At 50.0% G+C, this 57671-nt stretch carries 51 protein-coding genes and 1 pseudogene (1 of these 52 running past the window's edge); 23 read left to right on the top strand and 29 right to left on the bottom strand.

Going from position 1 to position 57671, the window contains the following annotated elements; genetic code table 11:
* The 4 genes in view from BMY16_RS03120 to BMY16_RS03105 are tightly spaced (at most 24 nt apart) and all read right to left on the bottom strand, a layout consistent with a single transcriptional unit that may run on beyond the window.
* Window positions 1-164, bottom strand: partial view of a hypothetical protein gene (locus tag BMY16_RS03120; RefSeq protein ID WP_091840011.1) — the 5' portion only. The gene continues 658 nt to the left of window position 1, outside the view; the window shows 164 of its 822 coding nt (coding positions 1-164); it begins with the start codon at window positions 162-164; the stop codon falls past the left edge of the window.
* Window positions 161-1435 carry a Na+/H+ antiporter NhaC family protein gene (locus tag BMY16_RS03115; protein WP_091840009.1) on the bottom strand — a complete coding sequence of 425 codons (1275 nt, stop codon included), beginning with the start codon at window positions 1433-1435 and terminating at the stop codon, window positions 161-163. Before BMY16_RS03115 ends, BMY16_RS03120 begins: the two co-directional genes overlap by 4 nt.
* A 24-nt stretch (window positions 1436-1459) precedes the next feature.
* The gene (locus BMY16_RS03110) at window positions 1460-2953 is read right to left on the bottom strand and encodes a UxaA family hydrolase (RefSeq protein ID WP_091840008.1); all 1494 of its coding nucleotides are present in this window, start codon (window positions 2951-2953) and stop codon (window positions 1460-1462) included.
* A 23-nt stretch (window positions 2954-2976) separates the two neighbouring features.
* The gene (locus BMY16_RS03105) at window positions 2977-4044 is read right to left on the bottom strand and encodes a LacI family DNA-binding transcriptional regulator (protein ID WP_091840006.1); all 1068 of its coding nucleotides are present in this window, start codon (window positions 4042-4044) and stop codon (window positions 2977-2979) included.
* A 198-nt stretch (window positions 4045-4242) separates the two neighbouring features.
* Between BMY16_RS03105 and BMY16_RS03100 the strand changes: the two genes are divergently transcribed.
* The 8 genes from BMY16_RS03100 to BMY16_RS03065 all read left to right on the top strand — a co-directional run bounded on the left by BMY16_RS03100 (window position 4243) and on the right by BMY16_RS03065 (window position 14696).
* Window positions 4243-5265: a sugar kinase gene (locus tag BMY16_RS03100; protein WP_091840004.1), complete on the top strand. Its 1023-nt coding sequence runs from the start codon at window positions 4243-4245 to the stop codon at window positions 5263-5265.
* Window positions 5266-5289: 24 nt separating this feature from the next.
* Entirely contained in the window at window positions 5290-5958 is a 669-nt protein-coding gene (locus BMY16_RS03095; protein ID WP_091840003.1) for a bifunctional 4-hydroxy-2-oxoglutarate aldolase/2-dehydro-3-deoxy-phosphogluconate aldolase, read from the top strand.
* Between the two features lie 48 nt (window positions 5959-6006).
* A complete protein-coding gene (locus BMY16_RS03090; RefSeq protein ID WP_091840001.1) occupies window positions 6007-9171 on the top strand; it encodes an ATP-binding protein in 3165 nt (1054 codons plus the stop codon).
* 27 nt (window positions 9172-9198) lie between these two features.
* Window positions 9199-9918, top strand: coding sequence for a DUF5932 domain-containing protein (locus BMY16_RS03085; protein WP_091840000.1), 720 nt, complete (start codon window positions 9199-9201; stop codon window positions 9916-9918).
* Window positions 9911-10489, top strand: coding sequence for an AbgT family transporter (locus tag BMY16_RS03080; protein ID WP_091839996.1), 579 nt, complete (start codon window positions 9911-9913; stop codon window positions 10487-10489). The genes BMY16_RS03085 and BMY16_RS03080 overlap by 8 nt, the downstream gene beginning before the upstream one ends.
* A gap of 90 nt (window positions 10490-10579) precedes the next feature.
* Entirely contained in the window at window positions 10580-11005 is a 426-nt protein-coding gene (locus BMY16_RS03075) for a DUF255 domain-containing protein (RefSeq protein WP_244512884.1), read from the top strand.
* Between the two features lie 142 nt (window positions 11006-11147).
* The gene (locus BMY16_RS03070; RefSeq protein WP_244512863.1) at window positions 11148-12203 is read left to right on the top strand and encodes a rhodanese-like domain-containing protein; all 1056 of its coding nucleotides are present in this window, start codon (window positions 11148-11150) and stop codon (window positions 12201-12203) included.
* 90 nt (window positions 12204-12293) lie between these two features.
* Window positions 12294-14696, top strand: a complete 2403-nt coding sequence (locus tag BMY16_RS03065) for a helix-turn-helix domain-containing protein (protein ID WP_170835982.1) — start codon at window positions 12294-12296, stop codon at window positions 14694-14696.
* On the opposite strand, the gene BMY16_RS03060 is transcribed toward BMY16_RS03065, so the two are convergent.
* The 14 genes from BMY16_RS03060 to BMY16_RS02995 all read right to left on the bottom strand — a co-directional run bounded on the left by BMY16_RS03060 (window position 14635) and on the right by BMY16_RS02995 (window position 28057).
* Window positions 14635-15894 (bottom strand): type IX secretion system plug protein, encoded by a 1260-nt coding sequence (locus tag BMY16_RS03060; protein WP_091839988.1) that lies wholly within the window; start codon window positions 15892-15894, stop codon window positions 14635-14637. The two genes, BMY16_RS03065 and BMY16_RS03060, sit on opposite strands and share 62 nt — an antisense overlap.
* Window positions 15891-17891, bottom strand: a complete 2001-nt coding sequence (locus tag BMY16_RS03055) for a fructose-1,6-bisphosphatase (protein WP_091839985.1) — start codon at window positions 17889-17891, stop codon at window positions 15891-15893. Before BMY16_RS03055 ends, BMY16_RS03060 begins: the two co-directional genes overlap by 4 nt.
* Window positions 17888-18955, bottom strand: coding sequence for a glycosyltransferase (locus BMY16_RS03050; protein WP_091839982.1), 1068 nt, complete (start codon window positions 18953-18955; stop codon window positions 17888-17890). Before BMY16_RS03050 ends, BMY16_RS03055 begins: the two co-directional genes overlap by 4 nt.
* Window positions 18956-18977: 22 nt before the next feature.
* Window positions 18978-19637 carry a glycosyltransferase family 2 protein gene (locus tag BMY16_RS03045; RefSeq protein ID WP_091839980.1) on the bottom strand — a complete coding sequence of 220 codons (660 nt, stop codon included), beginning with the start codon at window positions 19635-19637 and terminating at the stop codon, window positions 18978-18980.
* On the bottom strand, window positions 19634-20794 hold the full coding sequence (lysA, locus tag BMY16_RS03040; RefSeq protein ID WP_091839977.1) for a diaminopimelate decarboxylase: 1161 nt from the start codon (window positions 20792-20794) through the stop codon (window positions 19634-19636). Before lysA ends, BMY16_RS03045 begins: the two co-directional genes overlap by 4 nt.
* A complete protein-coding gene (locus tag BMY16_RS03035; protein WP_091839974.1) occupies window positions 20795-22114 on the bottom strand; it encodes an aspartate kinase in 1320 nt (439 codons plus the stop codon).
* 22 nt (window positions 22115-22136) lie between these two features.
* A complete protein-coding gene (locus BMY16_RS03030) occupies window positions 22137-22820 on the bottom strand; it encodes a cell division ATP-binding protein FtsE (protein ID WP_091839973.1) in 684 nt (227 codons plus the stop codon).
* A gap of 27 nt (window positions 22821-22847) precedes the next feature.
* Complete coding sequence (hisIE, locus tag BMY16_RS03025; RefSeq protein WP_091839972.1) at window positions 22848-23495, bottom strand: bifunctional phosphoribosyl-AMP cyclohydrolase/phosphoribosyl-ATP diphosphatase HisIE; 648 nt, start codon at window positions 23493-23495, stop codon at window positions 22848-22850.
* Between the two features lies 1 nt (window position 23496).
* The gene (gene hisF / locus BMY16_RS03020) at window positions 23497-24255 is read right to left on the bottom strand and encodes an imidazole glycerol phosphate synthase subunit HisF (protein WP_091839971.1); all 759 of its coding nucleotides are present in this window, start codon (window positions 24253-24255) and stop codon (window positions 23497-23499) included.
* Complete coding sequence (gene hisA / locus BMY16_RS03015) at window positions 24234-24962, bottom strand: 1-(5-phosphoribosyl)-5-[(5-phosphoribosylamino)methylideneamino]imidazole-4-carboxamide isomerase (RefSeq protein ID WP_091839970.1); 729 nt, start codon at window positions 24960-24962, stop codon at window positions 24234-24236. Before hisA ends, hisF begins: the two co-directional genes overlap by 22 nt.
* Window positions 24959-25549, bottom strand: coding sequence for an imidazole glycerol phosphate synthase subunit HisH (gene hisH, locus BMY16_RS03010; RefSeq protein ID WP_091839969.1), 591 nt, complete (start codon window positions 25547-25549; stop codon window positions 24959-24961). Before hisH ends, hisA begins: the two co-directional genes overlap by 4 nt.
* Window positions 25546-26409 carry a formyltetrahydrofolate deformylase gene (gene purU, locus BMY16_RS03005; protein ID WP_091839968.1) on the bottom strand — a complete coding sequence of 288 codons (864 nt, stop codon included), beginning with the start codon at window positions 26407-26409 and terminating at the stop codon, window positions 25546-25548. Before purU ends, hisH begins: the two co-directional genes overlap by 4 nt.
* Before the next feature lie 116 nt (window positions 26410-26525).
* Entirely contained in the window at window positions 26526-27059 is a 534-nt protein-coding gene (locus BMY16_RS03000; protein ID WP_091839967.1) for an FHA domain-containing protein, read from the bottom strand.
* Window positions 27059-28057 (bottom strand): HU domain-containing protein, encoded by a 999-nt coding sequence (locus BMY16_RS02995; protein WP_244512883.1) that lies wholly within the window; start codon window positions 28055-28057, stop codon window positions 27059-27061. Before BMY16_RS02995 ends, BMY16_RS03000 begins: the two co-directional genes overlap by 1 nt.
* 153 nt (window positions 28058-28210) lie before the next feature.
* Between BMY16_RS02995 and rfbC the strand changes: the two genes are divergently transcribed.
* Genes rfbC through galE form a run of 4 tightly spaced genes read left to right on the top strand, consistent with a single transcriptional unit; the run spans window position 28211 to window position 31955 of the window.
* Window positions 28211-28759, top strand: coding sequence for a dTDP-4-dehydrorhamnose 3,5-epimerase (gene rfbC, locus BMY16_RS02990; RefSeq protein WP_091839965.1), 549 nt, complete (start codon window positions 28211-28213; stop codon window positions 28757-28759).
* Between the two features lie 17 nt (window positions 28760-28776).
* Complete coding sequence (locus BMY16_RS02985; protein WP_091839964.1) at window positions 28777-30096, top strand: UDP-glucose dehydrogenase family protein; 1320 nt, start codon at window positions 28777-28779, stop codon at window positions 30094-30096.
* A complete protein-coding gene (locus BMY16_RS02980; RefSeq protein ID WP_091839962.1) occupies window positions 30093-30869 on the top strand; it encodes a DUF4738 domain-containing protein in 777 nt (258 codons plus the stop codon). Before BMY16_RS02985 ends, BMY16_RS02980 begins: the two co-directional genes overlap by 4 nt.
* A 45-nt stretch (window positions 30870-30914) precedes the next feature.
* Window positions 30915-31955, top strand: a complete 1041-nt coding sequence (gene galE / locus BMY16_RS02975) for a UDP-glucose 4-epimerase GalE (RefSeq protein ID WP_091839960.1) — start codon at window positions 30915-30917, stop codon at window positions 31953-31955.
* Window positions 31956-31971: 16 nt separating this feature from the next.
* Here galE and ispE read toward each other — a convergent pair whose 3' ends face one another.
* The 5 genes and pseudogenes from ispE to lon all read right to left on the bottom strand — a co-directional run bounded on the left by ispE (window position 31972) and on the right by lon (window position 38920).
* Window positions 31972-32808, bottom strand: coding sequence for a 4-(cytidine 5'-diphospho)-2-C-methyl-D-erythritol kinase (gene ispE, locus BMY16_RS02970; RefSeq protein WP_091839958.1), 837 nt, complete (start codon window positions 32806-32808; stop codon window positions 31972-31974).
* A 159-nt stretch (window positions 32809-32967) separates the two neighbouring features.
* A pseudogene (locus BMY16_RS02965) lies at window positions 32968-34116 on the bottom strand (DEAD/DEAH box helicase); the annotation flags it as partial.
* Window positions 34117-35241, bottom strand: a complete 1125-nt coding sequence (locus tag BMY16_RS02960) for an LptF/LptG family permease (RefSeq protein WP_244512881.1) — start codon at window positions 35239-35241, stop codon at window positions 34117-34119.
* Window positions 35242-35312: 71 nt separating this feature from the next.
* Window positions 35313-36455, bottom strand: coding sequence for a tRNA guanosine(34) transglycosylase Tgt (gene tgt / locus BMY16_RS02955; RefSeq protein WP_091839950.1), 1143 nt, complete (start codon window positions 36453-36455; stop codon window positions 35313-35315).
* On the bottom strand, window positions 36452-38920 hold the full coding sequence (gene lon, locus BMY16_RS02950) for an endopeptidase La (RefSeq protein ID WP_091839949.1): 2469 nt from the start codon (window positions 38918-38920) through the stop codon (window positions 36452-36454). Before lon ends, tgt begins: the two co-directional genes overlap by 4 nt.
* Before the next feature lie 125 nt (window positions 38921-39045).
* Between lon and BMY16_RS02945 the strand changes: the two genes are divergently transcribed.
* A complete protein-coding gene (locus tag BMY16_RS02945) occupies window positions 39046-39762 on the top strand; it encodes a tRNA1(Val) (adenine(37)-N6)-methyltransferase (RefSeq protein WP_091839947.1) in 717 nt (238 codons plus the stop codon).
* Window positions 39759-40526 carry a nitrilase-related carbon-nitrogen hydrolase gene (locus tag BMY16_RS02940; protein ID WP_091839945.1) on the top strand — a complete coding sequence of 256 codons (768 nt, stop codon included), beginning with the start codon at window positions 39759-39761 and terminating at the stop codon, window positions 40524-40526. Before BMY16_RS02945 ends, BMY16_RS02940 begins: the two co-directional genes overlap by 4 nt.
* 90 nt (window positions 40527-40616) lie before the next feature.
* Here the strand turns inward: BMY16_RS02940 and BMY16_RS02935 are convergent, their stop codons facing one another.
* A complete protein-coding gene (locus tag BMY16_RS02935; protein ID WP_091839943.1) occupies window positions 40617-41288 on the bottom strand; it encodes an Lcl domain-containing protein in 672 nt (223 codons plus the stop codon).
* Window positions 41289-41452: 164 nt separating this feature from the next.
* On the bottom strand, window positions 41453-41848 hold the full coding sequence (locus tag BMY16_RS02930; protein ID WP_091839938.1) for a DUF3127 domain-containing protein: 396 nt from the start codon (window positions 41846-41848) through the stop codon (window positions 41453-41455).
* 170 nt (window positions 41849-42018) lie between these two features.
* Here BMY16_RS02930 and dnaN point away from each other — a divergent pair, with 170 nt between their 5' ends.
* From dnaN to BMY16_RS02905, 5 genes are all read left to right on the top strand, one after another.
* Complete coding sequence (gene dnaN, locus BMY16_RS02925) at window positions 42019-43143, top strand: DNA polymerase III subunit beta (RefSeq protein WP_091839937.1); 1125 nt, start codon at window positions 42019-42021, stop codon at window positions 43141-43143.
* Window positions 43144-43146: 3 nt separating this feature from the next.
* Window positions 43147-43998, top strand: a complete 852-nt coding sequence (locus tag BMY16_RS02920; RefSeq protein ID WP_091839934.1) for a 3'-5' exonuclease — start codon at window positions 43147-43149, stop codon at window positions 43996-43998.
* Window positions 43999-44057: 59 nt separating this feature from the next.
* Entirely contained in the window at window positions 44058-44960 is a 903-nt protein-coding gene (locus BMY16_RS02915) for a type IX secretion system protein PorD (RefSeq protein ID WP_091839931.1), read from the top strand.
* Between the two features lie 8 nt (window positions 44961-44968).
* Window positions 44969-46633 carry a DNA repair protein RecN gene (gene recN, locus BMY16_RS02910; protein WP_091839916.1) on the top strand — a complete coding sequence of 555 codons (1665 nt, stop codon included), beginning with the start codon at window positions 44969-44971 and terminating at the stop codon, window positions 46631-46633.
* A gap of 156 nt (window positions 46634-46789) precedes the next feature.
* Window positions 46790-48382 carry a tetratricopeptide repeat protein gene (locus tag BMY16_RS02905; RefSeq protein WP_091839913.1) on the top strand — a complete coding sequence of 531 codons (1593 nt, stop codon included), beginning with the start codon at window positions 46790-46792 and terminating at the stop codon, window positions 48380-48382.
* A 48-nt stretch (window positions 48383-48430) separates the two neighbouring features.
* Here BMY16_RS02905 and dnaB read toward each other — a convergent pair whose 3' ends face one another.
* The 3 genes from dnaB to BMY16_RS02890 are packed head-to-tail and all read right to left on the bottom strand — an operon-like array spanning window position 48431 to window position 51937.
* On the bottom strand, window positions 48431-49975 hold the full coding sequence (gene dnaB / locus BMY16_RS02900) for a replicative DNA helicase (protein ID WP_091839910.1): 1545 nt from the start codon (window positions 49973-49975) through the stop codon (window positions 48431-48433).
* A 12-nt stretch (window positions 49976-49987) separates the two neighbouring features.
* On the bottom strand, window positions 49988-50605 hold the full coding sequence (locus BMY16_RS02895; protein ID WP_091839907.1) for a trimeric intracellular cation channel family protein: 618 nt from the start codon (window positions 50603-50605) through the stop codon (window positions 49988-49990).
* Between the two features lie 57 nt (window positions 50606-50662).
* Window positions 50663-51937: a replication-associated recombination protein A gene (locus tag BMY16_RS02890; RefSeq protein WP_091839904.1), complete on the bottom strand. Its 1275-nt coding sequence runs from the start codon at window positions 51935-51937 to the stop codon at window positions 50663-50665.
* Between the two features lie 108 nt (window positions 51938-52045).
* On the opposite strand from BMY16_RS02890, the gene BMY16_RS02885 reads away from it, so the two are divergent.
* From BMY16_RS02885 to BMY16_RS02870, 4 genes are read left to right on the top strand one after another with little or no spacing between them, the layout of a single operon-like run.
* Complete coding sequence (locus tag BMY16_RS02885; protein ID WP_091839896.1) at window positions 52046-52873, top strand: hypothetical protein; 828 nt, start codon at window positions 52046-52048, stop codon at window positions 52871-52873.
* A gap of 38 nt (window positions 52874-52911) precedes the next feature.
* Entirely contained in the window at window positions 52912-55107 is a 2196-nt protein-coding gene (locus BMY16_RS02880) for a sodium-translocating pyrophosphatase (protein ID WP_091839894.1), read from the top strand.
* 10 nt (window positions 55108-55117) lie between these two features.
* Entirely contained in the window at window positions 55118-56587 is a 1470-nt protein-coding gene (locus BMY16_RS02875) for a phosphatase PAP2 family protein (protein ID WP_091839893.1), read from the top strand.
* A 3-nt stretch (window positions 56588-56590) separates the two neighbouring features.
* Complete coding sequence (locus BMY16_RS02870) at window positions 56591-57259, top strand: M15 family metallopeptidase (RefSeq protein ID WP_091839891.1); 669 nt, start codon at window positions 56591-56593, stop codon at window positions 57257-57259.
* Between the two features lie 134 nt (window positions 57260-57393).
* On the opposite strand, the gene BMY16_RS02865 is transcribed toward BMY16_RS02870, so the two are convergent.
* A partial coding sequence (locus BMY16_RS02865) for an N-acetylmuramoyl-L-alanine amidase (RefSeq protein WP_170835981.1) occupies window positions 57394-57671 on the bottom strand: 278 nt, incomplete at its 5' end.

The raw sequence follows: 57671 nt of genomic DNA, 5'->3' as shown, positions 1-57671 counted from the left end.
TTGCAATTAAGCAGTCCGTCATAAGCACAAGGCACTACCTGATGCATGAAGGCCAACTGGTAGAGTCGTTCCCACTTGAAGACTGACATCGGTTCGATAGGCTCGCTGATGTTGAATGCGCCACTTCGGAGCAGGCGGAAGAAATTACGCTGGATGATATTCATGAGTAACGACGGGGATAACGAAAGAAGATAGAGAGCAAGGCCACAATGCCTAATACAAAGGGATAGTAGAGGTAGGGCAGGATGGCGATGGGGTTTAAGGCCGTCAGTCCTGCGGCAATGAGTATCTGGGCGCCATAGGGAATCAATCCCTGAACCATACAAGAGAAGGTATCGAGGATGGAGGCACATTTCTTATTATCGACACCATAGCGGTCGCCAATCTGTTTGGCGATACTGCCTACAGTAAGGATGGCCACCGTATTATTGGCGGTGCAGACATCAACGAGCGACACCAAGGCGGCAATGCTGAGCTCGGCTCCCCGTTTGTTTCTTACGCGACGAGTGAGTTGGCATATCAGGAAGTCGATACCTCCACGTTCACGTATCAGTTCCAGCATGCCTCCAGCCATCATCGTCACAATGATCAGTTCGCTCATCGAGAGGATGCCCTCGCCCATGGCACCAAACCATCCGTAAATGTCGAAGCTTCCAGACAATATACCGATGATACCTGTCAGAAGGATGCCCAACGTGAGCACTGCCATCACGTTCATACCGAAGATGGCTGTCACGAGGACTGCCAGGTAAGGAACGACCTTCACCCATTCTACCGGTGGAATCGCTTGCGGAGCACTCATCTGTTGCCCCATGAAGACATAGACCACCAGGATGGTCAGGGCGGCTGGGGCTACAATGAAGACATTGACACGGAACTTATCGTGTAGCCGGCATCCCTGTGTCTGTGTGGCCATGATAGTGGTGTCGGAGATGAACGACAGGTTGTCGCCAAAGAAGGAACCACCGACGATGATTGCTGTCATAAGGGCTACATCGGTGCCTGTCTCCGTTGCGATACCAGCTGCAATAGGTGTCAGCGCAGCGATGGTACCTACGCTGGTACCGATGGACAGGGAGATGAAACAGGCTGCCAGAAAGAGCCCCGCAAAAATCATTTGTGGGGGCAAGAGTGAGAGTGTCAGATTGACGGTGGCATCGATACTGCCCATCGCCTTGGCTGAACTGGCAAAGGCACCTGCCAGCACAAAGATCCAGATCATCAGCATCATCTGTTCGGTGGCGGCACCACGACTGTAGGTATTGACACGACTCATCAGCGGTTTACCGCCAAAGATGATGATTGCATAGATACTCGATACCATAAAAGCCACGGTGATGGGTATCTTGTAGAAGTCACCAGCAATGATGCTGGTGACTAAATAGAATGCGATGAACACACCTAATGGCGATAGTGCGATGAGTCCCTTCTTCACTTTTTGCTCTTTTACTTTATTCTTTTATAGTGTCACACCGTTTTTGAAGATGGATATTTCACGGTAGCCATTGGCCTCGTTCTGGGCTTTCTCACCACTGGCCACAGCTAACACTTTATCAATAAATTCGGGCACCAGCTCCTGCATCGTGCGACCCTCGATGAGCTGTCCGGCCGAGAAGTCAATCCAGTTCTTCTTCCTACGGGCGAGGTCGGGGTTGGTGGCTATCTTCATCGTTGGGACGAAGGTGCCGAAAGGTGTTCCACGTCCTGTCGTGAAGAGTACCAAGTGACAACCGCAAGAGGCAAGGGCCGTAGCAGCTACCAGGTCGTTGCCAGGAGCAGAGAGCAGGTTCAGTCCGTTGTGCTCCAGACGGTCACCATATTCCATCACACCACTAACCGGAGCCTTACCACATTTCTGCGTACATCCTAAAGCCTTATCCTCAAGGGTGGAGATACCTCCGGCTTTATTACCAGGACTTGGATTCTCACCAACAGGCTCACCATGAGAGAGGAAATAGTTCTTGAAATTGTTGATCATTGATACCGTCTGGTTGAAGAGTTCTTCTGTCTCACAGCGATTCATCAGAATCGTCTCGGCACCAAACATCTCGGGCACCTCTGTCAGTACGGAAGTACCACCTTGGGCCACAAGCCAGTCGCTGAACTCACCCACGAGCGGATTGGCTGTAATACCTGAGAAACCGTCGCTACCACCACATTTCAGACCTACACGGAGTTTCGAGACGGGCACCTCCTGACGCTTGTCCTGACGGGCCAGGTTGTAAAGGTCACGCAGGATGGCCATGCCAGCCTCCATCTCGTCGTCAACCTTCTGGGTTACAAGCAGTTTGATACGTTCCTTGTCATAATCGCCCAGCATAGCCATGAAATCATCGGGCTGGTTGTTCTCGCAGCCGAGACTCAGCACGAGTACTGCTCCGGCATTGGGATGCAGACAAATGTCACGTAACACCTTGCGGGTGTTCTCATGATCGCCTGAGAGTTGTGAACAACCGTAATTGTGATGCCAGGCATGGATGGCATCAATGCCGTCTTCATGCGTCTCTTTCTTCAGTTCTTCTACCAATCGTTCGGCAATGCCGTTGACGCAACCAACGGTAGGCACAATCCAAATCTCATTACGTACACCTACATCGCCATTCTTCCTTACATAGCCCTTAAAGGTGCGGTTTTCTTTTTCTATGTCAAGTGTCTCGTCTACAGGCTGATACGTGTATTCAAGTGTGCCAGAGAGATTAGTCTTCAGATTATTCTCGTTTACCCAGTCGCCAGCCTTCAAGTCTTCCTTCGCATGACCTATAGGATAACCGTATTTAATGATGTCGGTGCCCTTTGGGGCATCTTTAATGAGTACCTTGTGCCCTGCGGGCGTGTCCTGGTTCAGGACAATCTGGCGGCCATCCACCTCAACGATGGCTCCTTTCTTCTTGGCCTCCAGACATACAATAACGCTGTCGGCCGGATTAATTTTCAAGTAAGTTGTTTGTTCCATTGTTTTATTATTTATAATAGTAATTATATTGCTTTCCTGCGGTAGAAATCCACGTTTTCCCTCGTCAGAATCTCGATGGGCATGTAGTTCACGGGATTGACTGCACGCTTCATCACGATGGCATTGAAGAGTGCGTCGACGCTGGCATAGCCCTGTTGGTAGGCATGCTGGGCAATTAAGAATGAGATACTGCCATTACGCACGCAGACCTCATTCTTGGGCACCATGTCGTAACCCATGATCTGAACGTTACGGCGGTTGGTCTTTTCCAGGAATTCCCCGACGATATGGGCTTTCGAATTAAAAGTGATACAATGGTGAACCTGCGGGTGTTCCTTGAAGAACTTCTCCAGAATGACATCATAATCCTTCTTCTCTTCATCGAGTGGCAGGTCTACCTCAGTGATCTTGATGTCAGGATAGTGGTCCACCATATAATGACGGAAGCCTGTCTCACGGTTGGCCTGCTGTTTGGAACCCACCTTTCCGTCGCGCGTCTGCTTCATCAGCGCCACCTCTTTTTCTTTGTTGGCGATAAGCATCAGCATCTTGGCTGCGAAATAACCGCTGGCAAAAGAATCTTGTCCAAAGAAGGTGAGGGGTTTCAGGTCGGGCATGTAGGAGTCGAGCAATACATAAGGAATGTTGCGCTCCATCAGTTTCTCTGTGAATCGTTGGGTCTGCTCCAATGTGGAGGGAACGATGATGACACCATCGATCTTGGCCGAAAAGAATTCGCGTACCATCTTTGTGAATGCAGGGGGATTGAAACGCTCGTAGTAGATGAACTTCAGGTTGATGCCAAAGTCGCGGCGGAAGTCGGTACAAGCCTGAGCACCTTCCTCTATCTCGTCCCAATAGGCATCCTGTTCGTGCTTAGGCAGCACGCAGTAGAAATTATAGGTCTTGTTGTAGGCGAGGGCAGAGGCATACATGTTGGGACGATAGTCCAGTTCTTCCAAAGCTTTGTTTACCTTCTCCAATGCAGTCTTACTAACGTTCGGACGGTTGTGCAGCACACGGTCTACGGTACCTGTTGAAACACCTGCGTGTGCGGCAATATCCTTAATTGTAATAATCTCCTTTGCCATAATCTTCCGATATTTTTTGCAAAGGTACGAATAAAAATTGAAACCGCCAACATCTTTACCTAAATATTATAATCGAAATCGTTTCCGTAAGTTTTTTGCTAAAATCCTCTTAAATATTTGGTCACATGGAAAAATATCCCTATCTTTGTCGTCGCAAACGAAAAAATGATGTTTAATCTATAGTTAAAACAAGGAAAAATGGCTAAAATCGTAACATTGGGCGAGATCATGCTCCGCCTTTCCCCACAGGGAAACGACCGTTTCATTCAGAGTGAATCATTCCGCATCATCCCTGGTGGTGGTGAGGCTAACGTGGCTATTTCAGTAGCCAACTATGGCCACGAGGCGTATTTCGTCAGTAAGTTGCCAAAACATGAGATTGGACAGATTGCTGTCAATGCCATGCGTCGTTATGGCGTGAACACTGAGTTCATTGCCCGTGGCGGTGACCGTGTTGGTCTCTATTATGCTGAAACCGGTGCCTCGATGCGTCCTTCAAAGGTGATCTACGACCGTGCACACAGTGCTATCGCAGAGGCTGTTCCTGCTGACTTCGATTTCGACAAAATCATGGAGGGAGCTGCTTGGTTCCACTGGAGTGGTATCACACCTGCCATCAGCGATAAGGCTGCTGAGCTCACGAAGCTTGCCTGCGAGGCTGCCAAGCGTCATGGCGTGACCGTTTCTGTCGACCTGAACTTCCGTAAGAAGCTGTGGACCTCTGAGAAGGCTATCTCCATCATGCGCCCATTAATGAAATATGTGGATGTCTGCATTGGTAACGAGGAGGATGCAGAGCTGTGCTTGGGCTTCAAGCCCGATGCAGACGTAGAGGGTGGTAAGACCGATGCTGCCGGCTACGAAGGAATCTTCAAGCAGATGATGAAGGAGTTTGGCTTCAAATATGTCGTTTCAACGCTTCGCGAGAGCTACAGTGCTACGTTCAATGGCTGGAAGGCCCTTATCTATGATGGTAAAGAGTTCTATCAGAGCAAGCGCTATGAGATTAATCCGATCATTGACCGCGTAGGTGGTGGCGACTCGTTCTCCGGTGGCTTGATCCACGGATTGCTGACCAAGGCCACTCAAGGTGAGGCCCTTGAGTTTGCTGTGGCTGCATCGGCTCTGAAGCACACTATCAATGGTGACTTTAACCTGGTATCTGTTGACGAGGTGGAGAGCTTGGCCGGCGGTAACGCCAGCGGCCGCGTTCAGCGCTAATGGTTAATGTTCAATAATTAGATTATGGCAAAGTTTGATAAGATAGCAGTCATGAAGAAGATTGGTGATACCGGTATGGTGCCCGTCTTCTACAACAAAGATCTTGAGACTTGTAAGAATGTGGTGAAGGCCTGCTATGAGGGTGGTGTTCGCGCATTTGAGTTTACTAATCGTGGCGACTTCGCTCAGGAGGTGTTCGGGGAGCTTGTTAAATGGGCCGACAAGGAGTGCCCAGAGTTAGCCCTTGGTATCGGCTCTGTAGTGGATGCTCCAACCGCAGCCCTTTACATCCAGTTGGGTGCCAACTTTGTGGTGGGGCCATTGTTCAACCCCGACATCGCACCTGTGTGCAACCGTCGTCTGGTGCCTTACTGTCCCGGCTGTATGACCGTTTCAGAGATTGGCAAGGCTCAGGAGTTAGGATGCGACTTGACGAAAGTGTTCCCCGGCGATGTCGTTGGCCCGAACATGATCAAGGGACTGAAGGCTCCGATGCCCTGGTCAAAGATAATGGTCACAGGTGGTGTGTCACCCGACGAAGAAAATCTGACGAAGTGGTTTAAGGCTGGCGTCTTCTGTGTTGGCATGGGTTCTAAGCTGTTCCCCTCCGACAAGGTCAAAGCCGGAGACTGGCAGTACGTTACCGATAAGTGTCGCGAAGCACTTGGTTACGTGGCCAAAGCTCGCGCATAATTATATAGTCCCTCTCGCCTATGGCGAGGGGGAACTATGTTTATACGGATGAAGCTTCAACTATTCATATTAATAACTCTTCTCTTATCAGCCTGTAGCCGTCCAGATAGGCAAGCGGTCGACAAGCTGAATCATCTTTCCTACGCTTATCACTACCGTAACATCGACTCCACAGAATCCTATGCACGGCGTGCTGCAGAGCTCGCTATAGGGTATCGTGCGGGTAGGGCAGAGGCTTTGAATAACCTTGCCTTCGTCCATATCGTACGTATGGAATACGACGAGGCTGAACGACTTCTTAAAGAGGTGGTAGAGACCACTGATCACCAGGTGCAATGCCTTATTGCCTATGTCCAACAGATGCGCCTCTGTCAGCGTCGCTCCCGTAACCGTGAGTTCCACGAGTTCCGCGAGTTGGCCGACAAGACCATCCGTCGCATCAATGAAGAGCGTGACGCCCTTTCTGACCACGACCGTCGTTGTCTGCTCTATGCAGAAACAGAATATGCCATCGTCAATTCCACCTATTATTATTATGTGGGTCTTGAGCGTCAGTCTGTCGAAGCCCTTTATACCATCAATCCCAATGAGGTACAGAGCGACACAGCCCAATTCCTCAACTATCTCTACAACATCGGTGCAGGTGGCATCATCACCGAGGGAACCCAACAGCAGATCAACCAACAGGAGTTCGACCACCTCATGCGTTGTTTTCTGACAGCCCGCCGAGGAGGCTATCCCTACTTTGCCGCCAATGCCCTTGAAGCCCTGTCCGAGCATCTCATGGAGCCCGAATACCGCAACCAGCTGTTGAGGGATAACATGCCAGCTCTGCGCTTTATCAATCCTGACGGCATCAACGAAGAGATGTTGGCAGGCTATTTGGCCGAGAGTGCCCTCTACATGTTCCAAGACTACGGCGATGTCTATCAGATTGCAGGTGCCTATCGAACGCTGGCCTCCTGTTTCCGACAGATAGGCGACTATGAGTCGGCGCTCTATAACCTAGAACAGGCTCTCGCCGATTCCACCATCAATCAAGCCCCCGACCTCGTGGCCTCCATCCGCGAACAGCTTAGTGTGGCCTATGCCGCCATCGACGACAAACCCCAGAGCGACTACAACCGTAACCTCTATCTCGACCTTCAGGAGTTTACCCGTCAGGACCGTCAGTTGGAAGCCCGTGCCAGCCAGTACGAGCGCACACTCTCCCAACTGAACCTTATGCTCATTGCCGTGGTGGCAGCCATCATCCTGCTCAGCTTCTCGGTATGGCTCTTTAACCACCTCAACAAGAAACAGTCGAAGACCGAGGTTGGCGATGATCTTTTCGAACAGAAAGCAGAGGAGATAGCTGCGATGGAACTGCGCGTAGAGAACAGTGAGCGCCGAAACCTCGAACAGCGGGCTAAAGTGTCGCTTGTCAATAGCGTTACGCCTTTCATCGATCGCATTCTCCATGAGGTGAAATCACCCGAAAAGGCCGATCCTACCTATATCCGAGAGCTGACTGATCAGATTAATGACTACAATGATGTGCTTACCTATTGGATCCAACTGCGTCAGGGTGAGCTCAGTCTCCATATTGAGAGTTTTCCCCTACAGGAACTTTTTGACTTGTTGGCCAAGAGTCGTACCTCCTACCAGATGAAGGGTGTCACCCTCGATGTGCTGCCTACTGATGCCGTAGTCAAGGCAGATAAAGTACTCACCCTCTTTATGCTCAACACACTGGCTGACAATGCCCGTAAGTTTACCGACCAGGGTGGGCGAGTGACTGTCAGCGCATCGCAACACGAAACGGAAAATTATGTGGAAATCGCCGTTGAGGATACTGGTCGAGGCATGACTGACGAACAGCTGGAACACCTCTTCGACCATAAGATCGTCGAAGGACATGGCTTCGGACTCGTCAATTGCAAAGGTATCATTGAGAAATATCGTAAGATGTCTCAGATATTCTCTGTCTGTCAGATGGCAGCCACAAGCACCCTTGGCAAGGGGTCACGTCTGATGTTCCGCCTGCCTATGGGCATCATGCGCCTTCTAATCGTTGTATTAACCTTTCACTATTCAGTCATGACGTCAGCCAATGAGCCACTCGCACATGCTAGCGCTTATGCCGATTCTGCCTATTTCTGTAACATCAAAGGCCAATATGAACGTACACTACTCTTTGCCGACTCATGCAGACAGTGTCTTAACCAGTATTACCTCACCCAATATCCAAATGGTCGTTATCTGATGCGACCTATGGGGAACCCATCACTCACTGCACCTGAGATCAAATGGTTTCATGACGGTCTTACTACCAACTACCAAATAATCCTCGACATCCGCAACGAGAGTGCCGTAGCTGCATTGGCCCTTCATGAGTGGCAGCTCTACAGCTACAATAATCGTATATACACTCAGCTCTTTAAGGAGATGTCGGCAGATGCCTCATTGGGTGACTATTGTCGCACTATGCAACAGTCGCAGACCAACAAGACCATCGCTATCATTATGCTTGTGGTGTTAGCCCTGGCTATTGTTCCTGCCTATTATCTACTCTATTACCGCCATCGTCTTTATAGTCGTTTCCTCCGTGAACAACAACGGCAGAATGATTTAGACATGCTCGATGACGACTTTCGGCGTGCAGAACTTGAAGACAATAGTCTCCATGTGTCGAATGCCGTATTAGATAACTGCCTCTCCACACTGAAACACGAGACGATGTACTATCCTTCGCGTATCCGTCAACTACTGGATGTGGGTGACACTATTTCACTGAGCGAGGTCACCAGTTACTACCGTGAACTATATGGTGTGCTCTCCTTGCAAGCCATGCGACAGATAGAGCGTACCCATCTACATCTGCGACCTATAGAGAAAGACTCCGTCACCATCCTCGGTGACGAGAATCTTATCCGATATCTCTTTGAAATACTACGCAAGCAATCGGGATCAAAGAAGCCTGATATCAGATACCGCCAGATAGACGAATATTATGTTGAGGTACGTTTTGCTATGCCTGCACTCCGCTTGACAGAACAGCAGGCTACTGACCTTTTCAATCCTTCCCGTGAGCATATCCCTTATCTGCTCTGCCGACAGATAGTACGTGATCATGGCGAAGCTACCAATCGCCGTGGCTGCGGCATTCGTGCCGAAATCATCGACAGTTCCACCGTGATTATCATCATACTACCAGCGTCTAAAAAACAATAAAATAGAGAAAAAGCAAATAGTAAAAATATGGAACCATTCAAAGTTATTGTTGTTGAGGACGTTCCCCTCGAACTCAAAGGAACCTTAGGAATCATTCGTAGCGACATTCCTGAAGCAGATGTTATTGGGACAGCCGAAAACGAGCCCGCCTACTGGCGTCTGCTAAAACAGCAGAAGCCAGACCTCGTGCTACTCGACCTCGGTCTTGGCGGCTCTACCACTGTTGGCGTAGAGATATGCCGTCACACGAAGGAACTTCATGCCGATGTGAAAGTGCTCATCTTCACTGGCGAGATTCTCAACGAAAAGCTCTGGGTCGATGTGCTTGATGCAGGAGCTGATGGAATTATCCTCAAGACAGGTGAACTGCTTACACGCCGTGATGTCTCTGCTGTCATGGATGGCAAACAGCTTGTATTCAACGAGCCAATCCTCGAGAAGATTGTTGAACGATTCAAGGCAGCCGTCAGTGGCCAGCTCGTCAAACAGGAGGCACTTGTCAACTATGAGATTGACGAGTACGACGAGCGCTTCCTTCGTCATCTCGCTCTCGGATATACAAAGGAACAGATCACCAACTTGCGTGGTATGCCATTCGGTGTGAAAAGTCTTGAGAAGCGGCAGAACGAGCTTATTCAGAAACTCTTCCCTGAGGCACAGGGTGGTGTCAACGCCACGCGTCTCGTGGTCCGCGCCCTCGAACTTCGCATCCTCGACATCGACAACCTGCAGCCCGACGATGAATAAACTGATGGCAAGGGTGGGGGCTACCATTGTTATCTTCCAAGTGCTCCTCTTCATTCTCTCATGGATCTTTTCCGCCATGAGGTTGGAGGGTGTGCGCTCACTGCTCTCCAGCGAGGGCATTCGCTGGTTTTTTGGGGCCTTTGCCGGAAATGTAGCCTCTTCTTGGCTCGTCTCGCTGCTTCTTATTCTTATCGCCCTTGGCGCTCTTCAGAAAAGTGGCATCTTCGATGGTGGAAGAGGCTATCGCGACCGTATCGCACTCCGTGTATCCATTATCGTACTCTGCCTCTTCGGGATGGTTGTTGGACTACTTACATTGCCGCCTCATGCCATCCTACTCTCTGCTACAGGCGAGCTCTTTCCTTCGGCCTTCAGTCGCAGTCTGCTGCCTATCATCATCTTTGCTGTCAGTCTGTTTGCCGTGGTCTTTGGCATGATGTCAGGCCGATTGAATACCCTCTCCGACATTCTCGGTGCCCTTAGCAACGGACTCTCTCGTAGTGCCCCGCTTGTCGTCATTGCCATCCTCCTCATCCAATTCATTGCCTCCCTTGGCTTCGTCTTTAATTAAAACAAAATATTCATGAAGAAAATTGCAATTATTGGGTTGCTGTCTGCGTTTGTTTCGCTATCAGCAAATGCTCAGAAAACTTTGAAGAAAGTGTACAACGAAGACCTGAACCCTATTGAGCAAATAGATCAGGCTTTGGCGAAGGTCCAGTCTGAAGATAAATTCGTCATCTGTCAGGTTGGTGGAAACTGGTGTATCTGGTGCTTGCGCTTTGCTGACTTTATCACGAACGACACCACCATCAGCAAGGTCATCGCCGACAACTATGAGTATATCCATGTGAACTATAATCCCCGTCGTTCACAGGATGCTACGAAGGTGGAACAGGGTAAAGCCCTGATGGCGCGCCTGAACCAGTGCGGACGCTTTGGATTCCCCGTGCTTGTTGTGCTTGATAAGGAAGGCCACGTGATTCATATTCAGGATTCCGGATACCTGGAAGAAGGACAGGGTTATGATCGGGAGAAAGTGCTGAGCTTCTTTAAGAATTGGACTCCAAAAGCCGTTAACAAGTGAATATTAGCATATATCCGTTTTGGTAATATCTAAAATCACTTAAAATTTGTCTAATTATTTGGGGAAAATTAATGATAATTGCAGAATTATCGTTATATTTGCACCAAGATTTTGATTATAATCATCTAATAACAAAACTTTTATGAAGAAGATCATCACTTGCCTACTTGCCACTTTAGGATTGACGACCGCTTGCGGTCAGGGAAACTACGAGAACGTGGACGTTCAAGGATTTGCAGGACTGATGGAAAATTCCGCTGTCGTTGTTTTGGATGTGCGTACCGCCAGTGAGTTTGCCGAGGGACATATCCCTGGGGCTATAAACATCGATCAGGCACAGGGTGACTTCATGGAAAAAGCCAAGACCTTGCTACCCAAGGACAAGAAGATTTGCGTATACTGCCGCAGTGGACGCCGCTCTGCCAATGCTGCCGACAGGTTGGCTGCCGAAGGTTTCCAATGTGTGAACCTAAAAGGTGGTATCATCGCTTGGAAAGAGGCAGGAAGGGCTGTGACTACCGATAACTACGAAGTGGATGAATTTACCACCAAGAGTGGAAAAATCATCAGGTTCCACGCCCTAGTACATGCTAGCATCCGTGTGGAGTATGACGGCAAGGAGATAGAGATTGACCCTGTGACGAAATTGGGAAACCGTACGATCGACTATACCGCAATGCCCAAGGCCAACTATCTATTCATCACCCATGAGCATGGCGACCACTTCGATAAGGAGGCCATCAAAATTCTGACGAATGAGGGCACGCAACTCATTATGAACAAGCGTTGTGTGGAGATGTACGGAACTGGTGAGGTGATGGCGAATGGAGACAAGAAGCAGATTGCCGATGACTTCAAGGTGGAGGCTGTGCCCGCCTATAACACGACCGAGGGCCGTACGATGTTCCATCCCCAAGGCCGTGACAACGGATATATTCTGACCATTGATGGCTTGAGAATCTATATTGCCGGTGACACTGAGGATATTCCTGAGATGGCTGACATCAAGGATATCGACATTGCATTCCTGCCCTGTAACCAGCCATACACGATGACTACCGAACAGTTGGTGAAGGCCGCGAAGGTGATCAGGCCGAAGGTGTTGTTTCCGTACCATTATGGACAGACGGATGTTAAGAATCTCCCAGAACAGTTGAAAGCTGAAGGTATTGATGTAAGAATCCGTCATTATGAATAAGCTGATAAAACGATGAGCAGCGTATCATTAACTAATAGAATGAAAGCAGCGGCTCTAGCTCTACTGATGCTATGGCCGGTTGTGGCGGCTATGGCAGAAAGTTCAACGACCTCGACGCGTGTATTCCGTAACTTCAGTGCTGCCGATGGTCTGGCTGACAACAGTGCCCAGATCGTTGCATGCACCAAGACTGGTCGATTGGTGATAACCACCATGGGGCAGATCAACTTTTATGACGGACAACGCTTTATCTATATTGATCCGACGGATGAGAACGTATTCCCGCTGGACAGCTACCGGGGTATTTACCATCTCTATTTCGACCGCTACCACCATATCTGGTTGAAGAACACCTATTCGGTGACGTGCGTGGACCTAACTACGGAAAAATTCTCTTCTTCGGTGGAGAAGGAGTTCCAGAAGTTTGGCGTGACAGATAAGGTGAAGGATATATTTGTGGACAGCGAGAACATCGTGTGGCTGTTGACCGATAAAGGGCTTTACAATGTTGAGACGAAGCAGACGATGAAAATAAGGAGAGACCTGAACCTACAGGATCTGGAGGTGTTCAAGGATAATCAGCTGCTGTTATTTTACGAGAGTGGTCTGTTAGAGATCTTCGATGTGAAGACCGGCCAAAAGATACGTGAGAGCTATCCCTATGGCGAGTCTGACCGCAAGCGCTACCAGAACACTTCGGTGCTGAAGATGGACAAAAACCTGCTGTACCAAGTGCGTAATGGTGACAAAGAGTCGGTGCTGAATCAGTATGACATGGAGAAACACACGTGGAAGGAAATCCTTCGCGTGCCTTACCACCTGAATAATATCGCTCAAAATGACACACTACTCTACTTGCCCTCGGAATTTGGCTATTGGGTGTATGATATTAAGGGCGACAAACTGAAGCATGCCGAAACTCTCCAGTTGGAGGGTGGCAGGCTGCTTCAAACAGATATCAATGTGATGTGCTTCGACCGTCAGGGTGGCCTCTGGGCTGGTACGGAGAAGCGCGGCCTACTTTATTCTATGCCTTATAAGTCGCCGTTCAAGGTCTATTCGTGGGGTGACAAACGCGCCGATGACTTAGGAACGATGATGGAGGGTATGGATAGACAGGTGATGTTTAGGCATAGACCCGTGAACTGCGTGACGACTGACTCACGTGGATGGACCTGGGTGGGAACATCTCAGGGACTGCAACTCTATCGTAAGCCGTCGGATGTGTTGCCACAGCTGTTCACTAAGAAAGACGGACTGCTGAACAACGTTGTCCACTCGGTGGTGGAGGATCATATGCACTGCATGTGGGTAGCTACGAGCTATGGTATCACATCCATCCAGATAACTGACGGCAAGGTTGGTTACGTCTCCAGCTTTAACCAGCATGACAATATCCCCAACGAGATGTTTGTGAATGGCAAGGCCATGTGTCTGCCTAACGGAGACATTGCGATGCAGTCGCTTGACCATGTGGTGACGTTCAATCCTAACAGAATGTCTGCCGGTACGGGTGCCCAGTCGTTTGAACTCTATCCGAAGCTTATCCGTATGATGATTAATGGTAATGAGATTTCCACCGGGCAGGAGTTTGACGGAAGGGTGATCTTGGATAGAGCTATTTCACGCACTTATGAGATAGACTTAGACTACAACCAAAACTCTGCCTCATTAGTGTTCTCAGCACTGAATTTCTTCCGTCCGCAACAGACGTGTTATCGGATACGTATCAAGGGCTTGATAGACGATTGGAAGGTATATACTTCATATAATTCGGGTGGTCTGGTAGACTCACGCGGTTTGTTCCACCTGCCCTTGATGGCTCTTCCTCCGGGTGTCTATACCATTGAATTACAAGCCTCGATGTTACCCGACAAATGGAATACTGTGCCTTACGAGTGGGTGGTCAGGGTCAATGAACCTTGGTGGCGCACAACTGGGCTGTTTGCCCTCTTTAGTTTCCTGTTGCTGGTCCTGTTGGGTGTGAATGCCTATTTCTATCTTCGCAATGCAAACCTACGTGCAAGGCGTTATAGTGGCGAACAGGTCATCATTAAGCGTATTTGCAGAATCGCCAAGAGTTGTATGAACAAGGGCGAGTTGCTATTGGAACCGTCGGTGGAAGAGATGAATGGTGAAGAACTCAGTTTACAGGACGATGTAGATGATCAGTTCATTAAAGTGATGGAAAAGATTATCCCCTTCGTGACTGCCTCCCAGAAACAATCAAGGATTTCCATGCGCCAATTAAGTCTCGAGGCGGGATTGGACGTGCAGGCATTCTATCAACTGGTATCAGACAATATTTATAAAAGTCCGCGCTCGTTGTTCCGTAAAGTTATGCTTGAACGTGCAGAGAAGTTATTGAAAAATCGGGCTATGCCATTGGATATGATTGCAGAGGAGTGTGGCTTTGTTTCGGCAAACTATTTCATTGCAGTGTTCTATCATAAACATCAGATGACGCCAGCAGAATACCGCGAAACGCTGTAAGCCGCCACGTACGATCCCCTGTAGCCTTATAGTATACAAAGACCTGATAACGGTTCTGTGTCTGATGGAAGCTGCCCTCTGAGGACAGAAATCTCCGTGAGCCGTCAGCAGTTTCAAAAAGATACTGATAATTGTAGTAACCCTGTTTCTGAAGGATTCGGGCCTGCCAGAGGCCTGTATCGGCATCGTGAGTCATCATGTAATGATCAGGTGACTCGGTGGTCCATTGGCCGTCGACGAGAATATTGCCTGCTGATGTCCAAGGGGTTTTCAGACGGTAGTTCACGTAAACATATTCGCTCGTGGTGTTGTTTTCGCGGTTGTCACTATTGCGAACGCAGAAAGCACCATCGGCGTCCTCATCATAGATATAGTTTCTGCGCGGTTCGTCGATAAAAGGATAGGCCTGATAGTTGTCGCCGTCCCATGTGATTCGGTCGATACCCATCGTGGGGTGACTAGGGTCGAGGATTTCGAACTTATGGTATTCGTTGCCTGCATCGAAGATGAGGTCGGACACATGTTTCCAGTCGAGTCCATTGCTATTTCTGAAGGTAGGTTGGATGTTACTCCGTTGGTTGTCTGTGCGTCCATTCTGCATGACCACCATAAAGATTTGTTCATCGGGATTGGTTACCCTTGTGCCGTTATAGTTGAGACTGACAGATAGTTGTTGGTGACTTTGATTCAGATCAATGTCGGTATTGGTGGTAGCTTCAAGTGACAAGATCATCGTCTGCTCCGTCACCATAAAGTCGACGCTGGCTACTGTCTCCTCGTCATCGAGGATGCGGAGGCGATAGTTGCCGCTCATCTTCAGGCGGCAGCGGTTGTTGGGAATTTCAAACTTGTAATGGGTGTAGGGGATAACAGTATTGACAGAGGTGGCATAGTCGTCGATAACATTATCGTTGAACCCCTCGAGCCAATCGCTGTCGAAGATTTCCTCCGATAGCTGCCAGTCTGGTTCACAGCGCTCGATATGATAGGAATAGCGATGGTAGTCGTGGGAGAGTTCATCGAAACTGATGCGGAGCAGGTCGTCGGTACCCAATCGCATGACGGCAGGAGAAGACTGCCAGTCGTCGTTAACAACGGCCTGCAAAGTTTTGATCTGTTGACTGAAAATCCTGTTGCTCGCCCTGATGGTTAAAGGCAACAGAACCATGAAGATAAACGCCGTCCACCGGAATCTCATATACGCTTCTCTTTGATGATGCCGTGACGATAGGCGTATAGTAGTTGTTTAAGGTCGGAGACTTGTTCCTTAAGTTCCCGTCCCTTGTCGGTATCGGCAACGAGCATGCGGTGAGCCGACATCTCGATGATTTGAGTGGTCGACTTGATGTCAATCTCGCGTTCAATGGCATCTTGCTGAGAAGTGAACGGCTCGTGCTGTACGAGCTGGAAGCCTCGGGAATGGTAAACAAGCGTGTAGCCGGCAATGCCAGTCTCGTTGTGATAGGCCTCTGAGAAACCACCATCGATAACCATCAGTTTGCCGCCTGCCTTGATAGGATTCTCGCCCTTAGAAGCATGTACGGGAACATGTCCGTTGATGATATGACGGTTGTCGCCCTTCACCTCAAACGCATCGAGGATACGGTCGCACACTTCTTCCGAATCGCGCAGTTTGAAGTAGTTGCCTTTTTCTTCCTTGTAGGTCTCCTTGTCCTTGAGGAAATAGCGTTCAAAAGTAGCCATTTTCGATTTGTCAAAGAGGGGAGAATTTTTGCCACACCAAAGGTAGAGGAAGTAGTCGCGTGCATAGTCGCGAGGATATTCTTCTTGTTGGTCGCTGGTAATACCGTTTGTGAAGGCCGCACGAATCATCATTCCGATGTTGTGCATGAGGTCCTTACCGCTATAGGTGGTACCAGGGTAGATTTCCACCTCTTTGAGTGAGCCGTCATCGTTGAGAGGACAACTGGCGTGGAAAAGCAGGTTGGAATTGCTAATGGTGTACATACAGCCATGGGAGAGTAGGGTGCGGATATGCTTCTTTAGCTTCTCACAGACGCGGAATGAGTGGTGTAACTTCTGCATGAGATCATTCTCCTCATCGGTAAGCGTATTGGGCGACTTGGGGTCGATGGAAGGGAAGTGGCAGCTCTTCATCTCATAGTCACGACCATCAATGGTGCAAATGCCACGTTCATAGTCGATGTTGTTGAAGAGCAGACGGTCGTTCATTTCCCATTCAGGATGGCGACTGATGATAGCGGCCTCTTCTTTGAATTGGATAACGGCGATGGCCTTGTGCATCTTGGCCGTTAACTGAAGGTCCTTGTCATCCATAGCGTTGCCTGGCAGCAACTTCGGCAAGAACTCTTCACATGGGTCGTTGCCGTAGGCTTCGAGAGCATAGGTGGCGAGGGGCACGAGGTTGATGCCGTATTCTTCTATGGTGGCCAAGTTGGCATAGCGCAGACAGAGGCGCAGTACATTACATATGCAGGCATTGTTACCTGCCGAAGCACCCATCCAAAGGATGTCGTGATTTCCCCACTGGATATCCCACGAATGGTACTGCCGCAGGGTATCCATGATAATATGTGCACCAGGCCCTCGGTCGTAAATGTCGCCCAAAATATGGAGCTGGTCGATAGCAAGGCGCTGTATGACATTGCAGATGGCACAGATGAAGTCATCGGCACGTCCTGTTGAGATAATCGTGTTGACAATCACGCTGACATAGGCGGCTTTGTCGATGTCGGAAAGACTCTCGTGGAGCAGTTCTTGGATGATGTAGGAGAACTCATCGGGTAAGGATTTATGCACCTTGGAACGCGTGTATTTCGAAGATACATCGCGGCACACCTTTACTAACTGGTGGATGGTAATGCGATACCAGTCCTCCAAGTCGGTTTCGCGGGCCTTGATAAGTTCCAACTTCTGTTCAGGGTAGTAGATAAGGGTGCAGAGTTCCTTTTTCTCTGACTCGCGGATATCGTTGCCGAAGAGCTCGTTGACTTTTCGTTTGATGTTTCCAGATGCGTTTTTCAGCACATGACGGAAGGCCTCGCTTTCACCATGGATGTCGGCCAGGAAGTGCTCAGTGCCTTTCGGCAAAGCCATGATGGCTTCGAGGTTGATAATCTCTGTAGATGCAGCAGCAATGGTCGGAAATGACTGTGAGAGCAGTTGCAGATAGTGCATGTCTGCTGGTGTGTGTTGATGATGCTTTGATGTCATATCTTTAAGTGGTTTTTTAGCGTATTACGTATTTGTTGGGTTCGTTTGTCGTCAATAGGGGCGATGGGCATGTAGCCCTCGTCAAGCTGTGTCTGCTCAGCCAACACCTGCATCAGCCGTGCGGCATATACCGTGAGGCTTTTCTTCTCCAGTAGTTCTGCAATGCGCTCGTCGTCGATGCTGTCGCGATATAGCTCGCGGGTCAGTTCGATGAGGTGGAGAAGTAGCGGCTGTTTATGAATCTGCTGTATCATCTTGACTATATAGGCATTTTCGTCGCCCTGATAGTTGCCCACTAACTCTTTCAGTGGTCGCGGCCGGATATAACTGCTTGGGTAGTAGGCACAAATGTGTTCGGTGTCGAGAATCGGCGTAGAAAGACCGAGTATGTTGATGCCATAATCTACATAGTTACGGATATTCTCCTGTTCTGCATAGATGAGCAACCGTCGCCAGTCGGGGCTGGTCATTGGAGGTTCGCTGATCCATCTGCGATCACCTGTGATGCCCGCCTTGATGATGACAGAAAGCGTCTTGACGCTGTCTTCGTCCATCTGCTCAATGGTATTTGAGTCGATGATTTTCTGATAGACAGCAAAAGTCTTGGAGCACATCTCCTGCTGGGTAGTGGCATTCGTGGTAACAGCATTGTGTATTTCCTCAAGACGAGGGTTCCACCCCAATGCCTCAAAGTTGATACGTTCCAACCGGCCAAGTGTGATAACGGCATAGGCACTGGATATGCAGTCGCGTAGCATCAGCCATCTTCCTACCTTGTCCTTGTTGTCCTGCTGTTGCATCCCCCAGGGTTCAAGTTGTCCGTGAGGTGTGATAACCGTACGGACTCCTTCCTTATGAGCCGTACGCAACGTACGGAGCAGGAATAGCTGTTCACAGCCATGAACATGGATGATGTCGGGTTCCCGATCTGTTATTATCTGGCGGGCGGCACTGCCTTTGCTGGCGGTATAGACCTCAGCACTCTGCCGCAAGCCTTCTGTCAGCATCATGACATGATGCTGGATGAGGTGGTTGGATTCAGGATAAACATGCAGGACTTTCATGTGCTTATACTTCTGAAGGGTACTACTGAGTCACAAGCGTGGTCGTAGAGGAGCGCCGTATCAAACTCTGCCACAAGATACCGAACCTGATGCTGATGAGATGGGACCAGGTAATCTTATGTTCATAGAATCCCAGTAATCTGACAAGACAGTTCTTCGGGATGATGATAAAATCGTATCTGCCCCAGAGATAGCTCATCCGCTGGTTCCGATTGAAGATCATTCTGAGCTTTCGCTCTGCCTTCAGGATGTGGTTCCCGGCTTCCTCTACCGTGTCGAAGGGCTGCAGGCGAATTCCCTTCTTACCCATATAGCCTAACGTCAGCTCAGCCTCTTGATCATGTACCTGACCGATGGCCTGCAAGATATCTGACGCTATGGGCTTGTGTTCAATTTTCGTAATGATAATCCATTCATTCTTAGCCGCTTTCGAACCAATATTAATAGCAAGCTTACGGCGGGTAACTTGCCGATTAGGCTTGGGAAGGAAAGTGGTATAGAGGTGTGGATAGTCATTCTTCATAATCTTCAACACATCCTCTGTATTGTCTGTAGAAGTCTCGTCGACCACGATTACCTCATAGCCAGGCTCATACTCCTGCGTCAGGAATGCCGGCAGGTTTGACTCCAGCTCTGAGGCCTGATCATAGACGGTCATAACTATAGAAAAACTTTCTTTCATATCTCGTCACTCATATAACCAATGGGAAGCTTACGGCAGTTGTACTGCGATGCCATGATTTCGCCATAGGCACCAGCAGAACGGATGGCCATCAGGTCACCACGACGGGCACCATTCAAGTCGGTCTGTTTTGCGAAGACATCTGTCGACTCGCAAATCGGTCCTACCACATCGTATGATTCTATGGGTTCCTCACTTGTGATATTCTCAATCTTATGGTATGCCTGATAGAGGGCTGGGCGGATTAAATCAGGGAAGCCAGCATCTACGATGGCGAACTTCTTTGTAGCGCCTTCTTTTATATATAAGGTACGCGTAATCAAGCTGCCACACTGTGCCACCACAGCTCGTCCCAACTCAAAGTGCAGGGTCTGACCATTTCGTAATTTCAGTTTCTTGGCATAGGTATCAAAATAGGCCTTGAAGTCAGGAATGGGCAAACGATTCGGATGTTCGTAATCGACTCCCAAGCCTCCACCTACGTTGATATGCTCCACATGGATGCGATGACGCTCCAACTCGTCCTGTAACTCGTTTACACGATTGCAAAGAGCCTGGAAGTCACCCATGTCAAGTATCTGTGAACCAATGTGGAAATGCAATCCCACGAACTTCACGTTGGCCATGCACTCAGCTTCGGCAATCACGGTCAACATGTCACGCATGGCGATGCCAAACTTGTTCTCTGCCAGACCTGTAGTGATGTTGGCATGTGTATGTGCCCCCACATTGGGGTTCAGACGGAAGGCCACTCGGGCTACCTTTCCTTTCTGGGCTGCCAGTTCGTTGATGACCTCCAGTTCTGGAATGCTCTCAACGTTAAAGCAGAAGATATCATTATCAAGTCCGAGATTAATCTCCCAGTCGCTCTTGCCAACACCTGCATAGACGATTTTCGAAGCAGGGAAGCCAGCCTTGACTGAGGCCTCAATCTCACCGCCACTGACGCAGTCGGCACCAAGACCTGCCTCTCGAATGATACGAAGCAATCGGGGGTTGGCATTGGCTTTCACTGCATAGTGCACCACAAAGCCCTCATGTTTGCCTGCCTCCTCGTTGATGGTGCGAAGCGTCTGGCGCAGTAGTTCTGTGTCGTAATAGTAGAAAGGCGTCTGTATCGACTGCAATTTTTCTACCGGGAAATGTCCTTTTGCCATTTATTTATAGAAAATCGTGTTACTCAGATTTTGGAGGGCACGCTTCTTGTCCTCCTCACGGATCAGGAAGGAGATGTTATAGTTAGAGCCGCCATAGCTGACCATACGTACCGGGATATCCTTCAGGGCATCGAGCGCCAGGGTCTCAAAGCCGATGTTCGACCAGTCGAGATCACCAACGACGCAGATGATACACATATTAGTGTCGACAGTAACGGTACCGTACTTTTTCAGTTCGTCGACAATCTCGCCAAGGTGTGAGTTGTTGTCGATACTCATAGATACACCTACCTCAGAGGTGCAGATCATGTCAATACTTGTCTGGTAACTCTCGAAGATCTCGAACACTTTACGCAGGAAGCCTGTAGCCAGAAGCATGCGGCTTGACTTGATCTTGATGGCTGTGATATTATCCTTAGCAGCAATGGCCTTAATCTTACCATATTCAGTCTTATTACTGATCGTGGTGCCTTCGGCATCAGGATCCATCGTGTTCAACAGACGAACAGGAATGCCAGCATACTTGGCAGGCTGAACACAGGTGGGGTGGAGGATCTTGGCTCCGAAATAGGCTAACTCAGCAGCCTCTTCGAAATGTAGTTGGTGTACAGGCTCGGTCTTGTCAACCACACGAGGGTCGTTGTTGTGCATGCCATCGATATCCGTCCAGATCTGAATCTCCTCTGCATTGATAGCTGCACCGATAAGTGAGGCGGTATAGTCGGAGCCACCACGCTGCAGGTTGTCAATTTCGCCATAGGCATTACGACAGATAAAGCCTTGTGTGATATAGACCTGTGCGCCCTGGTTTTCATCAAGAATACCACGGAGTTTTTCTTTAATGTAGACAGGGTCCGGCTCTGAGTTCTTGTCGGTACGCATGAAGTCGAGTGCGTTCAATAGAACGGCGTTGATGCCCTGCTCTTTCATATAGTTGACCACCATATTGGTTGAGATGATCTCTCCCTGAGCCACGATGCTCTTCTCTTCAAAACTAGTAAAGAGTTCCTTGGTGAAGGAACGCAGATAGTCGAACTCATCGCGCAGAAAATCACGGGTGGCAGCCTTCGTTTCCGCACTTGTATAAAGCTCTTCCACATGTCTGTCGTATTTCTGCTCCAAGCGATTGATCACCTCATTGGCACCATCAGGATTCTTCTTGTAGAGATAATCAGAAATCTCGACAAGTGAGTTGGTGGTACCTGACATCGCAGAGAGTACTACGAAAACAGGTTCTCCTGACTTGGTAACCAATGTGGTCACCTCTTTCATTCTCTGGGGAGTACCGACGGAAGTACCGCCGAATTTCATTACTTTCATGATCCTTATATTTTTATGATTATTACTCTGCTTTTCTGATAGTCACTTCTCCAATTTGCCCATCCTGACACTGGTAGGCTCTTCCCGGGTATTTGTTCAGTAATCCGATGTTATGGGTTGACATGATGACAGCTGTACCTGTCTCAGCGATGCTGTGGAGCAGTTGCATGATGTTGTCGGCCGTTTCCTTGTCCAAGTTCCCCGTTGGCTCATCAGCAATGATCAGCTTGGGATGGTTCAAAATGGCACGGGCAATAGCGATACGCTGCTGCTCACCACCAGACAACTCGTGGGGCATCTTGGCAATCTTGTCCTGAAGTCCGATCAAAGCCAGTACTTCATTGATGCGTTCGTCGATTTGTTTTTTGTCTTTCCATCCTGTGGCCCTCAAAACAAAATAGAGATTCCGATAGACAGAACGGTCGTTCAGCAGCAGGAAGTTCTGGAACACGACGCCCAACTGCTTACGCAGGGCAGGTATCTCCTTGCGTCGGATGGTCAGAAGGTCATAGCCCAGCACATTGGCTTCTTCTGCCTCGTCAACATCAAGGTCACAATAGAGCGTTTTCAGCAGTGAACTCTTACCGGAGCCAACACGTCCGATAATATAGACGAACTCACCTTCCTCAACCTGAAAGCAAACATTCTCCAACACCTTGTTTTCCTGTTGTTGGTAGATATTGACATTCTTGTAATTTATCAGCATCGTTTATATGACTATTTGACATTTTTACTATTTCATCTCACCCTTGGCCTTTGCCTCACGGCGCTTCTTGTCCCAATTAGGATCATGGCGCTTGTGCAGTTCTTCGGCCACCTGTTCTATACGCAAGCCTTTGCTGGCGAGCATCACCACAAGGTGATATAACAGGTCGCTGGCTTCATAGACCAGGTGCTCTGAGGTGCCGTTCGTGGCCTCGATGACTGTCTCGAGAGCCTCTTCACCCACTTTCTGGGCTATCTTGTTGATACCATCCTTGAATAGCTTCGTCGTGTAACTACCCTCTGGCATCTCATTATGACGACGGTTGATAAAGTCCTGCAACTCTGTCAGGAAGAGTAGGGGATTCTGCTCGTTGACTTCACCCCAGCAGGTGTCAGTACCAGTATGACAGGTAGGACCATCTGGATTGGCTTTTACGAGCAGTGTGTCATTATCGCAGTCGATTTTGATGTCTACCATATGGAGGAAGTTGCCAGACGTCTCTCCTTTTGTCCAAAGACAATTACGGCTACGGCTCCAGAAAGTGACCTTCTTGGTTTCAAGCGTCTTGTCGAGAGCTTCTTGATTCATATATCCCAGCATCAGCACATTCTTGGTCTGGGCATCCTGTATAATAGCGGGGACTAGTCCACCGCACTTTTCAAAATCTATTTTCATACTATAATCTTACATTAATGCCTTCTTGTTTTAGATATTCCTTCAGTTCGGGGATTGGAATCTCGCCGAAATGAAACACGCTGGCTGCTAATGCAGCATCAGCATGTCCCTCGATAAAAGTATCGCGGAAATGCTCCTTCTTACCTGCTCCACCACTGGCGATGACAGGTATCGAAAGGGTGTCGGCCAATTCGCGTAGCGCTTCGTTGGCATATCCCTCCTTGACACCGTCATGATTCATCGAGGTGAACAGAATCTCACCGGCACCTCGTTCCTGAGCCTCATGAGCCCATTCGAAAAGTCCTCGTTCCGTACGTTCACGTCCACCTTTCAGATAACAGTGCCATCCATCTTCATCCAAACGGGCATCGATGGCGCAGACACAGACCTGTGAGCCAAAATGACTGGTTATCTCGTCAATGAGTTCTGGACGTCGGATGGCTGCGCTGTTTACGCTCACCTTGTCTGCACCAGCAAACAACAGCCGTTCTACGTCTGCCAACTCGTTGATGCCACCACCTACAGTGAATGGTATATTGATTTCACGGGCCACACGGGTCACCATCTCCGTAAAAGTCTTACGCCCTTCGAACGATGCGGTAATATCAAGGAAACACAATTCGTCGGCTCCTTGCTCACTATAAGCCTTGCCCAAAGCCACAGGGTCGCCTGCAGAGCGTAGGTTCACGAAGTTGGTGCCTTTAACGGTCTCACCGTCTTTCACGTCCAGACAGGGTATTATGCGTTTTGCCAGTCCCATAACTCTTTCAAATTTATCTTTCCTTCATAGATGGCCTTACCAAAAACAACTGCAGGTATGCCTGCCTTGTCGAGAGCAAGAATATCCTCTTTCGACGACACGCCACCACTGGCAATCAGGTGCAGCTGTGGATAGGCGTCCATGACCTTCTTATACAGGTCGATGGCAGGGCCTGCCAACGTGCCGTCTTTCGAGATCTCTGTGCAGAGTACATTTTTAACGCCTGCCTCTACATATTTTTTCAAGAAAGGAAGTAATTCTTCACTGGAATCTTCTTTCCAACCATTGATGCTGATCATTCCATGACGAACGTCGGCACCCAGGATCATGCGTTCAGAACCATATTTCTCCAACCATCCCATAAAGAGCTCTGGCTGGGTAACGGCAATAGAGCCAACAGTCACCATAGCGGCACCAGAAGCAAAAGCCTTCTCAATATCCCCATCCGTCTTGATGCCACCACCAAAGTCGACGGTGAGTGATGTGTTGCTGGTTATCGCATTCAGAACAGCATCATTGACAATATGTTTAGACTTTGCGCCATCGAGATCCACCACATGCAGACGTTTGAAGCCGAAGGACTCAAACTCCCTGGCCACCTCTGCAGGAGAGTCACGATAGACGGTCTTCTGGTCGTAGTCACCTTTCGTCAGGCGTACACACTGCCCTTCGATAATGTCTATAGCGGGTATTAGTTCTATTTTCATAACTGGAGGAAATTCTCTAAAATTTGTTCTCCGACCTTACCACTTTTCTCTGGGTGGAATTGGCAGGTGTAGAAATTGTTTTTGTGCATAGAAGCAGAATAAGGAAGAACGTAATCTGCCGTGGCAATGGTTTCTTCACAAAGCGGCACATAGTAACTGTGAACAAAATAGACGTAGGGATCTGTACCCAGATTTGCCATCAGTGGTGATTTCAGGTCGTACAGTTTGTTCCATCCCATACATGGCACCTTGTCTTCATGCTTCTCTGGTTGGAAACGCTTGACTTCGGCATCAAAAATACCGATACAATCCACGTCACCTTCTTCTGAGTGCTTACAGAGTAACTGTTGTCCCACGCAAATGCCGAATACCGGCTGCTTCAAGTCGCGAATCACCTCATCGAGCCTGTGGGACTTGAGATAATCCATGGCCTCAGCGGCGTGTCCCTGTCCAGGGAACAACACACGGTCGGCCTTCTTCAGCAGTTCTGCATCGTCAGTCAGAACGGGATCTATGCCCACCCGTTTCAGTGCATTCAACACCGAATAGATATTCCCTGCGTTATATTTGACTATTGCTACGTTCATGAGAAGATAATCGTCTTATTCTTATAAGTGAGAATCTTGCGCTGGATATGTTTGGAAACGGCATGCGAAAGCACAATTTTCTCTAGATCCTTGCCTTTCAGCACCAAACTCTCTGGCGTATCCTTATGAGTGATACGGGTCACATCCTGTTCAATGATAGGACCAGCATCCAGTTCGGCTGTCACATAGTGACTGGTGGCACCGATGATCTTCACACCGCGCTCGTAAGCCTGATGATAAGGTTTTGCACCAATGAAGGCCGGCAGGAACGAGTGATGGATATTAATAATGTGATGAGGGTACTCAGCAATCATCTCGTCGCTAATAATCTGCATATAGCGTGCCAGCACGATAAACGAGATGTCCTCCTTCTTCAAAAGATCCATCTCTGCCTGTTCAACTTCTGCCTTGTTCGAGTGATCCTTTTTGATGCTCCACACATAGTAGGGGATTCCAAACTGATCGGCCACATAGCGCAGATCCTCATGATTGGATACAATACAAGGAATGTCACAGTTGAACTCACCTGCTTTCCAACGGGCCAGCAAATCATAGAGACAATGGCTCATCTTAGACACGAAGATAGCCATTCGTGGACGTTTGTCACTATAATAAAGGCTGAACTTCATCTGATAACGCTGAGCATAAAGTGTGGTCAGGTAGTCGTAGAGCTTGTCACGTGGAATCAGGAATCCTTCAAGTTCCCATTCTATTCTCATAAAAAACATACCTTCCACCTTGTCCACATACTGATCGAGGTAGACGATATTGCCTTTGTTGTCTGTAATAAACTTGGTAACTTCTGAAATGATACCCTGCTGGTCAGGGCAGTGCAGAAGTAGAATAGCTGTCGTTTCCATTAATTTTTGATTCTATGAAATTTCAAGGCGCAAAGGTACAAAAAAAGTTGGTAAAACGTGCTTAAATAAGAAGAAATTGATAAAATGCTGTTAATTTCTTTAGAAATTATGGATAATTATTCATCTTTACTGTCGGCAGAGCGCAAAATGATGCTTGTAGCACCTATAGTAAAAAGAGTTCCATCTGTGATGATACGACGTTCACGTTGGGTCACCTCCACATTGTCCACGAAAGTGCCAGTATTGCTATTATTGTCTTTCAGGGTATATTTCAGGTTACCTTGTTTATCCCGACAGACTGTGATAGTACAATGATTCAAATCCACGCTGGGGTCGACAGTCTCAAAGGTACAATTGGCAGGATTTCCTTTCTGGTATCTGCCTATCACATTGTCGCCCATCTGGAGAGGGATGACTTGTTTGAAATGAAATACATTCTCGATGACCACAATCGAACCGCAACCTTCAGCATTGGCTTGTTCATCAGGGTTCTCATCTTTCTGACGCGCTCGCAGTTTGCTCACACCTATCCGAATGCCAAATTCTTTTCCACAATCAGGACATTTGAAAACCAACGACTGACCTGCAGTATATTTCGTTTCGTCGAACGTAATATACTGGTCACATTTAGGACAACGAACTCTTTTCATTATTTTTCCTTGAATTGATAGACCCAAGCCTCTTCCAGTCCTTTTATCCTATGCACCTTACGTAGGGTGTCGTAGGCTTCACTCTGTGTCTCGAAATTTCCATAAACAACGCGTGTGACATCATTATAGATATACACCTCAGACTTCGCATACCCTTTCTTTTGCAGCTCCTCAACGAATGCATTGGCATTCTTCTTTGAAACATGGCTTGCCAACACAATACAAAAACCTTTATGGCCCTTTTCTTTTGTTGCCACCTTGGCGGGGGACAGCGTGTCATTCTTCAGGATAGTATCCGTCTTGACCATTGCCTGCTGAATGTCCTTTTTTTTGTAGTCTATCGGTGTCGTATTCGTGTCCTTTGACATCATTCCGAATAGTAGGCCATTGTTGATATTGCTAATTGTGCGCGTCATCATTTCAGTTTTGCCAGAAGGCAGTGCCAATAAGAAGACTGCAATCAGGACTGCAGCCACAGCCACCGTATTACGAATCCAGGAGAACTTAATCTTTACCACATCCTCATCATCGTCGTCTTCCTCAGCAGGTGTCATGCTGATAATCTGGGTACTTTCCATAGGCTCTTCCTGTACCTTTTTAATAATATTCCTGTCACCAGAAGCGGCAATCTGCAAACAATCCATCTCATAGGCACCGAGACCATAGAGACTGGGGGTCAAAATGCCTGCCTCACAGGGTGTGAACACATAGTGCCCATCCTCGTTAAATGCGAGCGTGCCAATGTCGTTCATCTCATATGACCCGTCGTTCTGGAGGTGCATCTTCAGCTCGTTAACTTCGTCTTCAATGCGCTGTAAGGCCTCGGGATAGCTAATGTCGTAGGCTTCTACATACGACTGTGCCAACAGTGAGTCGTTAATCTTTAGCTGTGGATTGAAACCTAAAGTACGTAAAGGTGGGAGAAAGACGCCTTCCTCCTTGTCATACCTCGCGTCAACATGATGCGTCATAAACCCTCCTAAATCAGGGACTATCACGCATTCATTATTGAGCAGGAGTATCTCTATATGTCTCTCAAGTTCAATCACGACTGCAAAATTACAGCAAAAAAATGAGATAAGCAAATAAAAGAAACTTAAAATTTCGAATAAATCGATTTTTTACTGTATCTTTGCACAAAATTTTAGAGAATGGAATTTATTAAGACTGATATTGAGGGTGTTTTTATCATCGAACCAAAAGTGTTCAATGATGCCCGTGGATATTTTATGGAAGCTTGGAAACAATCCGAGTTCAATGAGAAAGTGGGTAGGGTTGACTTTATTCAAGACAATGAGTCGAAGTCATCATTTGGCGTGCTTCGTGGTTTGCATTACCAAAAGGGAAACACCTCCCAGTCTAAGCTCGTCAGAGTTATCAAGGGGCGTGTGCTCGATGTAGCAGTGGATATACGTAAGTCGAGTCCTACTTTTGGCAAGCATGTGATGGTGGAGCTGAGTGAGGAGAATAAACGCCAGTTTTTCATTCCTCGTGGTTTCGCCCATGGTTTCTTAGTGCTTAGCGAAGAGGCTATTTTTACGTATAAGGTCGATCAGCCATATTCACCTAAGACTGAGGCTGGCATCCGCTGGAACGATCCCGCACTTGGCATTGAATGGCCTATCGATTTCTCGAAAGTACAAACTAGTGAAAAGGATTTAAATCAACCCTTTTTGAAAGACGCGGAAGTATTTGATTAATTGAACGTTAAGAGCTTATGAATATAGCAATTGTAGGAACTGGATATGTTGGTTTGGTGTCGGGAACCTGTTTCGCTGACACAGGTGCTAATGTGACTTGTGTCGATGTCGATGAGAAGAAGATTGAACGTTTGAAAAATGGCGAGATACCTATCTACGAGCCTGGTCTCGATGAACTTGTGAAAAAGAATGTCGCTGCAGGTCGCCTCAAGTTTACCACCGATCTGGCTTCTGTGCTCGACGATGTGGAGATTGTCTTTTCGGCTGTAGGTACGCCTCCCGATGAGGATGGATCTGCCGATTTGAAATACGTCCTGCAGGTTGCCCGTACCATTGGCCAAAACCTCAACCACTATGTGGTGGTTGTTACCAAGTCAACCGTTCCCGTAGGTACTGCATGCAAAGTGCGTAAAACTATTGAGGAAGAGCTCCAGAGACGTGGTGTCGACATCGAGTTCGATGTTGCTTCCAATCCCGAGTTCCTTAAGGAGGGTAATGCCATAAAGGATTTTATGAGCCCAGATCGCGTCGTAGTAGGCATTGAAAGCGAGCACGCCAAGAAAGTGCTGACCAAACTCTACAAGCCTTTTCTCATAAATAATTTCCGCGTTATTTTCATGGATATCCCTTCTGCGGAGATGACCAAGTATGCCGCCAACTCCATGCTCGCTACTCGTATCTCGTTTATGAACGATATTGCCAATCTCTGTGAGCGTGTGGGGGCAGATGTTAATATGGTACGCGCGGGGATAGGCTCTGACACGCGTATTGGTCGAAAGTTCCTCTATGCCGGTTGTGGCTATGGTGGCTCGTGTTTCCCCAAAGATGTGAAGGCTCTCATTAAGACGGCTGATCAGAATGGCTATTCGATGGAAGTGCTGAAAGCTGTGGAGCGTGTTAACGAAAATCAGAAAGGTGTACTCTTCGAGAAGCTTGTCAAGGCATTTGGCAGTGTTGAAGCTCTGAAAGGAAAGACCATCGCCATGTGGGGTCTCTCGTTTAAGCCCGAGACCGACGATATGCGCGAGTCTACAGCCCTCGTCATGATAGGAAAATTGCTCGAGGCAGGCTGCACTGTCCGCGCATACGATCCTGTAGCTATGAACGAGTGTAAGCGCCGTATTGGCGATGCTATAACCTACTGTCGCGACATGTATGATTGTGTGCTCGATGCCGATGCCTTACTACTGCTCACTGAGTGGAAGGAGTTCCGTCTTCCTGGCTGGGGCGTTATCAAAAAAGCAATGAAGCGTCCGCTCGTCATAGACGGTCGTAACATCTTCGATACCGAAGAACTCGATGAGAATAACTTCGAATATCATTGTATTGGTAAATGAACAGAATTATTGTTGTATGTCTGACGGCAGTTGTCTTGGTGGCATGTAACCATCGCGAAGAGGTCTCCGAAAACAAAGAGGCTAAAGCGATGTTACAGGGTATATGGATTGATGCAGAAGGAGGCGATGTTTCTTTTCGTGTTCAGGGCGACACTATCTATTATGCCGATTCCACTAGCATGCCTGCTTATTTCCGTGTTATGGGCGATTCGCTTGTGCTCGCTTCAGGCGCATCCTATGGTATTGTCAAGCAGTTGCCTCATCTCTTCTGGTTTAAAAATCAGAATGGCGACTTACTAAAGTTCTCCAAGAGTGACGATCCTGCTGATGAGTCTGAGTTCGTGCGCGATACGCCACCTGTGCTCAGTTATTCCCATCAGGTAAAGATTGATTCTGTAATTGTCTATGGGGGGAATCGCTACCATTGGTATATAGCTATCAATCCCACAAAATACAAAGTCACGACACGTTCCTATAACGATGATGGTCTCGAGGTTGAGAATGTTTATTACGACAACATTATGCACGTTAGCGTGTTTCAGGGTTCGCGTCAGCTCTTTTCCAGTGACTTTCGCAAGCAGCAGTATGCCGGCAAGGTGCCTGCCGAATTCCTTGAAGAAGCCGTGTTGGGTAATATGGAGTTTAGCCATGTCGATGCAGCTGGTCTCCACTTCGTTGCAACACTCTGCATCCCAGATGGTGCGAGTTGTTACCTCGTAGAGTCGCTTGTGTCCTATCAAGGACAAATGACCATGCAGCTCGTGGAGTATTAATTTTTTAAATGATTCTAATGTGTATTTTTTAATTACTATTAATATATGAAACAGACAATTTTGGTTACGGGTGGTACGGGCTTTATAGGAAGCCATACGACCGTGGAACTGCAGGAAGCAGGTTATGAAGTGGTCATTATCGACAATCTCTCTAATTCGAACGCCAATGTAGTTGACGGCATCGAGAAGATTACGGGCGTTCGTCCGGCTTTCGAGAAGGTGGATTGTTGTGATATGGAAGCTCTGGAAGGTGTGTTCAAGAAATATCCGAAGATTGAGGGTATTATTCATTTCGCTGCTTCGAAGGCTGTAGGCGAGAGCGTGGAGAAACCCTTGCTTTACTATCGTAACAACCTGACAAGTCTGATCAACCTCCTGGAGTTGATGCCTAAATATGATGTGAAAGGCATCATCTTCTCGTCGAGTTGCACCGTCTACGGACAGCCTTCCCAGGAGAACCTGCCTGTGACGGAGAATGCGCCCATCCAGAAGGCTATGAGTCCTTATGGCAATACCAAGCAGATCAACGAGGAAATCATTCAGGACTATATCCACTCGGGTGCGCCTATCAAGTCGGTCATTCTAAGATATTTTAATCCTATCGGTGCTCATCCGACGGCGCTGATTGGCGAACTGCCTAACGGCGTTCCCATGAACCTGATTCCGTTTGTGACTCAGACGGCTATCGGCATCCGCGAGCAGTTGAAGATTTTCGGCAACGACTACAACACCCCTGACAAGACTTGTATTCGCGACTACATCTACGTAGTGGATCTGGCAAAGGCTCACGTGAAGGCTATGGAGCGTGTGCTCGACAAGCCTGATACTGATGCTGTAGAGATTTTTAACATCGGTACTGGCCGCGGCCTTTCTACGCTTGAGGTCGTAGAGGGATTTGAGAAGGCTACAGGCGTAAAGGTGAACTGGACCTATGCTCCGCGCCGTGAGGGTGATATAGAGCAGGTATGGGGAAATGTAGACAAGGCCAACAAAGTATTGGGATGGAAGGCTGATACGCCTACTGAAGAGGTGCTGAAGAGTGCCTGGAAGTGGCAGAAAAGACTTCGTGAAGAAGGTATCCAATAAAAACAGATTATCCCGCTCAACTGAGCGGGATAATTGTTTTAAACGTACCTTCGTCGTTGAACGAGTCAAGGCTGACGGGCTCTCGGAATAGTCCGTAGAGCGAAGAGCCTGAGCCCGACATCGAGGCATAGACAGCGCCCATATCGTAGAGGCGCTGCTTGATGGCTCCAATCTCTGGATGGAGAGCAAAGACACTCTTCTCGAAATCGTTGGTCAGACGACCGCGCCAGGTTTCTACGGGTTGCAGCACGACGTCGCGGCAGTTCTCTGCCGGGTGCTGTGGCGTGATGAGAGAGAAGGCCTCCTTGGTAGAGACGGGGATAGCCGGGCGGACGATAGCCAGATGCCAGCCTGAGAGGTTGAGGGCGATGTCCTGCATCTTCTCGCCGATACCTTCTGCATAACAGGGACGATTGACGACGAAGAAGGCGCAGTCGGCCCCTAGGCGGGCGGCATAATCAATCATCTGCTGCTCGGAAAGTCCGAGAGCGAACATCTGGTTGAGAAGGGTAATCATAAAGCCGCAATCGCTGCTTCCACCACCCATACCGGCCTGTGTGGGGATACCTTTATATAAATGTGCGTGTACGCGAGGCAAGGCAGGGAAGTCTTGCTTCAAGAGGTTGTAGGCCTTTACGACGAGGTTCTTCTGCTCATCGCCGTCGATATGGAGGTTGGTGACTTTCAGGTCACAGTCGACTGGCGAGGGAAAAGACTCGTCCATGGGAAAAACCTCGAGGGCGTCGGTGATGGGAACGGGGTAGAATACGGTCTCAAGGTTGTGATAACCGTCAGGTCGGCGCTCTACGACGTTGAGCCCGAGATTGATTTTGCAGATAGGCTTAGTAATCATATCTTATGATGGGTTTTGATTCTTTGGACGATGATGGTTGCGCTTCTTCTTGCTTCCTTCCTGAGCGCTCTTGGGCTTACTCTGATTTCTCGAGCCGTCGCCCTTAGAGTGCCAACGCCCATGGCGGCGGGTATTAGAGCGCTTCTTCTCACGCTTCACATACTCAGGACCATCACCTACGCCTTCGGGCAGGGGATTCTTTGTGACTTCTTTACCGAGGAAATGCTCAATCTGCTGGAAGCGCTGCATATCAGCCTCGTTGACAAAGGTGATAGCCTCGCCCTCGCGATCGGCACGGGCCGTACGGCCAATACGATGCACATAGTCTTCGGCATCGTGGGGTACGTCGTAGTTGATGACGATGCGGATGTCATCGATGTCAATACCGCGAGCCACAATGTCGGTGGCTACTAGCACGTCGGTCATGCCTGCCTTGAAGCGGTACATCACTTCGTCGCGCTCTTGCTGACTGAGGTCGGAGTGCATCTGGCCGCAGTTGATGTGCATCTGCTTCAGGCTGCGGGCAATGTCCTTTACGCGTTCCTTCTTGCCGGAGAAGATGATGACGCGCTTCAGGTCGCCCGATTTAAAGATGCTATTGATGATCTTCAGTTTCTGGGGGTCGTAGCAGACATAGGCACTCTGACGAATCTTCTCGGCAGGCTTGGAAACGGCAATCTTAACCTCTACGGGGTCATGAAGCAGGTTGACAGCCAGTTCGCGGATCTTCGGCGGCATCGTGGCAGAGAACATGATGCGCTGGCACGATGCGGGCAGTTGCTCGACAATTTTCATGATGTCGTCGATAAATCCCATGTCGAGCATACGGTCGGCCTCATCGAGCACGAAGAACGAGCAGCGCGTGAGGTCGAGGTTACCCACCTTCAGGTGGCTGAGCAGACGGCCGGGCGTAGCTATCAGCACATCGGCGCCGAGCTTCATGCCGCGAACCTCCTGGTCGTAGCGACCACCATCGTTACCGCCATAGACGGCTACCGACGACACATCGTCGAGATAGTAGCCGAATCCCTGCATCGCCTGATCGATTTGCTGGGCGAGTTCGCGGGTGGGTGACATGATAACGCAGTTGATGGCGTCCTTAGGATAGCCACCATCATCGAGCTGCGAGAGTATCGGCAGAAGGTAGGCAGCCGTTTTGCCTGTACCTGTTTGCGCCACTCCGAGAACGTCGTAGCCGTCGAGGATCTCGGGTATACAGCGCTCCTGTATGGGGGTCATCTCCTCGAAGCGCATGTCGTAGAGCGCGTCAAGGATATTATCGTTCAAATATGTTTCTTCAAAATTCATTTAATTCGGCGCTTGTTTATAACAGAAATACGCGATAAACGCATAGAGAATGTTAGGAATCCAGGCTGCCAAGATTGCTGGGGTGTCGGCATTGATGGCAAAAGTAGAGCTGATGGTCATCAGCAGAATGTATGAGAACGACAGGGCAAGACCAATACCGAGATACAGGCCCATGCCGCCTTTACGCTTGCGGCTGGAGAGGCTGACACCGATGAGCGTCAGAATGAATGAGGCGAACGACATGGAGATACGTTTGTGGTATTCCACTTCGTATGGCACTACGTTACTCGAACCACGCTCTTCTTGCTTGGAGATGTATCGCAGCAACTCTGGGGAAGTTAGTGTTTCCTGTTGACCTTCAGAGAATACAAGGTCCATAGGCTCCATCATAATCATGGTGTCGAGCATTTCGCCTGACTGGATTTCTTCACGCAACCCCTTGAGCGTACGAATCTTATAATTCTGCGCTTTCCAGTGATAGCGGGTGTCGCTGATGGAGTCATAGCGTATGATAGAGGCTGTCATGTGGCTGACGAGTTTCTTATTCTCGAATTTGTCGAGTGAGAATCCATATCCTGTCTTCATGCGGTCGTCGTATTGTTGGAGATAGGCAATGACGCCAGGCGCCACCATCAGCTGCACATTGTTAGCCGAGAGAGTCTTTTTCTTGTTCTTATAGAGGGCCTCAAAATCCTGGCGTACGACATTGCCGTGGGGAATGATCTGGGCACCTAGATAGTAATTGAGTAGGGCGATAATCGCTGCAGAGAGCATGTAAGGCCTAAGCAACCGTTTGAAGCTGACTCCAGCGGCGAGCATAGCGATGATCTCAGAATTACCAGCCAGTTTGGACGTGAAGAAGATGACGGCGATGAAAACGAACAGAGGCGAGAAGAGGTTGGCAAAGTAGGGCACGAAATTGGCGTAATAGTCGAAGACGATAGCCTTCAACGGGGCACCATAGGTGGAGAACTTAGCGAGATTCTCATTGACATCAAAGACGATGGAGATTGATATGATGAGAATGATAGAGTAGATGTATGTACCAATGAACTTGGCGATGATGTAGCGGTCGAGGCGTGTCAGATAGCGCTTCGGATGGAGGTAACGAAGCGGTCTTAGCATTTTCCGCAGCGGCCTTCTCAGTACTCGCAAGCGGGCTTTAAACTTCTCGATGTCTGCCTTCAGTTTCTCGTTCATCTGCGTTGTCCTAATTGTTCTATGACACTTCGTTTCCAAGTTACGAAATCACCTGCCAGGATGTGCTGACGGGCATCGCCAACAAGGCGCAGGTAGAATGCGAGGTTATGGATGGAAGCTATCTGCATGGCCAATAACTCCTGAGCCTTGAAGAGGTGGTGGAGGTAGGCCTTAGAATGAATACGATCGATGTCGCAGCCGTCGGGATCGATAGGAGAGAAGTCGTCTTCCCATTTCTTATTCCGCATGTTCATCGTGCCCTCATATGTAAAGAGCATGGCGTTGCGGCCATTACGGGTAGGCATCACGCAGTCGAACATGTCGACACCTCGCTCGATAGCTTCGAGAATATTTTGGGGAGTACCAACACCCATAAGGTAACGAGGACGGTCCTTGGGGAGTATCTCATTGACGACTTCAATCATGTCGTACATTACCTCAGTGGGTTCTCCTACGGCCAGTCCGCCGATACTGGCGCCACCGCCGTCATTTAGTTTCCCCAGCATATCGCATACATGCTTGGCTGCATCCTGACGTAAATCTTTATAGGTACAGCCCTGTACGATGGGGAAGAGAGTTTGCTGGTAGCCATAGTGAGGCTCGGTGTCGTTAAAACGATTCACACATCGTTCCAGCCAGCCCTGCGTAAGTTTCAGACTCTTAGCTGCGTACTGGTAGTCGCTTTGTCCTGGAGGACACTCGTCGAAGGCCATCATGATGTCGGCACCGATAACACGTTGGGTGTCCATCACATTTTCAGGTGTAAAGAAATGTTTCGAGCCATCTATATGGCTGCGGAATTCACATCCTTCATCGTTGAGCTTGCGGATACCGGTAAGCGAAAATACCTGGAAACCACCTGAGTCGGTGAGAATAGGACGATCCCAAGTATTAAACCTATGTAGTCCTCCTGCTTTGTGTAGAATGTCGAGCCCAGGACGTAGATAGAGGTGATAGGTGTTGCCAAGGATAATCTGTGCCTTCACTTGCTCACGGAGTTCGGCGAAGTGAACACCTTTCACGCTGCCCACCGTACCAACAGGCATAAAAATGGGGGTCAGAATCTGACCGTGATCGGTAGTGATTATTCCTGCTCGGGCATCACTAGCAGTGTCGCTGTGTTCTACTTTGAATTTCATTTCTTGTCCTTATCTTTGTCGTTATCCTCTTCTTTTACCGTTAGGTCGAGAGGATTCTTCACAATTTCCTTGGTGAGGGCAAACTGCCACACGTCCTGCACATTTTCCACATAATGGAAGGTAACACCTTTCAGATACATGTCTGGAATCTCAAGGATATCTTTTTCGTTTTCGCGGCACATCACGATATCGGTAATACCGGCACGCTTGGCAGCAAGGATTTTTTCCTTAATACCGCCCACAGGCAGCACCTTCCCACGCAAGGTAATCTCGCCAGTCATAGCGGTATTCTTTCGTACCTTGCGCTGAGTGAGGGCAGAGGCAATAGAGGTGGCGATTGTAATACCGGCCGAAGGACCATCCTTTGGCGTTGCACCCTCGGGCACATGGATATGAATGTTCCAATTGTCAAAGATTCGATAGTCTATGTTTAATGTTTCAGCATGGGCTTTGACATATTCAAGGGCGAGGATAGCCGACTCTTTCATCACGTCACCAAGATTACCCGTCAGCGTGAGTTTTGAGCCTTTACCCTTCGAGAGCGAGGTCTCAATAAAGAGTATCTCACCGCCAACACTGGTCCATGCAAGACCTGTAACCACTCCTGCATAGTCGTTGCCCTGATAGATGTCCCGATAGAAAGGCGGCTTGCCCAATAGGTCCTCAATCTCTGCAGGGGTGATTTTCTTGTAGTTCGCACTATCTTCCACCTGACGTTTGTAAGCAATCTTTCGCAGAGCCTTGTTTACCTGTTTCTCCAACTGGCGTACACCGCTTTCACGGGTGTAGCGCTCGATAATCATCTCGATAGAGGCCTTGGTGAACGTGGGCTTCAACTCCTTGGTTTTCAGACCTGTATTCTCCAATTCGCGGGGAATTAGGTGGCGTTTGGCAATCTCTATTTTCTCTTCGGTAATATAGCCGCTCACCTCAATAATCTCCATACGGTCGAGTAGGGGACGGGGAATCGTACTTAAGTTATTGGCCGTAGCGATGAAGAGTACCTGAGAGAGGTCGTAGTCCACATCGAGATAGTTGTCGTGGAAAGCGTTGTTCTGCTCAGGGTCAAGCACTTCAAGCAGGGCAGAGGCGGGATCGCCGTTGTGAGTCATTTGCGTCACCTTATCAATCTCATCAAGAATAAAGACAGGATTACTGGAGCCTGCTTTCTGAATCGACTTGATGATACGACCGGGCATAGCACCGATATAGGTACGGCGATGGCCACGGATCTCGGCTTCATCGTGGAGTCCACCAAGCGACATGCGGACGTATTTGCGCTTCATGGCAGCAGCAATCGACTTACCGAGTGAGGTCTTACCAACACCTGGAGGGCCATAGAGACAGATAATAGGCGACTTTTGGTCACCACGCAAGGCCAGTACTGCCATATGCTCAAGGATGCGTTCCTTGACCTTTTCCATTCCATAGTGGTCGTGGTCAAGGATCTTCTGGGCGCGCTTCAAATCGAGGTCGTCTTCGGTATACTCGTTCCAGGGGAGTCCTACGAGTGTCTGTAGATAGGTGAGCTGTACATTAAACTCAGGACTCTGGGGATTCAGATTGTCGAGTTTGTCGCACTCCTTGCGGAAAACCTTATCAATCTCATAAGGCCACATCTTTTGTTCAGCCTTACGTAGTAATTCCCTTTTCTCCATCGACTCGCCGTTACCCATCTCTGCCTGCATGTTTTTAATCTGCTGTTGGAGAAAATAATTACGCTGTTGCTCATCGATGTCTTCACGGGTTTTGTTGCGGATGTCGGCCTTCAGGTTCTGGAGGTTAATCTCGCGGTTGATGATTTTCATCACACCAAACAAACGCTCTTTGACGGTTTCGGTGGTTAATAGGCCCATTTTCTCCTTTACAGAGAATGGCATGTTACTGCACACGAAATTAAGGGCCATGATACCGTTGGAGATGTTCTTGATGGCGAAGATAGCCTCGTCGGGAATCTCCTCAGTGACATTGATATATTGCTCAACCAACTCGCGGAGATCCTGTATAGCAGTACGGAACTCGCGATCGCGCTTCTCCGGTTCGATATCCTCTACGGGTTCAACAAGACCTTCGAGATAAGGCTGGGTATTGATAATATCACGAAGACGCATACGTCCCAGACCTTGTACAATAGCTGTGATGTTGCCATTTGGAAGCGTCAATTGCTTCATCACCTTAGCATATACGCCATATTCATAGAGATCATCCTTCATTGGCACATCCACATCGGGATCGCGCTGGGGAATAACACAAATGATAACACCTTTTTTTTCTGACTTCTGGATAAGTTGTTTGCTCGATGGACGGCCGATCAGTATCGGAGATACGACACCAGGAAATAGCACCAGGTTGCGGACGGGCAAAATGGGAGCCGTGTCTGGAGTCTTATCACCTATTAGTGAACTTATGTCACCTTCAATGTCAGCTATCATCTGAAATGCCGCATTATTGTTTTTGTTGCTCATATTTCTATTATACTCAAAAATTGGCTGCAAAGTTACTAATAATATTTAAGAAATTGGTATATCGGGGTCAATAATTAACAATTTATTTGGTTTTTTGTACGCTTCGTTGTACCTTTGACGGCGAAATGTCAAACAGTTACTTTGAATTCCGGCAATTTACCGTGCGCCAGGATCGATGCGCCATGAAGGTGGGCACCGACGGCACGCTGCTTGGTGCATGGGCAGAGATTCCGACGAATAACAGACGGAAAAGAATATTAGATATCGGTTGTGGAACAGGATTGATAGCTTTGATGATGGCCCAGCGATACCCTGAGTGCGAAGTTGTTGGTATTGATATTGATGAAGATGCTGTGGTGCAGGCCTGTGAGAATGTAAGACTTTCACCGTTTTCCGATAGGGTAGTAATCCGTTATTGTGATATCATGAAATTCAATGACACAATCGGCTTTGATGCAATTGTGAGTAATCCGCCATATTTCGTCGATTCACTCACATGTCCTAATAATCAGCGGACTACGGCTCGGCATACCATTAGTCTGACATACGAAGGTTTGATGAAGCAGGCCTTTCGACTGTTAAAAGACGATGGTGTTTTCTCTGTGGTGATTCCCTCTGATAGTCGTTCTAGAATCGAGGCCGCTGCCTGTCTAGAAGGCTTTTTCATGACCCGCGTCTGTCTGGTGAAAACGACGCCAAGGAAACAGCCAAAGCGTCAGTTGATTGAATTTAAGAAACATTCTGGTATAGAATTGATTATAGAAGATGGCATAATTGAAAAATCGCCTAATGTCAGAAGCGAATGGTATCAACAATTAACTAAGGATTTTTATATTAAATGAAGGTAACAATCATACAATTAGACATTGCTTGGGGTAATCCCGAGGAGAATATCAAACGCATAGAATGTCTGATGGCTCAGCAGCCCGAGAGTGATCTTTACGTGCTGCCAGAGATGTGGAGTACAGGTTTCGCCACAGAACCGTCCGATATCGCAGAAGAGGAAATATCCAGTATTTCGTTAGCATGGATGAAGTCTACAGCACGTAAAAAACAATGTGCCATATGTGGTAGTCTTGCTGTTAAGACTATAAATGGAATTTACAAAAATCGTCACTATTTTATCAATGGAAGAACGTGCGATGTTTCATATTATGATAAACATCATTTATTCCGTTATGGTGGTGAAGATCGTTATTATGAACCAGGAGTAGAGCATACCATTGTAAATTATATGGGTTTTCGCCTGCTACTGTTGACATGTTATGATTTGCGTTTTCCTGTCTGGAGTCGTTATGCTTCCCAATTGCAATACGATGCTATCGTTGTTGTAGCTAATTGGCCGGAGAGTCGTCAAAATGCCTGGCATATTCTCACACGATCGCGGGCCATCGAAAATCAGGCGTATCTCATTGCTTGCAATCGCGTAGGCAATGATGCGTATTCTCATTATCGTGGCATGAGTGCCGTTATCAGTCCGATTGGAAAGACACTTGCAGCATGTCCGGCGAATGAACCATCCACCGCTTCTTTTTCGTTGGATTTGGTATCACTTCGCCAGAAGCGTGAGAAATTTCAAGTATTGGAAGATAGGGACATCTATTAAATGTCCTCCGAATTCATTATTTATCATAATGCCGATTCTAAAAAATAACTACATGGGAAATCCTAGGATGTCCTAAGAAGTCCTGGGTATCTACCGCACAGCTCTGATACAACGGCCGCTGAAACGATTGCTTGAAAGTTTTCCAAAGTGTACGTTTACATCCGAGAAATCAAATTCTATACACCAAGCCTTATTGGGATTGCCAGAGTAAAGGGTTGACGACCAGTAAATACCGTTGATGGCACGGAACTGAACATCTCCATAAAAACGGAAACCTGTGATTGGCAGGAAGATGGAATTACCCGTTTTCTTTCCTGTAACCTTGTAGCCATTAACACCATCCTTTGTCGTCCATTCCCAACTGCACTTATCTGGGTCTACTAATTCCTCGCATTCATCAACGGTGGGAATACGCCATTCGCCCCCCCAATTGGCGCGAGCTGCATCATCAGAAGGAGTTAACTGAATCTTTCTGTCGGTGGTAGAATACTTGAGCAGGAACTGGGAGTCGCCTTTGCTCCAAATATAGGTGCCCCACGAATAGAACTTTTTGGGTTTGATTTCGCCCCATGCGAAGTATGAACCAAAGCCAGAATCCTTCGTTGCACCCACATTCATGTTTGCCCACTTCACACTAAGTCCTAAATCAACGGCCTCTACGCCGTCAGGCGTTTTTGCATCGTTTTCATTTCCTGTTACTTTAGCATTACCAACCGTCCCAACAAAAATGAAAGACAGCGCCATCAGAAAAAACTTCTTCATATCTTAATAGAATTGTTTCTACGGCTGCAAAGATACATTTTTATTTGAAATAAAACAAATAATATCTGAAATTTTTTATGTATCTGTTCGAACGGATACAATGAAAAAGTAATCCCCGCTCAGTAAAAATGGGCGGGGATCATGTCTCACGTTAGGTCTTTGCCTTAGAACGGCAGATCGTCGGCAGAGTTCTCTGCTGCAGGCTCTTGAGCCGGAGGGAATGGTGCTGTAGCACCACCTGCTGGCGGGAACGGTGAGGCCTGAGGTGCAGCAGCGGGCTGTTGTACCTGACCACGGATTACGTTATAAGCGCGGATATCGTTAAACCAACGACCATTAAACTCATGAGCGTCGATGTCAAACTGTACCGTCAAATCTTCACCCTGTTGGATGTTGAACTGCTTGATGCGGTCTTCGCCGAAGATACGGAAAAGACACTTACGGGGAAACTGACCAGGTACCTCGATGACATAATCCTGCGACATCCAGTTGTTTCCTGTACGAGCCGACACACCACTTTGAGCTGGTAATACGGCGATGATTTTTCCTGTTAATTCCATGTCTTAAATTGTTTTTATTTGTTGTTTTTTTCTTTTTCAGGTGGCGAAATTACTAAAAATAGTTTGAATAGCGAAAATTTCTGCCTAAAATTTTGTTCATTACAACGTTTTTTTGTAATTTTGTCCTCAATTATTAATAAGGTAATCAAAAATATAATAACTATAAAACTATGCGATTTACATTATCAAGCACCGCACTGAGTTCTAAACTCAACGCTCTCTCTAAAGTGATTAACAGTAAGAACGCCCTGCCTATCCTCGGCGACTTTGTATTTGAAATCAGTGATAATACGCTGAAACTGACTGCTTCAGACAGTGAAAATGTCATGAAGACCCAGTTGCAGCTGACAGAAAGCGACGGCAACACCCGTTTTGCTATTGGCAACCACGACCTGCTGGAAGCCATCAAGGGTTTTTCTGAGCAGCCCATCACCTTCGACGTGAATCAGGAGCAGAACCTCGTGAAAATCTCCTATCAGAACGGTCTGTTCACATTGCCTATTGAGAATGCCGATGAGTTCCCGATGACTCAGCCCGTCAGCGACTTTGCCAATACGATTGTGATTCCTAACGCCATTCTGGCAGAGAATATCAACCGCTCTCTCTTTGCGACGGCTCAGGACGAGCTTCGCCCTGTGATGAACGGTATCTATTTCGACCTGAACGCCGATTGTCTCGCCGTAGTTGCTAGCGATGGCCATAAGCTCGTGCGTAATAAGATTCTCTCCGTCAAGAGTGAGCAGCCCTCGTCCTTCATCCTTCCGAAGAAGCCAGCCAACCTGCTGAAGAACCTTCTGGGCAAGGACGGTGGCGACGTGACCATCCGCTTCGATGAGCGCAATGCAGAGATCAACTATGGCGACGGAACCCTCCAGTGTCGTCTGATTGAGGGTCGCTACCCCAACTACAACAGTGTGATTCCTCAGGCCAATCCTAATGAACTTCGTGTAGACCGCCTGTCTCTGTTGGCAGCTCTTCGCCGCGTGCAGCCGTTTGCCAACGACTCCAGCAACCTCATCCGCTTCCACGTGGAAGGTGGTACCTTACAGCTCGATGCCGAGGATTACGACTTCTCGAAGACTGCTACAGAGCGCATGACCTGTGAGTATAACGGCAATCCTATGTCTATCGGCTTCAAGGGCTCTTCATTCATCGAAGTGCTTAGCAATTTCGATTGTCCCGAGGTGATTATTCTGTTGGCAGATCCCAGCCGTGCAGGTCTTGTCCTGCCTTCCGAGCAACCAGAGAAGCAGGATGTGCTCATGCTGATGATGCCCATGCTCATTAATGATTAAACAATGAAACTGAATCTGACTAAACCGCTGGTCATCTTCGATCTGGAGACGACGGGTCTTGATTTGGTGAAAGACCGAATCATACAGATATCATATATCAAGGTGATGCCCAATGGGCAGGAGGAACGCGGCGACGAGCTGATTAACCCTGAGAAGCCCATTGAGCCTCACATCACCCAACTGACGGGTATATCGAATGAAGACGTGAAGGATAAGCCCACTTTCAAGCAGCTGGCACAGCAGCTGGCTCAGAAGTTCTCGGGCTGCGACTTTGCCGGCTTCAACTCCAACAACTTCGATATTCCCCTACTCGCTGAGGAATTCCTTCGTGCGGGCATCGACTTCGACTTCTCGAAGAGTCGTCTGATTGATGCCTGTGCCATCTTCCGCAAGATGGAGCGCCGCAATCTTGCCGCCGCTTATAAGTTCTATTGCGGTCGTAAGATGGAGGAAGATTTCGAGGCCCACCGTGCCGATCAGGATACCGAGGCCACTTACCGCGTGCTGATGGGACAGCTCGACAAGTATGCCCCTGGCGCCAACGAGGACGAAGAGAAGGTGCTGGAGAACAATATGGATGCGCTGGCTGAGTTCTCGAAGATGAACAATAATGTCGACTTCGCAGGTCGTATCGTTTGGGGCGATCAGAAAGATGCCAAGGGCAATCCTGTGCTTGATAAGGATGGTAACCCCAAGAAGATCGAGGTGTTCAACTTCGGTAAGCACAAGGGGCTCCCTGTGGCCGATGTACTGCATATCGATCCGGGCTACTACAGTTGGATTCTTTCGGGCGACTTCACCTACAACACCAAGCAGGTGCTCACCCGCATCCGTCTGCGCGAAGCACAGAAGTGATTTGAGAATTGAAAATTGAATATTGAAGATTGAAGATGACAATAAGACATTCTTGGCTGATGGCTGTATGCCTGCTACTTCCATTTTCCAATGTTCAATTTTCAGTTTGTAACGCTCAGGAATTGCAGGCAAAGGTCAATATCAACCACAGTCAGATACAGGGCTCTGACGTGAGCGTGTTCGAGAACCTGCAGCAGACGATGGAACAGTTCATCAATGAGCGCCAGTGGACCGAACTCCAGTTCCAGCCCGGCGAGCGTATCCAGTGCAGCCTGAACCTCACGGTCACCAAATACGTCAGAGAAGACAGCCGTTTCGAGTGTACAGCCCTCATCCAGGCCAACCGCCCTGTGTTCAACTCTGCCTATACATCCACCTTATATAATAATAGAGACGCGAGCTTCAATTTTGAGTTCCGGCAGTTTGATCAGTTGAACTTCGCCGACGAGAACGTCGACAACCAGTTGACCGCTCTCCTCGCCTACTATGCCTACCTCATTATCGGTCTCGACCTCGACAGCTTCGCCCCGTTAGGCGGCAGCGATATCCTCGAGCGCTGTAAGTATCTGGTGAACAACACCCAGAACCTCAGTTTCCCAGGATGGAAACCCTTCGAGGACAACCGCAACCGCTTTGCTTTCATCAACGACTATCTCGACGAGGCCATGAAGCCTTTCCGTCAGATGCAGTACGACTACTACCGCAAGGGTCTCGACGAGATGGCCAACAATGCTGAGCGTGGGCGCACAGAGATCACTACAGCCCTTGAAACCCATCTGGCTCAAGCCCATAGCGACAAGCCCCTGAGTCTTCTGCCGCAGATATGGACCGACTATAAGAAAGACGAGCTCACCGCCATTTATAAAGGCAAGGGCACCCAGAAAGAGAAAGAGCGTATCTATGAACTCCTGATGGGCATCAATGCCTCCCAGAGCAATAGTTGGGACTTAATTAAACAATAGAATAATATATGCTTAAGCATTTATATATCAAGAACTTTACCCTTATCGATGAGCTCGACATCGACCTCTTCAAGGGTTTCTCGGTGATAACAGGCGAGACTGGTGCCGGCAAGAGTATCATCCTCGGTGCCATCGGTCTGCTGCTGGGGCAGCGCGCCGACTCGAAAGCCATCAAGCAGGGAGCCGATAAATGCGTCATCGAGGCGCAGTTCGACCTCTCGCGCTACGATATGCAGGACTTCTTTGTCGAGAACGACATCGAGTATGATGCCGACGAGACCATCATCCGCCGCGAGCTGACAGCCGCCGGTAAGAGCCGTGCCTTCATCAACGACACGCCCGTGCAGCTCTCGATGCTCAAGGAACTTGGTGAACGACTTGTCGATGTCCACTCCCAGCATCAGAACCTGTTGCTCAACAAGCAGGACTTCCAGATGAGCGTGGTTGATATCATTGCCGACGATGCCCGTCAGTTGGCCCAGTATCAGCAGGCCTTCAATGCCTATCATACTGCCATGAAGGAGCTCGAAACCCTTCGCGATGACATCGAGCGAAACCGCCAGAACCTCGACTTCCTGCAGTTCCAATGTGACGAGCTCACCCATGCCAACCTACACGAAGGCGAACAAGAAGAACTCGAACAGCAGAGCGACACGATGGCCCATGCCGAGGACATCAAGAGTGCCCTCTACACCGCCGACAACGCTCTCTCTGCCGAGGGTACCGGCGTCGTGGAATCCCTGCGCAATTCGCTCTCTGCCCTCCGCGGTATCGAACGTGTGCTGCCTGCAGCCGAAGAGTTCATACAGCGCATCGACAGCACCTATATCGAACTCAAGGACCTGGCTCAGGATATCAGCAGCCAACTGGAGCGTGTGGACTTCGACCCTGCCGAACTCGACGCAGTGAACAATCGTCTAGACCGTCTCTACGACCTCGAGAAGAAATACCATGTGGAGACCGTCTCAGAACTCATTGAGAAGCGCGATGAGCTGCAGCGCCAGCTCTCCAACATAGAGAACAGCGACGAGGCCCTGGCTGAGTTGGAAACCCGCTGCCAACAGTTGAAGACCGACGCCCAAAAACAGGCTGACACGCTCACGAAACTTCGCACGAAAGCTGCCCGTCAAGTGGAGAAAGAGCTCCAGACGCGCCTCGTGCCCTTAGGCATGCCCAATGTCCGCTTCAGCATCGAGATGACTACCATCGAACTGGGCCATAACGGTCAGGACAAGATTGCTTTCCTCTTCAGCGCCAACACCTCTACCCCACTCCAGCCTGTCTCTCAGGTGGCCTCGGGTGGTGAGATTGCCCGTGTGATGCTCTCACTGAAGGCGATGATCAGCGGCGCTGTCAAGTTGCCCACCATCATCTTCGACGAGATTGATACGGGTGTCAGCGGCAAGATAGCCGAACAGATGGCTCAGATCATGCAGGAGATGGGGCGCAACGACCGTCAGGTAATCAGCATCACCCATCTGCCCCAGATTGCAGCCCTTGGCGCTGTCCACTATAAGGTGGAGAAAGAAGATACCGCCCAGGGCACCACCAGCCGCATGCGTCAGCTCTCAGCCGACGAGCGCATCACGGAGATTGCTCAGATGCTCAGTGGCAGCGACATCAGTGATGCCGCCATCCAGAACGCAAAACAACTTTTAAAGGTAAAAAGGTAAAAAAGTAAAAAGGTAAAAAAGTAAGATAGTCAGAAAGTAAAAAAGTATATAATAATGATGAAAACGATTATTAATAATATGGTAATGAGGAGGGTATTAGGTGTTTTACCTTTATGCCTTTTAACCTTTTTACCTTTATGTGCCCAGCCAGGCTGGGTGAAGAAAGCCACAAAGTCAGTATTTACCTTGAAGACCTTTGCTGCCGACGGTTCGCTGCTGGCCAGCAGTAACGGTTTCTTTACAGGTAGCGACGGTGAGGCCGTCAGCAACTTCTCTCCCTTCAAGGGAGCCGTCCGTGCTGTCATCATCGACGCTCAGGGTAAGGAGATGCCTGTTGTCAGTATTATCGGTGCCAACGATATGTACGATGTCGTCAAGTTCCGTGTCTCGGGCAAGACCGTGCCCCTCGTCGTCAGTGCCTCGGTAGCCCCCACGGGTTCCACCGCCTGGCTCCTACCCTACCACGAGCAGAAGAACGTCAAGAGCGGTGCCGTGCGCAAGGCAGAGACCTTCCAGAACGACTATGCCTACTATACCGTTGCGATGACGATGCCACAGAATACCGTCAGCTGTCCGCTGATCAACGATGCTGGTGAGGTCATCGGCATGATGCAGCAGCCCGCCTCCGACAAAGATACGCTCAGCTATGCCGTCAGTGCCCGCTTTGCCGACTCACTGAAGATCTCGGGCTTTGGCATGAACGAGGCCACGCTGATGCTCACCTCCATCAAAAAAGAGCTGCCCGCCGATATCAAGGAGGCCATCCTGGCCCTCTTCCTCGCCAGCAGCCAACAGGACTCTGCCTCCTACGCCACGCTCGTCAACGACTTCATCCAGAAGTTCCCGCAAGCCTCCGAAGGCTTTATCCAGCGCGCGCAGTTAGCTACTGCCGGAGGCAACTTCGCCGCAGCCGAGAAAGATATGGAGACTGCGCTGAAGCTTGCCGAAAAGAAAGACGAGGTTCACTACGCCTACGCCAACATGATCTACAACAAGGAGATCTTCCAGGGTCAGAAGCCCTATGCCAACTGGAGCTTTGACAAGGCTCTCGCCGAGATACAGACAGCCATCGTGGCCAATCCCCAGCCTGCCTACAATCAGCTCAAGGCCAATATCCTCTTTGCCCAGCTGAAATACGACGAGGCTTACGCCATCTACGACGAGCTCTCACATTCCTCGCTGCATAACGCCGAGACCTTCTACGCCGCCGCCAAGTGTAAGGAGATGCTCAAAGACACCACCGCCATGCTGGCCTTGCTCGACTCGACGATGGCCACCTTCTCGCGCCCATACCTCAAGGAAGCTGCGCCTTATATCTGGGCCCGCGCCGAAGCACGTAGCAATGCTGGCAAATACCGCGATGCCGTCAACGACATGAACGACTACGAGGAGCTGATGCAGGCCACGATCAACGACAACTTCTACTATGTGCGCCATCAGACGGAGATCCAGGCCCGCCTCTATCAGCAGGCCCTCAACGACATCAATCGTGCCATCCAGATGAATCCTCAGGAGACCCTCTACTATGCCGAGAAAGCCTCGCTATGCATCCGCGTGGGCTATTACGACGAAGCCATCGAGAGCGCCAAAGAGAGTATTGCCATCAATGCCGACGACAGCGACGGTTATCTCTTCCTGGGTCTCGCCCAATGCCTCAAGGGTAATAAGAAAGAGGGCATTCCCAACCTCCAGAAAGCCCAGGAGCTCGGCAATCCCCAAGCCGCAGGGCTCATTCAGAAATACCAGTAATACAAACAATAATCCCCGCTCAGTGCAGAGCGGGGATTATTGTTTTATTTAGAATGGAACGTTGCCTTCTGGTGTGGGCGGAAGATTGGAGAAGGGATTATATCCGTCGTCGGGACCGGGCTGGTCGTTCATGTCGGTATTGACGCGCGAGCCTAAGATCTCACCACCGATGGGGGCACGGTTGCCGAGGTTCTTGTCCTCAGGGTTCTCAAAGCGGGTGAACTCGCCACGGAAGGTGAGCAGCACGTCGCCTGTGGCACCCTTTCGATGCTTGGCAATGATGATCTGGGCCATGCCTCGGAGGTCGTGACCGCTCTCATCCTGATAGATGTGATAGTACTCTGGGCGGTGTACGAAGAGCACCATGTCGGCATCCTGCTCGATGGCTCCCGACTCACGCAGGTCGGAGAGCTGTGGACGCTTACCGTCGAGGCCTTCGCGGCTCTCAACACCACGGTTGAGCTGACTCAGTGCGAGGATGGGGATGTCGAGTTCCTTGGCGAGACCCTTGAGTGAGCGTGAGATGGTGCTGACCTCTTCCTGGCGCGAGGAGAAGCGCATACCATTGGCATTCATCAGCTGGAGGTAGTCGATCATGATGAGCTTCACGCCGTGCTCGCGAACCAGTCGGCGGGCCTTGGTACGCAGTTCGAAGACCGAGAGGCCTGGGGTGTCGTCGATATAGAGCGGAGAGCCGATGAGGTTGTTGATGCGCTTGTCGAGGCGGTCCCACTCGTCGCGCTGCAGCTGACCGTTGAGGATCTTGGAACCCTGAATCTCACAGACATTGGAGATAAGACGGTTGACGAGCTGCACGTTCGACATTTCAAGTGAGAAGAAAGCCATCGGCACACGGGAGTCGGCGGCAATGTTCTTGGCCATCGAAAGGGCAAACGAGGTCTTACCCATCGCAGGGCGTCCGGCGATGATCACGAGGTCGGAGGCCTGCCAGCCGCTGGTGAGGTCGTCGAGCTTGTAGTAGCCAGTGGAGACACCCGTCAGGCCGTCGGTGTTCTTGGCGGCGTTCTGGATGGTCTTCACGGCCTGGGCGATGACGGGATCGATGGCGGTATAGTCCTTCTTCATGTTACGCTGCGAAAGTTCGAAGAGCGACCCTTCGGCTTCCTGCATAAGGTCCTCGACGTCGATGGTTTCGTCGAAGGCTTTGGTCTCGATATTGCTGGCGAAGGAGATGAGCTGTCGTCCGAGCGACTTCTGGGCGATGATGTTGGCGTGGTACTCGATGTTGGCCGAAGAGGCCACGCGCGAGCTGAGTTCCACGATATAGCCGGGTCCGCCCACCTCGTCGAGCTTGCCGGTCTTCGACAGCTGATCGGTGACGGTGAGCACGTCGACGGGCTTCTCCTCCATGCTGAGGTCGCGGATGGCGGCATAGACCATCTGGTTGCGGGGCTCGTAGAAACTCTCGGGGCGCAGGGTCTCGCAGACCACGGCATAGGCGTCTTTATCAATCATCAGGGCGCCCAGCACGGCACGCTCCACATCGAGCGCCTGTGGGGGAAGATGTCCGTAGGTATTATCGACAGGCTGCTGTTTTCTCTGTCTTCGTGGGGTATTGTTCTGTTCAGGCATATCTATATGTTGTTATTTCTTTTCTTTCAGTACAGGGAGCGACAAGTGGTAGCGCACGGCCAGGAAGCGGATGACGCAGGTGACGGCGAAGCTGACGATGGCGCTGAGCTCGGTAGAGAAACCGAGGTATGCGAGCATCCAGTAGGCCACGCCGCCCAGCACACAGGCCATGGCGTAGATCTCTTTGTGGAAGATGACGGGCTCGTTGTTCAACAGCACATCGCGGATCACACCGCCCGCACTACCCGTGATACAGCCCATGATGATGGCCACCCAGAACGGCTGACCGAAGGCGAGGCTCTTCTGGATACCGGCAATCGTGAAGAGGGCCAGTCCGAGGGTGTCAAACACGAACCACGCATTCTTCAGGGGTTCCATCCATTTGCCGAAGAAAGCCACCGTCAGCAGGGCGACGGCTGTACATATCAAGTAAATAGGTGTCGTCATCCAGAAGGGTGTGGTACCGAGCATCACGTCGCGGATGGTACCGCCGCCGATGGCCACAGCCACACCGCAGACGTAACCGCCAAACCAGTCGAACTGCTTGGCGGCTGCATGTCGGATACCGGATATCGCAAAGGCAAACGTACCCAACAGCTCAATAATCTTTATAATCAGATCCTGCTCCACTTCAATTTTGATGTTTCACATTTCAATTTTCAATCTTCAATTTTCAATTTTCAATCTTCAATCTTCAAACCTCTCCCCCCAATAGTTCACCATCCGCTGATACATCTTCTCCTCGTTGGGATTATGCTGTCCGTGCCACAGACGTTCGTGCACCAGTGCATCGGGGAGATACTGCTGGGGTGTAAAGTGGCCGGGGAAGTCGTGCGGATACTGATAGCCATCGTGATACCCCAGCTCCTTCATCAGTTCTGTAGGCGCATTACGGATGGGCAGCGGCACCGGCTGGTTGCCTGTGCGCCTCACGAGTTCAAGGGCAGCGTCCACACCTAGATAGGCACTGTTGCTCTTCGGCGAGGTGGCCAGATAGACCGTTGCCTCTGCCAGTGGGATGCGGCCTTCGGGCCAGCCGATCTTCATCACGGCGTCGAAGGCGGCATTGGCCAGCAACAAGGCGTTGGGATTGGCCAGTCCGATATCCTCTGCGGCACTGATCACGAGACGGCGGGCGATGAACTGCGGGTCTTCCCCACCCTCGATCATGCGTGCCAGCCAGTAGAGCGCAGCGTCGGGGTCTGACCCGCGGATGCTCTTGATGAAGGCCGAGATGATATCATAGTGCATCTCCCCGTCCTTATCGTAGGCCAGCGGATTCTGCTGCAGCCGGTTCACCACCAGTTCATCGGTGATAGTGATTTCATCCGATACTTCAGCCTCGACCACCAACTCCAAGATATTCAATAGCTTACGGGCGTCGCCTCCGCTGTATCTCAACAGGGCATCGGTCTCCTTGAGCTCAATCTTCTTCTCCTTCAGGATGGTATCCTCATGGATGGCGCGGTCGAGCAGTTTCAGGAGGTCCTGCTTCTCCAGCGACTTGAGCACATAGAGCTGACAGCGCGAGAGCAGCGGACGTATCACTTCAAACGAGGGATTCTCGGTAGTGGCACCGATGAGTGTGACGATGCCCTTCTCTACGGCACCCAGGAGCGAATCCTGCTGCGACTTGGAGAAACGGTGAATCTCGTCAATAAATAAGATAGGTGATGCCTCGTTGAAGAAACGCCCCTTCTGGGCCTTCTCGATGACCTCACGCACATCCTTCACGCCGCTGGTCACGGCAGAGAGCGTATAAAAAGGCGTCTCGAGCTTGTGGGCGATGATTTGGGCAAGCGTGGTTTTGCCTACGCCTGGCGGTCCCCACAGGATAAAAGACGGAATCCGTCCTGCATCGATCATCTTACGCAGGACGGCTCCCTCGCCTACCAGATGCTCTTGCCCGATATAATCGTTGAGTGTGCGAGGACGAAGTCTTTCAGCCAATGGTTGTGACATAATTCGGGCACAAAGTTACGTTAATTTGCGAAAATTACAAAAATTATTGGCTAAAAACTTGCGAATAAAAAATAAAGTGGTTACATTTGCAGAAAAATTAGTAGAATTATGGCAAGAACAAAACAACAACAACCCGAAAGTAACCCCTCATTATCCATCAAGTCAATCACCAAAAGCAGTGTCTGGGACATTCAGGAGAACGATGTCTTCCGTATGTGGGAGGCTGCCCTGAAAGATGCAGAAGTGAAGGAGAGCATCCAGCACTACGTGGATATCTTCAAGAGCGCATTCCTCTTCGAAGAGATCAAGGACGAGAGTGCGCCGGTGAAGAAGAGCTATGAGAAACGGGGTTATAAGGTGGCCACGCTGAAGTTTGAAGAGAACCTGAAGTTCACCTGGGCCATCAAGAAGCGCCCCATCGTGCGTGTCACCGACCTGACTTATGAGAACATCCGTCATATCTCGGCTGCCAAGCTGCTGGAGGTCATCGACCGCAACTTCGGCGGTGGCTGGGATTCGCTGTCACAGTCGATCCAGGATGTCATCCTCAGCGGCTTCGACATCTCCACCACTACCCTTCCCAAGGACCGTCTGCACAAGAAAGGCGGCATGTATGAAAAGAAGGTGGAAGACGGATTCGAGGTGCTCGAGATCCCGAAGGGCGGCTGGGTGGAAGCCATCTTCGCCAAGCTGAAGCCCGAACAGGAGAAGCTGCGCATGCAGTTCGCAAAGAGTGAGTCGGACGACGATCTGGAGAACGACGATGAGGATGTAGTAGTAGAAGACAACTACAGCTCTCACGACGATGAGGACGACGAGGTTCAGGATCCCAACGACGACGAGATCACCGAGGACAACTACTCGACGATGATGGATCTGGGCAGTGATGATCCCGACGAGGAAGCCGGTGAGCTGATTGACTTCAGCGACGAATAAAACGATAACCATATTTATAAACCAATAAAAAAACCAGTATGATGATTCCTGCAGTATTTTGGCTCGTGCCCGTCGCATCGATCGTGGCACTGGGTATGGCGTACTTCTTCTTCACGCAGCTGATGAAGGCCGATGAAGGTACGCCGCGTATGAAAGAAATTGCGCTCTATGTGCGCAAAGGTGCTATGGCTTACCTCAAGCAGCAGTACAAGGTCGTTTGTATTGTCTTCGTGGTGCTCTGTGCCCTCTTCGCTTTCATGGCCTATGGCCTGAACGTACAGAACCCCTGGGTGCCCTTCGCATTCCTCACCGGTGGTTTCTTCTCCGGACTGGCCGGCTTCTTCGGCATGAAGACCGCCACCTATGCCTCTGCCCGTACTGCCAATGCTGCCCGCCAGAGCATGGACGCCGGACTGAAGATCGCTTTCCGCTCTGGTGCCGTGATGGGTCTGACCGTTGTCGGCCTGGGACTGCTTGACATCGCCATCTGGTTCCTGGTGCTCAACTATTTCTATTCTGGCGACCAGATGGCCCTCATCACCATCACCACCACCATGCTGACCTTCGGTATGGGTGCTTCTACGCAGGCCCTGTTTGCCCGTGTCGGTGGCGGTATCTACACGAAGGCTGCCGACGTGGGTGCCGACATCGTGGGTAAGGTTGAGGCTGACATCCCTGAGGACGACCCGCGCAACCCCGCCACCATTGCCGATAACGTTGGTGACAACGTGGGCGACGTGGCCGGCATGGGCGCCGACCTCTACGAGAGCTACTGCGGTTCTATCCTCTCCACCGCTGCCCTGGGCGCTGCTGCCTTTGGCGTGGCAGGTCTGGAGATCCAGCTGAAGGCGGTCATCGCCCCGATGCTGATTGCCTCTGTGGGCGTGTTCCTCTCGCTGTTTGGCATCTTCCTCGTACGCACCAAGGAGGGCGCTACGATGAGGGATCTGCTCCGTTCGCTCGCCCTTGGCACGAACGTGAGTGCCGTGCTTATTGCCATCGCCACCTTCGCCATCCTCTACCTCCTGGGTATTGAGAACTGGCTGGGCCTCTCCTTCTCCGTCATCTCTGGTCTGGCTGCCGGTGTGATCATCGGACAGGCCACCGAATACTACACCTCCCACTCCTACAAACCCACACAGAAGATCTCTGAGGCAGGCCAGACAGGTGCTGCCACCGTGATCATCAAGGGTATCGGTACGGGTATGATCTCTACCTGCATCCCCGTCATCACCATTGGCGTGGCCATTATGCTGAGTTACCTCTTTGCCAACGGCTTCGACCTCTCGATGTCGTCGGAGAGTCTGGCCCACGGCCTCTATGGCATCGGTATCGCTGCCGTAGGTATGCTCTCTACGCTGGGTATCACCCTGGCCACCGACGCCTACGGACCTATCGCCGACAATGCCGGTGGTAATGCCGAGATGTGCGGACTGGGTGAAGAGGTGCGCCATCGTACGGATGCCCTCGACGCCCTGGGCAATACGACGGCAGCCACAGGTAAGGGCTTTGCCATCGGTTCTGCTGCCCTCACCGCCCTCGCCCTGCTCGCCTCCTATATCGAGGAGATCAAGATTGCGATGGTACGCGCCGGACAGACGCTGACCAATGTGGCAGGTGATGTCATCGCCGCTTCGGAGGCCACCATCCCCGACTTCATGAACTACTACCAGATCAACCTCATGAACCCCCGTGTCATCGTTGGTGCCTTTATCGGCGCCATGGCTGCCTTCCTCTTCTGCGGAATGACGATGGAGGCTGTGGGCCGTGCTGCCGAGAAGATGGTACAGGAGGTGCGCCGCCAGTTCCGTGAGATTGCCGGTATCCTTGAAGGTACAGGCACTCCCGACTATGGCCGTTGCGTGGAGATCTCCACCCGTGCTGCCCAGCACGAGATGGTGGTTCCCTCCATCCTCGCCATCATCATCCCCATCGTCGTGGGTATCGTGCTCGGTGTGGCTGGCGTCCTCGGACTGCTCGTAGGTGGTCTTGCTGGTGGCTTCACCCTCGCCGTCTTCATGGCTAATGCCGGAGGCGCCTGGGACAATGCCAAGAAGAATATCGAAGAAGGCAACTTCGGCGGCAAGGGCTCGTTTGCCCATAAGGCCTGTATCGTCGGTGATACCGTAGGCGATCCGTTCAAGGATACCTCTGGTCCGTCGCTCAACATCCTGATCAAGCTGATGTCGATGGTCAGCATCGTCATGGCCGGTCTGACTGTTGCCTTCTCATAACAACATAAAAATGAATAAGAAAAGTTTATTATTAGTACTCTCTTCCATCCTGTGCATGAATCTCCATGCACAGGATGGTCTTAATGCCTCCTACTTCTTGTCGGGGCCGGTATACAACACCCATTCGGCCAAGTTCTTAAACGATTCAGCTCAGTATGCCTGGGGCAAGAGCGTGCGCGAGTCGGCACTCGGCACTCAGGCCGTGAAGGATCTGTCATGGGAACTGGATTCCTATCTAAGCTACTTCTCCGACATCATTGGCATCGAGATATCAAAGTCAAATACACAAAATATTTATGATTTACTAGACTATGGCTTTCGGTATGCCAAATCCTCCGTCGAGACTTCACAGTCAACGAATTTCTTCCTGCGGCCATACGTTTACTATGAGGAAGCATCGCTGATTCCCGAAAGCGACGAGCAATATCAGGAGACCAGTTCCTATCCTTCTGCCCAGGCCACCTATGGCTGGACCTTAGGCATGCTCCTTTCAGAAGCGTGTCCCGACAAGCAGGACGCCATTCTGAAACGTGCGTACGAGATAGGAACCAGTTCCGTGATTGCCGGCTACAGCTGGCAGAGCGATACCGAGACGGGCCGCGAACTCGCCTGTGCCATCGTGGCGCTCATCCATTCCCATCAGGGCATCCTCCATCTGGTGAAGTCGGCACAGGATGAATATGCGAAAAAGAAGGCCGGCACCCGGTCCGATGAGCCCTATCTCTATGCCGACGACCTGCCCGACCCCACGAAATACCTCCCGAATCCGCCCACGGAGGGCTCTGCCCAGTACGACTATGATGTCACCACCTACTATGACAGTAAGTCCATCCGTGGAACCTCCCGTGGCGATATGGCCGTACGGGATGCCGACGCGTCGCTTCAGAATATCATCAACACGTTCTCTCCTGAGTTCGGAAAGTCCATCTCTGCCAGCAATACGCCAGAGCTGTACAGGCTGCTCGACAGCATGTACCCCATCGCCTCTGAGGCTATCGACGCCAGTAAGGAACACTACCACCGTCTGCGCCCCTATGTAGTATATGATGAGCCAACAGGCTATTCTGCCGATGAGGATGATCTGCGCTATTCTGGCGCTTATCCTTCCGGTCACGCCTTCTTTGGATGGATCATTGCCATGGCTCTCTCGGAGGTCAATCCCGCACAACTGACGTCCCTGATGCATCGTGCCTATGAGTTCGGTCAAAGCCGTGTCATCCTGGGCTATCACTGGCAGAGCGATATCATAGCAGGCCGTTTGGTGGCAGGCGCCGTCTTTGCCCGTCTGCATGGTAGCAAGGACTTCATCGCTCAGATGGAGCGCGCCATACAGGAGTTTAAGGGCGGCTCGTCGATCCAAGCGCTTGATGCCGAGGCTGATGCCGACGCCCCCATCTATACCATCGGCGGTGTGCGCCTCAATGGCCAGCCGTCCCGTCATGGCATCTATATCCAGGGCCGAAAGAAAATAGTCCGTTAGAATATGAAGACTTACCACAGCCGCATAACAATAACTGCAATCCTGTTCTGGCTTTGTACTTCTGTGCAGGGCCAGAACGTTTCTGATGGCTTTACGGCCGAGCCCATCCCCGATGCCGTCTGGCAGAAGATGCAGGGCAAGAGCTATGTCGACAATCCCCACATCGGCCGTAGCGACCTGCGCTATCTGCGCGTGCTCCATTGGGACTACGACCGTCAGACCCATCAGGGAGAAATCGTCTGCAACCGTCTGATAGCCGACAAGCTGCTCTCCATCTTCCGTGAGCTGTACAAGGCCCACTACCCTATCCAGCGCATCCGCCTGGCTGATGAGTATGATGCCGACGATGAGCGTCAGATGAGCGACAACAACACCAGCTGCTTCTGTTATCGTGTCGTCTCGGGCACGCAGAAGCTCTCCTATCACGCACGCGGCCTCGCCATCGACATCAACACGCTCTACAATCCCTATATCCGCCATGCGAAGGATGGCAGCCGGATCGTTGAGCCCGCCAACGGCAAGCCCTATGCCGACCGCAGCAAGCAGTTCCGCTACAAGATCAATAAAGGCGACCTCTGCTACCGCCTGTTCATCAAACACGGCTTCATCTGGGGCGGCTCCTGGCGCACCGTGAAAGACTACCAGCACTTCGAATACCACCCCAAACAATAAACAATAATCCCCGAAACCACCAACGGTTTCGGGGATTTTCTTTACTTAGGCTGTCTTGGCTGTCAAGGCTGCGATTAAGCGAGCACAAAGTGAGCTTGTTCACTTTGTCGAGCGTGAGCAGGCTCGAACATCGTTCATGGCTGCAGGTCGGCGTACTCACGGGCGACGTTCTCGATGCAGGGGCAGGCCTTCTGGGGATTTAGGTCGTGATGGCCTACGATGAGGGCCTGCGGGTAGCGGCGGTGCAGATCCTTGAGGAGTGCCCGGAGGGCAGCCTTCTGCTCGGGTGTGCGGGTGTCGGCGGGTTGACCGCGGATGTCGAGCCCGCCCTCGTAGCAGATGCCTATCGAGTGGGCATTGTGGTTCAGGCAGTGGGCACCGATCATGAACTCCGGACGGCCGGGCTCTATCT

Origin of the sequence: Prevotella sp. ne3005, from assembly GCF_900110085.1 — a bacterium.
Taxonomy (GTDB): Bacteria; Bacteroidota; Bacteroidia; order Bacteroidales; family Bacteroidaceae; genus Prevotella.
This window is presented reverse-complemented; position numbering and strand designations above follow the sequence as displayed.

Bases quoted from the DNA above. Each gene is read 5' to 3' on its own strand.
- BMY16_RS03110 (WP_091840008.1), bottom strand. From the start codon at position 2,953: ATGGAACAAACAACTTACTTGAAAATTAATCCGGCCGACAGCGTTATT.
- BMY16_RS03105 (WP_091840006.1), bottom strand. From the start codon at position 4,044: ATGGCAAAGGAGATTATTACAATTAAGGATATTGCCGCACACGCAGGT.
- BMY16_RS03100 (WP_091840004.1), top strand. From the start codon at position 4,243: ATGGCTAAAATCGTAACATTGGGCGAGATCATGCTCCGCCTTTCCCCA.
- BMY16_RS03095 (WP_091840003.1), top strand. From the start codon at position 5,290: ATGGCAAAGTTTGATAAGATAGCAGTCATGAAGAAGATTGGTGATACC.
- BMY16_RS03090 (WP_091840001.1), top strand. From the start codon at position 6,007: ATGAAGCTTCAACTATTCATATTAATAACTCTTCTCTTATCAGCCTGT.
- BMY16_RS03085 (WP_091840000.1), top strand. From the start codon at position 9,199: ATGGAACCATTCAAAGTTATTGTTGTTGAGGACGTTCCCCTCGAACTC.
- BMY16_RS03080 (WP_091839996.1), top strand. From the start codon at position 9,911: ATGAATAAACTGATGGCAAGGGTGGGGGCTACCATTGTTATCTTCCAA.
- BMY16_RS03070 (WP_244512863.1), top strand. From the start codon at position 11,148: ATGAAGAAGATCATCACTTGCCTACTTGCCACTTTAGGATTGACGACC.
- BMY16_RS03065 (WP_170835982.1), top strand. From the start codon at position 12,294: ATGGCAGAAAGTTCAACGACCTCGACGCGTGTATTCCGTAACTTCAGT.
- BMY16_RS03060 (WP_091839988.1), bottom strand. From the start codon at position 15,894: ATGAGATTCCGGTGGACGGCGTTTATCTTCATGGTTCTGTTGCCTTTA.
- BMY16_RS03055 (WP_091839985.1), bottom strand. From the start codon at position 17,891: ATGACATCAAAGCATCATCAACACACACCAGCAGACATGCACTATCTG.
- BMY16_RS03050 (WP_091839982.1), bottom strand. From the start codon at position 18,955: ATGAAAGTCCTGCATGTTTATCCTGAATCCAACCACCTCATCCAGCAT.
- BMY16_RS03045 (WP_091839980.1), bottom strand. From the start codon at position 19,637: ATGAAAGAAAGTTTTTCTATAGTTATGACCGTCTATGATCAGGCCTCA.
- lysA (WP_091839977.1), bottom strand. From the start codon at position 20,794: ATGGCAAAAGGACATTTCCCGGTAGAAAAATTGCAGTCGATACAGACG.
- BMY16_RS03035 (WP_091839974.1), bottom strand. From the start codon at position 22,114: ATGAAAGTAATGAAATTCGGCGGTACTTCCGTCGGTACTCCCCAGAGA.
- BMY16_RS03030 (WP_091839973.1), bottom strand. From the start codon at position 22,820: ATGCTGATAAATTACAAGAATGTCAATATCTACCAACAACAGGAAAAC.
- hisIE (WP_091839972.1), bottom strand. From the start codon at position 23,495: ATGAAAATAGATTTTGAAAAGTGCGGTGGACTAGTCCCCGCTATTATA.
- hisF (WP_091839971.1), bottom strand. From the start codon at position 24,255: ATGGGACTGGCAAAACGCATAATACCCTGTCTGGACGTGAAAGACGGT.
- hisA (WP_091839970.1), bottom strand. From the start codon at position 24,962: ATGAAAATAGAACTAATACCCGCTATAGACATTATCGAAGGGCAGTGT.
- hisH (WP_091839969.1), bottom strand. From the start codon at position 25,549: ATGAACGTAGCAATAGTCAAATATAACGCAGGGAATATCTATTCGGTG.
- purU (WP_091839968.1), bottom strand. From the start codon at position 26,409: ATGGAAACGACAGCTATTCTACTTCTGCACTGCCCTGACCAGCAGGGT.
- BMY16_RS03000 (WP_091839967.1), bottom strand. From the start codon at position 27,059: ATGAAAAGAGTTCGTTGTCCTAAATGTGACCAGTATATTACGTTCGAC.
- rfbC (WP_091839965.1), top strand. From the start codon at position 28,211: ATGGAATTTATTAAGACTGATATTGAGGGTGTTTTTATCATCGAACCA.
- BMY16_RS02985 (WP_091839964.1), top strand. From the start codon at position 28,777: ATGAATATAGCAATTGTAGGAACTGGATATGTTGGTTTGGTGTCGGGA.
- BMY16_RS02980 (WP_091839962.1), top strand. From the start codon at position 30,093: ATGAACAGAATTATTGTTGTATGTCTGACGGCAGTTGTCTTGGTGGCA.
- galE (WP_091839960.1), top strand. From the start codon at position 30,915: ATGAAACAGACAATTTTGGTTACGGGTGGTACGGGCTTTATAGGAAGC.
- ispE (WP_091839958.1), bottom strand. From the start codon at position 32,808: ATGATTACTAAGCCTATCTGCAAAATCAATCTCGGGCTCAACGTCGTA.
- BMY16_RS02960 (WP_244512881.1), bottom strand. From the start codon at position 35,241: ATGCTAAGACCGCTTCGTTACCTCCATCCGAAGCGCTATCTGACACGC.
- tgt (WP_091839950.1), bottom strand. From the start codon at position 36,455: ATGAAATTCAAAGTAGAACACAGCGACACTGCTAGTGATGCCCGAGCA.
- lon (WP_091839949.1), bottom strand. From the start codon at position 38,920: ATGAGCAACAAAAACAATAATGCGGCATTTCAGATGATAGCTGACATT.
- BMY16_RS02945 (WP_091839947.1), top strand. From the start codon at position 39,046: ATGTCAAACAGTTACTTTGAATTCCGGCAATTTACCGTGCGCCAGGAT.
- BMY16_RS02940 (WP_091839945.1), top strand. From the start codon at position 39,759: ATGAAGGTAACAATCATACAATTAGACATTGCTTGGGGTAATCCCGAG.
- BMY16_RS02935 (WP_091839943.1), bottom strand. From the start codon at position 41,288: ATGAAGAAGTTTTTTCTGATGGCGCTGTCTTTCATTTTTGTTGGGACG.
- BMY16_RS02930 (WP_091839938.1), bottom strand. From the start codon at position 41,848: ATGGAATTAACAGGAAAAATCATCGCCGTATTACCAGCTCAAAGTGGT.
- dnaN (WP_091839937.1), top strand. From the start codon at position 42,019: ATGCGATTTACATTATCAAGCACCGCACTGAGTTCTAAACTCAACGCT.
- BMY16_RS02920 (WP_091839934.1), top strand. From the start codon at position 43,147: ATGAAACTGAATCTGACTAAACCGCTGGTCATCTTCGATCTGGAGACG.
- BMY16_RS02915 (WP_091839931.1), top strand. From the start codon at position 44,058: ATGGCTGTATGCCTGCTACTTCCATTTTCCAATGTTCAATTTTCAGTT.
- recN (WP_091839916.1), top strand. From the start codon at position 44,969: ATGCTTAAGCATTTATATATCAAGAACTTTACCCTTATCGATGAGCTC.
- dnaB (WP_091839910.1), bottom strand. From the start codon at position 49,975: ATGCCTGAACAGAACAATACCCCACGAAGACAGAGAAAACAGCAGCCT.
- BMY16_RS02890 (WP_091839904.1), bottom strand. From the start codon at position 51,937: ATGTCACAACCATTGGCTGAAAGACTTCGTCCTCGCACACTCAACGAT.
- BMY16_RS02885 (WP_091839896.1), top strand. From the start codon at position 52,046: ATGGCAAGAACAAAACAACAACAACCCGAAAGTAACCCCTCATTATCC.
- BMY16_RS02880 (WP_091839894.1), top strand. From the start codon at position 52,912: ATGATGATTCCTGCAGTATTTTGGCTCGTGCCCGTCGCATCGATCGTG.
- BMY16_RS02875 (WP_091839893.1), top strand. From the start codon at position 55,118: ATGAATAAGAAAAGTTTATTATTAGTACTCTCTTCCATCCTGTGCATG.
- BMY16_RS02870 (WP_091839891.1), top strand. From the start codon at position 56,591: ATGAAGACTTACCACAGCCGCATAACAATAACTGCAATCCTGTTCTGG.